Here is a 41,205-nt window from a genome sequence, read left to right on the forward strand (position 1 = left end):
GCACATCAACAGGACCGACGGCAGGCGGAGTGGATCGCGGCAATGGGGCCATGATCGAGGCCGTGCCCAGAACCAGCACGCTCACCCCGGCTCCCAGCGCCGCCCCTTTGAGCACCGATCGCATCATTTGCCCGCCTCCACTGCCCGCGCGCGTCGTTTTACGCGCGCATCCTTTTGCACGAGGCCTTGACCCTACCCCGCCGCTAATTGCATCTATAGCCCGACCCGATCCCCGGTTCACCCCTCTTTTGCTGCATGGCGCAAATTTGCCTGCAACTTTCAGGGCCAGACGGGGGACCCCAAAACGCGAGGCCCGGCCATGCTGCTGCTCATCGATAATTATGACAGCTTCACCTATAATCTGGTGCATTATTTCGGCGAGTTGGGCGCAGATGTGCAGGTCTGGCGCAACGATGCGCTGGATGTGAGCCAAGCGATGGGCATGGGGGCTGAGGCAATCGTGTTGTCGCCCGGACCCTGCGACCCTTCGGCGGCGGGGATTTGTCTGCCGCTGACGCTGGCTGCGGCCGAGGCTGACCTGCCGCTATTGGGGGTATGTCTTGGGCATCAGACCATCGGGCAGGCCTTTGGTGGCAAGGTCGTGCGCCACAGCGAGATCGTACATGGCAAGATGGGCGAGATCCTGCATCAGGGCAAAGGCGTGTTCGCTGGCCTGCCCTCGCCGCTGCATGCGACGCGCTATCATTCGCTGGTGGTCGAACGCGAGAGTCTGCCTGAATGCCTGGAAATCACCGCCGAGTTGGCCGATGGCACGATCATGGGGCTGCGCCACCGCGACAAACGCATCGAGGGCGTGCAGTTTCACCCCGAATCCATCGCCTCCGAACATGGCCATGCGATGCTGAAGAATTTCCTGACAGAGGCAGGCGTTAGCTTGAAGGTGCCCGCATGAGCGACGCAATGAAACCGCTGATCTTTGCGGCTTCCGAAGGTCCGCTGAGCCGTGCGCAGGCCGAATCCGCGTTTGAAATCTTGTTCAACGGCGAGGCCACCCCCGCCCAGATCGCCGGACTGTTGATGGCGATGCGGGCGCGCGGCGAAAGTGTATCGGAATACGCCGCCGCCGCCGCCGCGATGCGCGCCAAATGTGTGCCCATCACCGCGCCCGAAGGTGCGATCGACATCGTAGGCACGGGCGGCGACGGAATGCACACGCTCAACATCTCGACCGCCGCCGCCTTTGTCGTGGCTGGTGCGGGTGTTCCGGTGGCCAAACACGGCAACCGCGCGGCCAGCTCGAAATCGGGCACGGCGGATGTGCAGGGCGAGCTGGGTATCGACGTGATGGCAGGCCCCGCAGCGACCGAGCGGGGTCTGGCCGAGGCGGGGATCGGTTTCATGATGGCGCAGATCCATCACCCCGCGATGAAACATGTGATGCCGGTGCGCCTTGAACTGGGCTGCAAGACGATCTTCAACATCCTCGGGCCGCTGACCAACCCCGCAGGCGTCAAGCGCCAGTTGACCGGGGCTTTCGCGCCCGATCTGATCTGGCCGATGGCCGAGACGTTGCAAATGCTGGGCTCAGAAAAGGCGTGGCTTGTGCATGGCTCGGACGGCACCGATGAAATCACCATCACCGGCGTGACAGACGTGGCCGCGCTGGAAAATGGCAAGGTGCGCGGGATGCAGATTCATCCCGAAGATGCGGGCCTGCCGGTGCATCCGTTCCGCGATATTCTGGGCGGCACGCCGGCCGAGAACGCGACGGCTTTGCGCGCGCTGCTGGACGGGGAGCCTTCGGCCTATCGCGACGCAGTCATCCTGAATGCCGCCGCCGCGCTGGTGGTGGCTGACAAGGTGAGCGATCTGAAATCAGGCGCAGAAATGGCCGCTGAGAGCATCGATTCCGGGCGTGCCAAGACCGCGCTGGAAACGCTGGCCCGGATCACGCAAGAGGTCCGCGCATGAGCACGATCCTCGACAAGATCAAGGCCTACAAGCTTGAGGAAATCGCCGCCGCCAAAGCCGCGCGCCCGCTTGGCGACATCGAGGCCGAAGCGCGCGCCCAAGGCTCCACGCGCGGCTTTGCCAAAGCGCTGAGCGCCAAGGTCGCCACCGGCTACGGGCTGATCGCGGAAATCAAGAAAGCTTCGCCCTCCAAGGGCTTGATCCGCCCCGATTTCGACCCGCCCGCACTGGCGAAAGCCTATGAAGCTGGCGGCGCGGCCTGCCTGTCGGTGTTGACCGATACGCCCTCGTTCCAAGGCGCGCCGGAGTTTCTGAAGGCGGCCCGCGCCGCCTGTGCCCTGCCCGCTTTGCGCAAGGATTTCCTCTATGACACCTACCAAGTTGCCGAGGCGCGCGCTTGGGGGGCTGATTGCATCTTGATCATCATGGCCTCTGTCGAGGATGCGCTGGCGGTCGAGCTGGAAGATGCCGCAATGGGTTGGGGCATGGATGTGTTGATCGAGGTGCATGACGCCGAAGAACTGGAGCGCGCCCTCAAGCACCTGAAATCGCCGCTGCTGGGCGTCAATAACCGCAATCTCAAGACCTTCGAGGTCACGCTGGACGTCACCCGCCAACTCGCCCCCGAAATCCTGTCCGCCGGGCGCGATCTGGTTTGCGAAAGCGGCATTTTTACCCGCGAAGACCTCGCCGCGATGGCTGAGGTCGGCGCGCGCCGCTTCCTGATCGGCGAAAGCCTGATGCGCCAAGACGATGTGGCTGCAGCCACCGCCAACTTGCTGGAGGTCGCATGAGCCTGAGCCATTTCGACGAGGCCGGGCAGGCCCATATGGTTGATGTCTCCGACAAGGAGGTGACCGACCGCATCGCCGTGGCCGAGGGCTGCGTGAAGATGCGCCCTGAAACCCTTGATTACGTTCTCAAAGGCAGTGCGAAAAAGGGCGACGTGCTGGGAATTGCGCGGATCGCAGGGATCATGGCGGCCAAGAAAACCGCCGATCTGATCCCGCTGTGTCATCCGCTGCCGATCACCAAGGTCACGCTGGAATTGACCCCGGATACGGACTTGCCCGGCGTGCGCATCACCGCCACGGTCAAGACCTCGGGGCAGACCGGCGTCGAGATGGAGGCGCTAAGCGCGGTGTCGGTCGCGGCGCTGACCGTCTATGACATGCTCAAGGCGGTGGAAAAGTCGATGACCATTGAAGGCATCCGCGTGGTGCTCAAAGATGGTGGTAAATCCGGACGATACGAGGCGTAGCATATGCTGTCAGTTGAAGAGGCGCTGGAGAAAGTTCTTGCATTGGTCGCCCCGCTGGGGTGCGAAACCGTGGCGCTGCGTGAGGCGCGTGGCCGGGTGATGGCCGCGCCCGCACAGGCGCAGCTGACCCAACCGCCGTTTTCCGCCTCGGCTATGGATGGCTACTGGATTGCCGCCGCCGATCACCGCCCCGGCGCGCGCCTGCGGGTCGAGGGCGAAGCCGCCGCCGGGCGTAGCTATCAGGGGCCGCTGGCCCCCGGTCAGGCCGTGCGCATCTTTACCGGTGCGCCGGTGCCCGGCCCCGATGGCGTCGTCGTGCTGCAAGAACATGTTGTCCGCGAGGATGACACGATCACGCTGGCGCAAGACCTTGAAACCCATGGCAATATCCGCCCCGAGGGACAAGACTTCAAACGCGGCGACAGCTTTCACCCGAAGCGCCCGCTGAGTGCGCGTGATCTGGGGCTGCTGGCCTCGATGAACGTCTCCGAGCTGAGCGTCTATCGCCGCCCCGAAGTCGCGGTGATCGCGACCGGCGACGAACTGGTGATGCCCGGCGAAACGCCTGGCCCTGATCAGATCATCTGCTCCAACAGCTTCATCGTCACTGCCTTGGCCGAGTCTGCCGGCGCGCGCGTGCGTCTGTTGCCGATTGCGCGCGATGATCGCGAGTCTTTGCGCGAGGTGTTTGATCTCGCCAAGGGCGCCGATCTGGTGGTGACCTCGGGCGGGGCCTCGGTTGGCGCGCATGATCTGGTGGGCGAGGTCGCGGGCGAACTGGGGCTGGAGCGTGCCTTCTGGAAGATCGCGATGCGCCCGGGCAAGCCGCTGATGGCAGGCAAGATGGGCGATGCTGCGATGCTGGGCCTGCCGGGAAACCCGGTCTCGGCCACCGTTTGCGCCGAGCTGTTCCTGCGCCCGATGCTGGCAAAATTGCAAGGGCTCGACCCTGCCCCGCGCATCGAGCCCGCTGAACTGGCCACCGATGTTGCCCCCACCGGCGCGCGCACCCATTACATGCGCGCCACGCTGAGCCCCGGTGACCCGCTGCCCCGCGTGACGCCATTCGCGGCTCAAGACTCCGCCCTTCTTGGTGTGCTGGCGACGGCGGATTGCTTGCTTATCCGTCCGAAGGATGATGTGGCGCGCCGTGCCGGTGCGCGGGTCAATATCTTGCGACTCGATTAAGCGCGACAGCTAGAACACGTTGACACGGCGCGCGACCGGGGCTAGAACATAACCTGAACGCTTGCCGAGAGCCATGTCAAAGAGGTGAACATGCTGACGCGTAAACAGTTGGAATTGCTTGAATTCATTCAAAAGCGGATGAACCGCGACGGGGTTCCGCCTTCGTTCGATGAGATGAAGGATGCGCTGGATCTGCGCTCCAAATCCGGCATTCATCGCTTGATTACGGCGCTTGAGGAACGTGGCTTTATCCGGCGTTTGGCACATCGCGCGCGCGCGATTGAAATCGTGAAACTGCCCGATGTGTTAGAGAAAAAGCTCGGCGCACCGTCTGGGTTTAGACCCAAGGTGATTGAGGGCGATAAGGTCGATCCTCCGCGTAATGCGATGACTGTCGAGGCGGTGCATGCGCTGGAATTGCCCGTCATGGGCCGCATTGCAGCCGGTGTCCCGATTGAGGCGATCTCGGAAGTCTCCCATCACGTGGCTGTGCCCGGCGCGATGGTGTCCGGGCGTGGCGAGCATTACGCACTGGAAGTCAAAGGCGATTCGATGATCGAGGCTGGGATCAACGATGGCGACATCGTCGTGATCCGCGAAACCGGAACGGCAGAGAATGGCGATATCGTTGTGGCGCTCGTGGACAGCCATGAGGCGACGCTCAAGCGGTTTTATCGCCGCAACGGGATGATCGCGTTGGAGGCCGCCAACCCGGCCTATGAGACGCGGCTGTTGCGCGACGATCAGGTCAAGGTTCAAGGGCGGCTTGTCGGGCTGATCCGGAGTTACTGATACGCATCGGCACCGGGTTTAGGGGCGTCCTCTGTCGGGCGCCCTTTTTGTATGCTTCGCGCCCGGACTGCGCGGTCGGATCATGAGTATTTATGGCTAGATGAAACCTAGCGGCTCCACAAACGGGGGCCGGGGCGCGCTTGGGCCATCACTTCGCCTTGGCCATCCAATGCGATTGCTCCCGTTTTGCGCAACCGAATTTGATCCCATAGGTCGCAGCCTTTCGGCGCGGATTTCACGCGCGCGTTGATCACGATCAGCGCGTTATCGCGACAGGCTGTGTCAAGCTTCGAGAGCGCACTTTTCCCACTTAGATGGATCAGTTTTCGCCCGGCGAAACGTGCCTCTCGCGCGTTATTGGGGCCGCTGAAAGCGGCTCTTTTGGCCCCGATCGCAGCAGTCGCGGAATCGCCGTCGGCCTCCAGCCAGCGCGCGCCGACAAATTTGGCCGCAGGCTTGGAGAGGGCGCGGCCTTGCGAGGTCATCAAGCCAACCAGTTCGCCCTCGGGCGCAATCAAAAGCGCGGGTCGGGCTTGGGGGGCGCGCAGCCATAAAACGCCGCTGAGCGCGATGAGAAGGATGGCCAAGCTGCGCCCTGCCCCGCGCATTAAGACCGCCCCGAGCGCCCCCAAACACAGCAACGGGATCACCCATGGCCCGGGCTGCGTGACGGGAACCACCGCGCCCTCAATCGTCGCGAAATAATCGGCCACCGCAAGAATCCAGCGCGTGCCAAGCCCCATCACCCAAAGGGCAGGTGCCGACAGTCCGATAAGCGACAGGATCGCCGCAATGACACCTGCGGGCATCACCACCATGCCCATTGCTGGCACCGCCAGAAGGTTGGCGAAGACGCCATATTCCGACAAGCGGTGGAATTGTGCGGCCACGATGGGCGCGGTGGCGGCCCCTGCGATCACCGAGGTCGCAATCAGCATTGCCAGCGGGCGCAGCAAGCGGGGAATGTGGCGCGCCACACGGGCCCATGGGCTCAGCGCGACAATCAGCGCGGTGGTGGCAGCAAATGACATCTGAAACCCGGGAGCGATCAGGCTTTCGGGGTGCCAGATCAGCAGCACCGTGGCCGCCAGCGCGACCGTGCGCAGGCTGAGCGCACGCCGATCAATCAACACCGCCAGCAGCATCACCGTCACCATGATCCACGCGCGTTGGGTCGACACGGCAGCACCGGACAGCCAAAAATAGCCGGTGGCGGCGAGGAGCGCGACGATAGCGGCGATCTTTTTGACCGGCCAGACCAGCGCGCGATTGCCCCAGAGCGCCAGCCCATAGCGCACCAGCGCAAAGACGAACCCCGCCAACAGCCCCATATGCAGCCCTGAAATCGCGATCAGATGCGCGAGGTTGGAACGCCGCATCGCCTCGCGCGTGGCCTCACTCAGACCCGAGCGATCCCCCGTCAGCAGTGCCGCGGCAATCGCGCCCGGCTGGCCGGGAATACGCGCTTGAATGGCTTGCGATAACGCACGGCGGGCGCGATGCGCGCTAAGGCCAAGATCGCTGCGCGCAGGCGGGGCCGCGCGCAGAACGGGCACGCTGGTATAGCCAATTGCGCCCAGCCCGTTAAACCACGCAGCGCGGCGAAAATCATAGGCACCCGGCGCGGCAGGCGGCGGCGGGGGCATCAGATGGGCGGTGGTCATCACGAAACTGCCGGGCGGGGGCACATCACTGTCCCCCATATCGCCCAGCGCGATGCGCACGCGCTTGGGCTGGGTGCGCGCGTCGATGCGCACCTGATCGAGCGTGATGCGCAGCTTATCCGACGCAGCGCGATCGATCCCGATCACACGCCCCTCGACGGGCCCGTAATAGCGATAGCTTAGAACCGGGGCCGCCACCGCATGCGCGCGCGCCCCCGCCAGCAAGAACCCCGCGCAGGCCAGGGCAATGATTGCTGCGCCAAAGCGCGCCCAGTCTGCCCCGCGCAGCCAAAGCCAACTGGCGATGACCGCGGCAATCGTTGCCACCGCGTAGCTTGATGGGCCGGGCTCTGCGGGGGCAGCGAAATAGGCCCCGATGCCCAGCGACAGCGCCACAGGAACCCATAAGAAAAGCCGCGCACGAGCCCGCGTCAGCGCAAGCGCCGGGTCCGCCAATCCGCCAAGCAGAACTCGCCCCAGCGCCCCGAGCAAACGCCCCGCGCGTGGCCGCGTCATCGCCCCCTCACGGGGGCTCGATCCGATCCCTTGCCAAGCCACGCTTGTCTTGCGCCCCGTCCCTGCTTATGCATCCAACCGAGAAAGCCTAAGCGCTTTATGGTTTCCAAAAAGTTAACGCGCGCCCGAAGCCGCGCGGTAGAAAGGCCCCAGATGTCGGATCAGCTCTCCCCCTCGCAGATCGTCACCCGCTTTGCCCCCTCGCCCACTGGCTATCTGCATATCGGCGGGGCGCGCACGGCATTGTTCAACTGGCTGTTTGCGCGCGGCCATGGCGGAAAATTCCTGCTGCGCATCGAGGACACGGATCGCGAACGCTCCACCCCCGAGGCGACAGCGGCGATTCTGCAGGGGCTCGATTGGCTGGGGCTGGATTACGACGGCGAGGTGGTCAGCCAAGCTGCAGGCGTTGCGCGTCATGCCGAGGTGGCCCATGAGATGCTTGCCACCAGTCGGGCCTATAAATGCTTTGCCAGCCAGGAAGAAATTGCCGAATTTCGGGAGACCGCGCGGGCCGAGGGACGTTCAACCCTGTATCAAAGCCCTTGGCGCGACGCCGATCCCGCCACCTACCCCGACGCGCCCTTCGTGATCCGCCTCAAGGCCCCGCGTGAGGGCGCCACGGTGATCAAGGATGCTGTGCAAGGAGATGTCACGATCCGCAATGATCAGCTCGATGACATGATTTGTTTACGTTCCGATGGCACACCCACCTACATGTTGGCCGTCGTCGTGGATGATCATGATATGGGCGTGACCCATGTGATCCGGGGGGATGACCACCTGACCAATGCCGCACGCCAAATTCAAGTCTATCAGGCAATGGGCTGGGACGTGCCCGTTTTCGCCCATATTCCATTGATCCACGGCCCCGATGGCAAGAAGCTGTCCAAGCGCCACGGCGCGGTGGGCTTGGAGCAGTATCAAGCAATGGGCTACCCGGCATCCGGCATGCGCAACTACCTCGCGCGGCTGGGCTGGAGCCATGGCGATGACGAATTTTTCAGCGACGAACAGGCCAAGCAATGGTTCGATCTGGGCGGGATCGGCAAGTCGCCCTCGCGGCTGGATTTCAAGAAGCTTGAGAATATTTGCGGTCAACACATCGCGATCTCGCCGGATGCCCAATTACTAAGCGAAATCGACAGCTATCTCGCAGCCGCAGAAAAAAAATCCCTCGACCCGACGCAGCGTGAGGCGCTGTTGGCGGCCCTGCCCGTCGTCAAGGGAAGCGCGAAAATCCTGCCGCAACTTCTTGAAAAGGCACATTTTGCGCTGACATCCCGGCCGATCGAGGTTGAGGAGAAAGCCGCGAAAGCGCTTGATGATGTATCCCGTGGTATACTGAGAGAATTGACCTTCGTGCTGCAACGCGCTAATTGGTCGCGGGAAGAACTGGAGGCAGCCGTTGGAGAAGTCGCCAGCGCCCACGGGCTTGGTCTGGGAAAGATCGCAGCCCCGATGCGCGCAGCCCTCGCCGGACGTGCCGCCACCCCCAGCGTATTCGAGATGATGCTTGTTCTTGGCCAAGAGGAGACCTTGGCGAGACTAAGCGACAAGGCGGCCTGAGGCCTGGCCGCCCTACCCGGGCCGATACCCGGACGCCTCAGACCGGCGCGGCCCAGCCGGACGATTGAAAGGGAAGATACATGGCTGAGACCTCAAAGACTGCCACGCTAACGCTGCATGGGGAGACCTATGAACTGCCAGTGTTGTCGCCCTCTGCCGGCCCCGACGTGGTCGACATTCGCAAGCTTTATGCGCAAGCTGACGTGTTCACCTATGACCCCGGCTTCACCTCGACCGCCTCGTGCGAAAGCTCGATCACCTTTATCGACGGTGACAAGGGCGAACTGCTGTATCGTGGCTATCCGATCGACCAACTTGCCGAGAAATCGCATTATCTTGAGGTCTGCTATCTGCTTTTGAACGGCGAATTGCCCAACAAAACCGAGCTTGAAGATTTCGAATATCGCATCACCCGTCACACGATGGTGCACGAGCAGATGCACAATTTCTTCCGCGGGTTCCGCCGTGACAGCCACCCGATGGCCACGATGGTGGGTGTGGTTGGCGCGATGTCGGCCTTCTACCACGACAGCCTTGATATCAACGATCCGTGGCAGCGCGAAGTGGCCTCGATGCGCCTGATCGCAAAACTGCCGACGATCGCCGCAATGGCGTATAAGTATTCGATCGGTCAGCCCTTCGTCTATCCGCGCAACGATCTGGGCTATGCTGAGAACTTCCTCAACATGTGTTTCTCGGTGCCTGCCGAGCCTTACAAAGTTGAACCGGCGCTGGCCAAGGCGATGGACCGGATCTTTACGCTGCATGCCGATCACGAGCAGAACGCCTCGACCTCGACCGTGCGTCTGGCCGGGTCTTCGGGTGCCAACCCGTTTGCCTGTATCGCAGCCGGTATCGCCTGTCTTTGGGGGCCCGCGCATGGCGGCGCAAACCAAGCCTGCCTTGAAATGCTGCGCGAAATCGGCACCGTGGATAAAATCCCCGAATATATCGCACGCGCCAAGGACAAGGATGATCCCTTCCGTCTGATGGGCTTTGGCCACCGGGTGTATAAGAACTTCGACCCGCGCGCCAAGGTGATGAAGGAAAGCGCTGACGAGGTGCTTGATCTGCTGGGCGTGCATGATAACGAGACGCTTCAGGTTGCCAAGGAACTGGAGCGGATCGCGCTGGAAGATCCCTATTTCGTTGAGAAAAAGCTCTATCCCAACGTCGATTTCTACTCGGGGATTATCCTTGAGGCGATGGGCTTCCCGACCTCGATGTTCACCCCGATCTTCGCGCTGTCGCGCACCGTCGGCTGGATCTCGCAGTGGAAAGAGATGATCGAGGATCCGACCAATAAAATCGGTCGCCCGCGTCAGCTTTATACCGGCGCGACGACGCGTGATTATGTGGACGTGTCCAAGCGCTAAGCCGTTGTGACAGGATTTGACGGGCCGAGGGGAAACCTTCGGCCCGTTTTGCGTGTCCAGCACGAAAGGTCCCATCGCAGCGCCCATGCGCGTCGTTGCCTTGCGGGCCACCAATGTCACGCAACTGTCGAGTGATCCGAGGTTGATGCAGCTGTCAAGCGGCGCCGCATATCAGCGCCTGCGCGATCCTTTCACCAAGGCCCTTCGCTCCCCCCTTCTATACGCACCAAGCGCGATCAGGTGCGTGCCGTTGCAGACCATGTGGTCGCCGATCTTCCGCGCGGCGAGGCGTTCGATTGTCTCGACCTGTATGCATCGCGCTTGCCCGCCAAGATGGTTACCACCGTGCTTGGGCTTCCCGTTGATGAACGGCCGCTGGTTTGCCCAGCAGGGTCGATGCGCCGAACCGTTGTCTGAGAATCCTCTATGACCTGACGAGTCACGACGAATTTGAGGCCGCGGCAGAAGCACTGTTGCACTTCACCGAGCAGGCCCTTGAGCGGCGGGCGCGCATCGTTGTCTTGGCGAAATGCTGGGGTTCGGTGGCCTTCTCAGATCGATGCCGATGATTGCACGCATTCCCTGACACAGCGCGCCGCTCTCAAAGCGGACCGTTTCACGCAAGGTTCGCGGCATCGCGAAACACTCGGGCGATCCGTCACATCAAAGACCGACCAAGCCGCCCCTTTGGCGCGTGCCCACCCTCGGCAGATGATGCGTGACAAGAACAGGGCGGATCAGGTAGGTTTATGTCCATGAAACATGTCCCTAAAGAAACCACGGATGATGCGCTTATTCAGGAATTCCTGAACAAGGGCGGTGAGGTCAAGATTGGCAAAACCAAACCCCTTCCAAACGAATTGGGTTTGAGCAACAACGCCTGGAACAACAAACTCACCAAAGAAGAAAAGTCCGCGCGCAACAAGAAATGATGGCGCTTGAGTGCATCCGGTTTTCCTGCGTGTGAGACCTGCCTCGCACGCGCGCAAATTCCCTGTGCGCAAGTGGATTGTCGGTCGCTCCGCCTGCGCAGCAGGCGGGCCCAGACGGCAAAACAGGGATCCGGCATCGCGATCTGCATAAATCTGAGGGTTGGGCGCGGCAGCAGAAAAAGGAGCCGACCCGTGGACCACAAGACTGATCCCTTCGCCCACCATCCCGAATTGCGCGGCAAGATCGAGGACCCGCTGACCTCGTTCTTTCGCGATTTCAGCGTCGACTCCGTGCTCAAAATGCATCCCGAACTGGCGAGCGTTATGGAATGGGTTTATTCCGACGAGGCCCGCGAAGACACACGCCGTCGCTGCCTTGCAGATTACGGCCCCGACGATCTTTGGGTCTTCGCCTATGGTTCGCTGATGTGGGATCCGGCGCTGAGCTTTAGTGATGTGCGCCGCGCCTATGTGCCAGATTTCGCCCGGCGGTTTATCTTGGTCGACGACAATGGCGGGCGGGGCACAAAGGACAGCCCCGGGCTGATGGCGGCACTGGATCAGGGCGATGGCTGCGCGGGGCTGGTCTTTCGCATCTCGGCCCAAGACGTGGAGCGCGAAACGGAAATCTTATGGCGTCGCGAAATGATTGGGCCGGGGTATTTGCCCGTTTTCGTCACCGCGCAGATCGACGGCAAACCCGGGCGCGCGCTGACCTTCGTGGCCGATCATTGCGCCGATGTGATCGACGCCGATCTGAGCCGCTCCGATCAAGTCCGCCTTATCGCGCATGGCGCGGGCTTTCTTGGCACGAGCAAAGCCTATCTGGAAAACATCGTCACCCAGTTCGCGCATCTTGGCATCGTCGACGCAGATTGCTCTGCCCTGCTGCAAGAGGTCGAGGCCTTTTTGATCTCAGAAAGCGCCCCTGTCGCAAGGACACAACCATGACCGACCTGATCCCCTTTTTCGATGGGCATAACGATTTCCTGCTGCGCCTGATGATGTCGCCAGCGCCGCGCGAAGAGACGTGGCTCGGCTCGGGCGGCAAGGGGCATCTTGACCTCAAGCGCATGAAAGCGGGCGGGTTTGCGGGGGGGCTGTTTGCGATTTTCGTGCCACCGCAATCCAAAGGTCCCCCGCCCGATTTCGGGGCTTTGATGGCCAATCCTCCCTATGACTTGCCGATGCCGCCTCTGATGACCCATGATGTGGCCCAGCCGATTGCGCTCAGGATGGCGGGTTTACTGCAGTGGATGGAACGCGCCGCACCGCAAGATTTCAAGCTGTGCCGCTCGATGTCAGATATCGCGGCGGCGATGGCGCAGAATGTGATCGCAGGCGTGATGCACATGGAAGGCGCCGAGGCGATCGGCCCCGATCTTGATGCGCTTTATCTGTTTCACGACATCGGGTTGCGCTCGCTTGGGCCGGTCTGGAGCCGCCCGACGATCTTTGGCCATGGCGTACCAATGGCGTTTCCCGGCACGCCCGACATTGGCCCCGGCCTGACGGAAAAGGGCAAAGATCTTGTGCGTCTGTGCAACGATCTGGGCATCGTGATCGACCTGTCGCACATGAACGCAGCCGGGTTCAACGATGTCGCCGCCCTTTCGAACGCGCCCCTTGTGGCGAGCCATTCCAACGCTTTCGCGCAGGCGGCCTCACCCCGCAATCTGACCGATCGCCAGTTGCACCAAATCCGCGACAGCGGTGGGCTGGTGGGGTTCAATTACGCGACCTTCTATCTCAACGCCGATGGTCGGGCCCGCTCGGACATGGGATGGGACGTATTGCTGCGCCACATGGATTATCTGATCGCGCAGCTTGGCGAAGACCATGTCGCCCTTGGCTCAGACTTTGACGGCTGCATCATTCCCGATCTGATCGGTGATGTGACCGGCGTGCAGGCGTTTTTGTCGGCGTTGGCGCGTCATGGCTATGATGCAGAGCTGCTGGTCAAGCTGGCACGCGGCAACTGGCTGTCGTGCCTCGGGCGCATATTGCATTAACGCACTCCAACCAGACCGAAGGGTCGGAATTTGGGCCTGACCCCGCGTGGCTATCTTATAGCGCGCGCCAGCCAATATCGCGGCGTACAAAGCCCTCGGGCCAGTCAATCGCATCGACCATCGCGTAAGCCCGATCGCGCGCCTCTTGCAGGCTGGTCCCACGCGCGGTGACGTTCAAAACCCGCCCGCCATTGGCCAGAATTTGCCCGTCTTTGCTGCTGGTGCCCGCGTGAAACACCATGTGAAAGCTGTCCCCGGGCAAGGCGTCAAGCCCGCTGATCTCAGAGCCTTTCTGATACGCGCCGGGATAGCCCTGCGCGGCCATCACCACCGTGATCGCGTGATCGGGGGCCCATTGCGCGCGCATCTCTCCCAGCCGCCCCTCGGCGCAGGCTAGCAGCAAATCAAGCACTTGCGCGCCAAGGCGCAGCATCAGCACCTGACATTCCGGATCACCAAAGCGCACGTTATATTCCACCAGCCGCGGCTGGCCGTCCTTGATCATCAGCCCGGCATACAGCACCCCCTGAAACGGCGTGCCCCGTCGCGCCATCTCGGCCACGGTGGGGCGCACGATTTCGGCGAGCGCCTTTTCTTCGATCTCGGGCGTCAGCACGGGGGCGGGCGAATAGGCGCCCATGCCGCCAGTATTGGGGCCGGTATCGCCCTCGCCGACGCGCTTGTGATCTTGCGCGCCGCCAATGGGCAAAATATCGGTGCCATCGCACAGGATGAACAGCGAGGCCTCCTCGCCCTCCATGAATTCCTCGATCACCACCTCGGTGCCCGCATCGCCGAACGCGCCCCCGAAAATCTCGTCGATACCGTCCAGCGCCTCATCAAGCGTCATGCCCATGATCACGCCTTTGCCCGCCGCCAGACCATCGGCCTTGATCACGATGGGCGCGCCTTGCTGGCGCACATATTCCTTAGCCGCTTGCGCATCGCTAAACCGCGCATAACCCGCCGTCGGTGCGTCGCAGGCATCGCAGATTTCCTTGGTGAAGGCCTTGGAGGCCTCAAGTCTGGCAGCCTCGGCCGAAGGGCCGAAGGTCAGATAGCCCTGATCGCGCAACGCATCGGCGACGCCAGCGGCCAGCGGGGCCTCGGGGCCGATCACGACGAAATCGATCGCATTGGCCTCGCACAGTTCCAGAACGGCCGCTGTGTCACTCGGGTCGATCGCCGCGCAATCGGCGATCTGCGCGATGCCCGCATTGCCCGGCGCGACGATCAGCCGATCGCATTTCGGGTTTTGCTTGATCGCCCAAGCCAGCGCATGTTCGCGCCCGCCGCCGCCCAGAACCAAAATGTTCATCACACGCCCCCTTGGCCTTGCCGTTTGCGCCTTCTAAGCTGGGCGCAAGAGTGAGGCAAGGCTGGCGAATGGACCTTTTGGACGACGAGAGCGGCTCGAACGCGCATGATTACACCGTTTCCGAGATTTCGGGGGCGGTCAAACGCGTGATTGAGGGCGAATTTGGCCGTGTGCGGGTGCGCGGCGAGGTCGGGCGGGTTTCGATGCCGCGCTCGGGGCATATGTATTTCGACCTCAAGGATGATCGCTCGGTGATCGCGGCGGTGTCTTGGAAAGGCCAGGTCGCCAAGATGGCCGTGCGTCCCGAAGAGGGCATGGAGGTGATCGCGACAGGCAAGCTGACCACCTTTCCGGGCCAGTCGAAATATCAGCTGATCGTGGATGAGGTCGAACCCGCCGGGGCGGGCGCGCTGATGGCGATGCTAGAGGCGCGGCGCAAGCAACTGGCGGGCGAAGGGCTGTTTGATGCCGCCCATAAACGCGCGATCCCGTGGTTGCCGCAGGTGATTGGCGTCGTGACCTCACCGTCTGGGGCAGTAATCCGCGATATTCTGCACCGGCTGCGCGAGCGGTTTCCGCGCCATGTGCTGATCTGGCCGGTGGCGGTGCAGGGGCAAGCCTGTGCGCCCGAAGTGGCCCGCGCGATCCGTGGGTTTAACGCGATGAAGCCGGGCGGGCCGATCCCGCGACCCGATCTGATCATCGTGGCGCGCGGTGGCGGCTCGATCGAGGATCTCTGGGGGTTCAACGAAGAGGCGGTGGTGCGCGCCGCCTTTGACAGTGAGATTCCGCTGATCTCGGCGGTGGGCCATGAGACCGACACGACGCTGATTGACTATGCCTCGGATCGCCGAGCCCCCACGCCGACGGCAGCCGCCGAGATGGCGGTGCCCGTGCGCGCCGAGCTGGCAAGCTGGCTGGCCGAGGCGCAGGCGCGCATGGGGCGCGCGGCGCGCGGGCGGCTGGAGCAGCGCGATCAACGGCTGCGCGATCTGTCGCGCGGTTTGGGCCGCCCCGAGACGCTAACCCAACCAGCGCGGCAGCGCTTCGATATGTGGGCGGATCGGCTGGGGCCTGCGCTGCGCACGCTGGTGCTGCGCAAGGGCACGCGGTTTGCCCCGCTATCGGCGCGGATCGAGCCGCGCCTTCTGCGTCAGTTCATGGCAAATGAATCGCGCCGCTTGGAGGGGTTTGCGGGCCGCTTGCGGCCCGCCCCGGGCGCGCGGCTGCGCCGCGCGCAAAGTGATCTGGATATGTTGGCGCGTCGGTTGCAGGCAGCAAATGCGCGGATGATAACAGAGGCGCAACGCCGCAATCGCGAGGGGGGCGCGCAACTGACTGCCCTTTCTGCCCGGCTTGATCGTTTGCCGCAAGCAAAGATCGAAGCGCTGCGCGAGCGGCTGGATCGGCTTGACCGGATGCGCCAGACGCTGGGCTATACCGAGACGCTCAAGCGCGGCTATGCCGTGGTGCGTGGACCGGACGGCGTGGTGACCAGCGCAGACGTTGCAGGCAAACAACCCGGCCTTGAGATTGAATTCTCCGATGGCCGTTTGGCGGTCATTCCCGGCGGGGGAGGCACATCAGCGTCGCCCGCCAAACCCAAGCCGACCAAGAAGAAATCCGATCCGGGAGCCGATCAGGGCAGCCTGTTCTAAACGCCCAGATCGGGCCCCTGACAGCTTAGCGGATCATGGCTTTCGCTGAGACTGATGAGCGGCGCGCCCGAGGTATCGCCCTTGAATTTCGCAACCAACCCCTGCGGGCTGTCGTAAAAGGTCCAGCATTGCAGCGGCACGAAGTCACCGTAATCAAAGCAGATATACTCATCGCTTTGAAACCAGTCGCCTTCCTTGCATTCGCTTTGCGTAAAAGCCCAGATAACCTTGTGGCCGGGCTTATATTGCTCGGCCCCGTAGGGCTGGCCCTGCGCGGAATAGGTGATCGTGCGGCCCTGCGTGCGGGCATCAAATTGCTCGGCCGTGAGGGGCGCGCCCAGATCAGCGGGCTGGGCCATCACGGGCAAGGCAGTTAGCGCGGCAAGGCAGGTCAGGACAAGAAATCGGCGCATCGGGTCTCCGGGGTCAGATTGCCTCCAGAGTGTCAGATCGCGCAGCCCTTGCCTAGCCTTGAGCGCGCCTCTCAGCGGCCTTCAGCGCAGCCACGCGCTTGTCCATCACGCGCCGCCAGAGAGGCGGGATCAGCGCCAGCGCGGCCATTGCGGGCAGGCTGCGTGGCAGAACCGGGCGCTGCGGCGCATCCAGATCGCCCAGACGCAGCGCGGGATATTCGCGCCCCGGATGGGCGTGGTGATCGGAATGGCGCGGCGCATTCAGCATCCACAGCGCGGAGACCGGATGGGGCGCGTCCCAGCTATGGCGCAGGCTCACCGGTTCGTAGCTACCATTGCCCCGGCGCGCCCGCTCAAGCCCGTAATGTTGCACATAATCCGACAGCAGCAGCTGCAACTGCGCATAAAGGCACAACAACAGATAGGCGAGCACTCCGCGCAGCCCAAAGATCACCCCAAACAGCAGCACAAACCACAGCGCGCCCAGAACATAAGACGGGTAAGGGCCGAGTGCTGCGATACGCGCGCGCAGCCGCTTGCGCCAATCAGCGCCCTCCGGCAAGGTCCGCCGCTGCGCCAGATTGCGCTCCATCTCTAGCCCCGCAACGAAGCTGCCACTCCAGGCGCGCGGCACGAAAGACCAAAACCCCTCACCCGGCTGGGCGGAATTTGGATCATCTGGCGTGGCGACAAAGCGGTGATGCACATGGCGATGGGCCGAGCTGTGATGACCGTATAGCAGAGAAATGTAAACCCATTTCCCGAGCGTAAACAGACGCTTGTCGCGGCAGTGGATCAACTCATGGGCGTTGGAATTGGACACTTGCCCAAAGAACAGCCCAAAGGCCAGCAGCACCGCGACCCAAGACGGACCTTCCAGCAAGGTATGGCCCGACAGCGCCGCAACCCCAAGGATCAACAGGACGAAATGCGCGCCCGCCAAGGCAATCGACAGCGTATCAGCGGCGGGAAATTCGGATCCCTCGGGCGCATCGGGGGCGGCGCGCGCGACGATCTCATCAAGCGCGAAAATGAACAACGCAATCCAGATCAGCGCCAGCCACGCCGGCCAGCCGCCAAAAATTGCGGCCAAGATCAACAGCGGCACCGGCGCGAAGGTGACGATGGCAAAGGTATCGACCTCGGGGGTGACATTGGTGAGATCAAACAGCGTCGCCAACGGTCCGGGCAAGCGATCGCGCCAGCGCGCACGCTCTTCAGGGATCGCCTCAAGATTTTTTTGCAAATCAGGCTCTTGCGTCATGTTCGCCTCTGCTCTGCCTCTGCGTTTTTTTCGTCATCTTAACGCCGATTTCGGCCATTTTACGGCAAGACTTGCAGGGGCGTAAAAAATCTGTCCCTGTAGCGCGATGACCATATTCCTTCTTTTGCCGTTTGCCGCAGCCCTGATGCTGGCCGTGCTCTACCTGATCTCCTTCGCGGGTGCTACGCCAAGCTGGCGCAAAACCGCGATTAAGACCAGCGCGGTTGCCTGTCTGGTACCGCTGGCGCTGATGTTGCATATGCCCGGCTGGATCGTGATCGGGCTGGCGCTGGGGGCGGTGGGGGATTTTGCGCTTTCGCGCCCCGGACAAGGCGCGTTCCTTGCGGGAATGGTGGCCTTTGCGGCTGGGCATCTGGCCTATCTGGTGGCGTTTATCGGGCTTGGCGCGCAGTGGCCCAACTGGCCCGCGACAGCAGTGATGGTCATGCTTGCCGGTGCGGTCGAGATTTGGGTCGTGCCCCATACCGGCGCGCTGCGTTGGCCGGTGCGCGGCTATATTCTGGTAATCGTTGCGATGGCGATTGCGGCGATGGGGCTGCCACCCGAGGCGACGGCGCTGTCATTGGGTGTGGTACTTTTCGTGACGTCGGATGCAATCCTGTCGGTCGAGACATTTGTGATGCAAGAGGGCGCGCGCAAGCGTCTGGCCTCGCGCGCGCTTTGGCTGTTTTACTGGTCGGGACAAGCGCTGATTGCAATCGGGCTGGCATTGGCCCCTCTTTTCACCGGGCCTGCGATGAATTAGGTGGAAAGCAACGAAAGGCCTGCCACGATGTCGTTTTTCAAAAAGCTCAAATCCCGCCTAACGCGATCCTCCTCCCAGCTTGAACAAGGGCTGGAAGATATCGTGGCTGAAAATGCCGCCGAGGAAGAGGCGACCGCGTCCCCCTCAGACCCCGAGGCGACCCACCCGCAGGCGTCTGAAACCGTAAACCTGCCCGATCCGACCTTTCCCGCGCCGGGCTATGTGCCAGCGCCCGTGACCGAACCGGTTCAAGACAAGAATGCGCAGATCGCCAAAGCGCCACTGGATGTTGAACCCGCCCCCGCGCGTCCTGATCCGAGCCCTAAAAAACCGGGGCTATTGGGGCGCATTTTTGGCGCTGAGCCGACAGTCGATGCGCCACGCCGGGTGCTTGACGATGCGATGTTGGAAAGCCTTGAAGAGTTGCTGATTACCTCGGATATGGGCGTTGATACGGCGTTGCGCGTCACGGCCAACCTCGCCGAGGGGCGGATGGGGCGCAAGCTGTCCGTGCCTGAGATCAAGGGCCTTCTGGCCGCCGAGATCGCGCGCATCATGGAGCCGGTGGCCAAACCGCTACCGATCTATCCCAAAAAACCGCAGGTCGTGCTGGTGGTTGGCGTCAATGGCTCGGGCAAGACCACGACGATCGGCAAGCTGGCCTCGCAATTTCGCGCCGCTGGCAAACAGGTGGTAATCGCGGCGGGCGATACGTTTCGCGCCGCGGCGGTTGAACAGCTACAAGTCTGGGGAGAGCGCGCGGGCGTGCCGGTTCTGACCGCGCCCGAGGGATCTGACCCCGCTTCCCTTGCTTTTGACGCGATGAAAAAGGCCGAAGAAGACGGCGCCGATCTGCTGATGATCGACACCGCCGGACGGCTGCAAAACCGCGCGGATCTGATGGAGGAACTGGCCAAAATCGTGCGCGTGATCCGCAAGCGCGATCCAAGCGCGCCCCATAATACGATCCTCGTTCTGGATGCGACGACGGGGCAAAACGCACTGCAGCAAGTCGATGTGTTTCGCAAGATTTCGGATGTGTCAGGCCTTGTCATGACCAAGCTCGACGGCACCGCCAAGGGCGGCGTGCTGGTGGCTTTGGCAGACCGGTTTGGCCTGCCCATCCATGCCATCGGGGTGGGCGAGCAGATCGACGATCTTGCACCCTTCGATCCCGAAGAGTTCGCTCAGGCACTGGTTGGGCTGGAACGCTGATATCTTGAAAAAAGGGGCGCTGCCCCTCGGGCTACGCCCTCACCCCGGGATATTTGGGTCAAGAGGAAGAGAGGACTCTTGCCTTCCTCTTGACCCAAATATCCCGGGGGTGAATGGCCGACTGGCCAGAGGGGGCAGCGCCCCCTCCCCTGACGCGATGACGATAAGGACGCTGCTGTGAGCGATTGGATCATTTCCGTTTCTGGCACCGAGACGGGCCGCCATCTAGCGCTGGGGTTGGCGCTGCTTGCCGCGTTTTTACACGCCTTGTTTGGCGCGCTACAAAAGGGGCGCCATGACCCGTGGCTTAGCCGGGCGGCGATTGACGCAAGCTATGGGATTATCGCGGCCCCCTTCGCGCTGTTCGTGGTGCCGTGGCCCGAGCCCTATATGTGGGCGATTTTCGCCACCGTTTTCGTGATCCATGTCTGCTACAAGTTGTTGCAGGCGATGACCTATTCGCGCGGGGCCTATACGGTGGTCTATCCTGTGGTGCGCGGCACTGCGCCGCTTTTCGCAGTGATCGGGGCCGGGATCGTGTTTGGCGAGCATTTCACACTGGGCCAATGGGCGGGTGTGGGCGTGTTGTTGGCCGGGATCTACGGCTTGGCGCTTTATAATCTGCGCACGATCACACTGGACCGTGAAACGATGGTGCCCGCGCTCGGCCTTGCGATTGCGACCGGGGCCTTCGTGGCGCTTTACACCACCTATGACGCCTATGGTATTCGCGCGACGGCCGATCCTTTTACCTTTCTGGCGTGGTTTTTCTTTATCGACGGTTGGTTCATGCCGATCTTTACCGCGCGGCGCTGGCGCAAGATGCCCGGTAGCGAAATCGTGCCTTTGCTGAAAAGGGGTGTTATTGGCGCGATTGTTGCCTATTTCTCCTTTGGCTCGATCATGCTGGCGACGCGGCTGGACAAGGTCGGCGAGGCAGCGGTGTTGCGTGAGACATCGACGGTGTTTGCGGCCCTGATTGGCTGGCTGGTGCTGGGCGAAAAAGTGGGGCCGCGGCGCACGGCGTTGATGGCGCTCATCGCGGTTGGCGCGGTGATTGTGGAAATGGCAGGACGGTAGAAGCAGATGGCAGGCAAAAAGATTTCCCCATGGGTGAAGGGCGCGCTTGATTGGGGGCCGTTGGTGATTTTCTTCTTCGCGTTCAATCGCTTGAAGGACGGCCATTACGAAATTTTGGGCCGGGATTATTCTGGCTTCATCCTCGCCACCGCGCTGTTCGTGCCCCTGATCGCGGTCTCGACGCTGATCTTGTGGCGCCTCACGGGCAAGCTATCGGCGATGCAGATTGCAACGTTGGTGCTGGTTCTGATCTTTGGTGGGCTATCGGTCTGGCTCAATGATCCGACCTTCTTCAAGATGAAACCCACGATCATCTACCTGCTGTTTGCGGGCATCTTGGGCGCGGGTTTGCTGCGCGGCAAAGCGTGGTTGCAGCTTGTCATGGAAGAGGCCCTGCCGATGCAGCACGAGGGCTGGATGATCCTGACCCGCCGCTTCGTTGGGTTGTTTCTGGCGCTGGCGGTGGCCAATGAAATCGTCTGGCGCACGATGTCCGACAGCATCTGGGTTGATTTCAAAACCTTCGGGCTGCCGATCATCCTGATCGGTTTCATCATGGCGCAAGCCAAACTGTTTGAGCGCTACGGCATCGAGAAACCGGAAGAAGACGGCGCGCCCCCGGAATAGGGACGCGCCGCAGCGTTCAGCGTTTGAACAGCACTTTCTGGGCGTCACGGCTGCTATTGTCGCCCCGATTGTCCGCCGCCAAGGCACGACCGACCTGCACCGCTGGACGCGCGCTCAGCTCATCGAGCCAGCGTTTCAGGTTTGGCTTGTCATCAAGCGTTTGCTGCTGACCCTCCCACAGCGAGGCCCAGCCCCAAGCCGCCATATCCGCAATCGAATAGAAATCGCCCGCTAGGTAGCGGTTTTCGGCGAGACGGCGATCCATCACGCCGTAAAGGCGCCCCGTCTCGGTGCGGTAGCGATCCTTGGCATAGGGCAGGTCTTGCGGGGGTTCGAGATTGGGGGCGTATTTCAAGAAATGGTGCGCCTGCCCCGCCATCGGGCCCAGCCCGCCGACCTGCCAGAACAGCCATTCCTCGACCGCGATCTGCTCGCGCACAGTCTCACCGTAGAACTGCCCTGTTTTGCGCGCGAGATATTGCAGGATCGCGCCGGATTCGAAGATCGAGATCGGCGCGCCATCTGGCCCCTCGCGGTCGATGATCGCAGGCATCCGGTTATTGGGCGAGATCTTGAGAAACTCGGGCTTGAACTGATCGCCCGCGCCAATATTGATCAGATGGGTCTCGTAAGGCAGCCCCATCTCTTCCAGCGCGATAGAGATTTTCCAGCCATTGGGGGTGGGCCAATAGTAAAGGTCGATCATGGAGCTCGCTTTCGCAGATTGTGTCTGTGACTTAATCTGCTCTGTGACCCGCCAAAGGCAAGGGCGCAAGGGCTGTGCGTTGGCGCGCAAACAGGCGCGACCAGCGGGGCGCTTGTACCTGCGGCAGGGCTTGGGCGAGATACGGTAGCGGCAGGCGCTCGGGCGCGCGCAGAACGGCGCGATACAAATCAAACAGCCCGTCGCGCATGTAGCACGAGAAATGGCACACGCGCCGATCCGACAGCGCCACGGGATAACCGATATCGGCCAAAGTCGCGATCACGTCGGGGGCGTCGATTTGCAGATCCACCCAGTTGCGCAAAGGGCGGCTGAGCCCGTTGCCAATGCAGCGTTCGCGCCCGCGTCCCACTCCCAATTCCATCAGGAAATCGAATAGATCGTTTTCGCGCGTGGTGACATTGAGCACCTCGCAGGCGCGCCCGGCGGGGCTGGCCATTGCCTCTTCGGCGCGGCTTTGAAATTCCGCTGCTGCGAGCAGCACCATGCGCGAGACGCGTCCCGCATGAAGATAGCGCAGCGCGCGCAACCCGACATGGCAGCCCATCGAATGCCCGATCAGCCCGACGGGTCGGTCCGAAACCTCGCTGAGTTGCGTGATCAGACGCGCCAGACGCTGGGCTGCGATCTCGGCCATGTCATAGATGCGCGCCAGCCGCCCCGTCGATTCCCAGCCAAAGCCGATCGCGAGCCCCTCGCCCGGGTTTTGCCCGCCAAAGCCAAGCGCACGCGGCCAGCTGGTGGCGGTGTGCAGGTCAAAGCTGGGCTCAAGCGCAAAGATATGGGAGTGTGGGTCGCGTTTGGGATCGCTGGGCGAGAACCCGTAGCCATGCACCATCACGATGATCGGCGCGCCCTCGGGCAGCGCATTTGCCTGCGCAATCAGGTCGGCGGGCGGGGCGCCTTCAGCGTTGATGTTAAACAGCGGCATCTGGTTCTGTCCGGGCTTATATTGCGGTTTTGTTAGATCGCAACGCGGCATCTGGCGCTGTGGTTCCGCGTGTCGCTGCGGCGAAATCGCCCGTTAACCTGTGCAATCGGTGTGATCTGGCCGGTCCAAAGCGTTGACCCCGCGGATTGAGGGCGCTATCGCAGCGTTGACGCGACCAACCGTCGCAGGAGAGAGCCATGACCGATCGCAAATTCCGCACAAAGCTCGTTCACGCAGGCATTCGCCGCAGCCAATATGGCGAAATGGCCGAGGCGATGTTTCTCACCCAAGGGTTTGTTTACCCCTCAGCCGAGGCCGCCGAGGCGCGCTTTCTCGATCAGAGCAAGGATGAGTTCATCTATGCGCGCTATGGCAACCCGACCACGCGGATGTTTGAAGATCGCATGGCCGAGATCGAGGGCACACAAGACGCCTTTGCCTGCGCCTCGGGCATGGCTGCGATCAACGGCGCGCTGAGCGCGCTGGTAAAGGCGGGCGACCATATCGTCGCGGCGCGCCAGATGTTTGGCTCGTGCCTGCATGTTCTCAAGGTGTTGGAGCGCTTTGGCGTCGCGGTCACGCTGGTCGATGGCACACAGCTGGACGCGTGGCGCGCGGCGATGCGCCCCGAAACGAAGATTTGCTTTTTCGAGAGCGTGTCCAACCCCGGCCTTGAAGTAATTGACATCGCAGGCGTCGCGCAAATCGCCCATGCGGGGGGCGCGGTGGTGGTTGTGGACAACGTCTTTGCCTCGCCCGTGTTTTCCAACGCGGTCAGCTTAGGCGCCGATATCATCGTCTATTCCGCGACCAAGCATATCGATGGCAGTGGGCGGGTGCTGGGTGGCGTGGTGCTGGGAACGCAGGACTTCATCCGCGGCCCGCTGGAAACCTATGTCAAACATACCGGCGGCGCGATGAGCCCGTTTCATGCTTGGTTGTTGCTATCGGGCTTGCAGACGCTTGATCTGCGGGTGCGCGCGCAGGCGGTCAATGCGGCAGCGGTGGCGACCGCAGTGGCCGGGCACAAGGCGTTAGCGCGCACGATTTATCCCGGCCTGATCGAGCACCCCCAGCACGCGCTGGCGATGGATCAGATGGGATCGGGCGGCACGATGATCGCGCTCGATCTGGCGGGGGGCAAAGCGGCGGCGTTCCGCTTTCTCAACGCACTTGAGATCGTGTTGCTGTCCAACAATCTGGGCGATGCGAAATCCATCGCGACCCACCCAGCCACGACGACGCATAAAAACCTTAGCGAGGAAGAACGCGCGGCGATCAATATCACGCCGGGCTTGGTGCGCATTTCGCTTGGAATCGAGGATGGGCGCGATCTCGTGGCAGATATCCGTGGTGCACTTGATGCGGTTTAAGGGGTGATCCATCCGGCGATCTAGGGCGTATTCTCTTGGACATTCCCCCCGAACTCCCCATATCAAGCGGGACCGGGTCAGCCGGAGGATAGGATATGAACGTGCAGGGCAAGATCGACACTCCTGATCAGCTGGAGGCCAAAGCCGCGCTTGAGACGCTGCGCAGTTGGGCCGCGCAGGCGGATCCGGTAGAGGTGGCGCGGCTAGACCCGGCGATCTCGCGCCTGCTGCCGGGCCATGCCGTGGCAAACTATCCCGATCTCAGCCGTCAGTTTGACCCCGATTTTATAGCCGATGCCGTCTATAAAGCGACCCTGCCCGATTTGCAAAACGGGCCGTCCTCGTTGATCGTGGGGGCCAAGACCCGGATCGAGCATGTCGGCATCTCCAATTTCCGTCTGCCGGTGCGATTTCGCACCCGCGACAATGGCGATCTGACGCTTGAGACCTCGGTCACGGGCACGGTCAGCCTTGAGGCGGAAAAGAAGGGCATCAATATGAGCCGCGTGATGCGCAGCTTTTACAGCCATGCCGAAAAGAGTTTCTCCTTCGAGGTGATGGAAGCCGCGCTAAACGATTATATGGACGATCTCGACAGCTTTGACGCGCGACTGATGATGCGGTTCTCGTTCCCGGTCAAGCGCCCGTCGCTGCGCTCGGGGCTAGAGGGCTGGCAGTATTATGACATCGCACTGGAGCTGACCGAGATGGGCGGTGTGCGCACCAAGGTGATCCATCTCGATTACGTTTATTCCTCAACCTGCCCCTGCTCGCTGGAACTGTCCGAACATGCGCGCACAACGCGCGGCCAGCTTGCCACGCCGCATTCGCAGCGCTCGGTTGCGCGGATTTCGGCGGTGGTCGAGCCGGGTAAATGTCTGTGGTTCGAAGACCTGATCGATCTGGCGCGCGCGGCCGTCCCCACCGAAACCCAGGTCATGGTGAAACGCGAAGACGAACAAGCCTTTGCCGAATTGAATGCCGCCAATCCGATCTTTGTCGAGGACGCGGTGCGCTCGTTTGCCCAACAGCTATTGGCAGAGCCACGGATCGGTGATTTCCGCATTCTCGCCAGCCATCAGGAAAGCCTGCACAGCCATGACGCTATCGCGGTGCTGACCGAGGGCGAAACCTTTGCGCAAGCCAGCCTTGATCCGCAAATCTTTGCCACTCTGGTGCATCGCGGCTAAGGCAATCTGACTTAGAACAGCAAAGACACTCAGCGTCTTCAGGGCCCCAATTTTCGCGCAGAACCGCGCGAGAGTTGGGGCCTTCTTGGCACGGCCATCAGGCCGAGAAATGCGTTACACCAGACGGCTTTGATCCAGCGCCGCCTTGATGAACCCGGCAAACAGCGGGTGGGGCGCGAAGGGTTTGGATTTCAGCTCGGGGTGGAATTGCACGCCGATGAACCACGGGTGATCCTTGTGCTCGACAATCTCGGGCAGACGACCATCGGGCGACATGCCGGAGAATTCCAATCCGCAGGCTTCGAGCGGTTCGCGATACTTGATATCGACTTCGTAACGGTGGCGATGGCGCTCTTCGATATCGGTCGTGCCATAAACCTCGGCCACTTTTGAACCCGCTTGCAAGACGGCCGAATAAGCGCCCAGCCGCATCGTGCCGCCCTTGTCGTCATCAAGCTTGCGTTCGACCCGGTGGTTGCCCTGCACCCATTCCTTGAGGTGATAAACCACTGGCGTAAAACGCTTTTTCCCCGCCTCGTGGTCAAACTCCTCAGAGCCTGCATCGGCAACGCCCGCCAGATTGCGAGCGGCTTCGATCACCGCCATCTGCATACCAAGGCAAATCCCAAGGTAAGGCACGCCCTTTTCACGGGCAAATTGCGCGGCGCGGATCTTGCCTTCGGTGCCGCGTTCGCCAAAGCCGCCGGGGACCAGAATTGCGTGGTAATTTTCCAGATAGGGCGCGGGGTCTTCGGTCTCAAAAATCTCGGCGTCGATCCACTCGGCTTTGACGCGCACCCGGTTGGCCATGCCGCCATGGGTCAGCGCTTCGGCGATGGATTTATACGCATCCTCAAGCTGGACATATTTGCCCACGATCGCCACGCGGACTTCGCCCTCGGCATTGTTGAGACGGTCCATCACGTCTTCCCAACGCGTCAGGTCGGGCTTGGGTGCGGGCGAGATGCCAAACGCATCCAGCACCGCCTGATCCAGCCCCATGCGGTGATAGGCCAGCGGGGCCTCGTAGATCGATTTCAGATCATAGGCCGGAATGACGGAATCGGGGCGAACATTACAGAACAGCGCGATCTTGGCGCGTTCCTTTTCCGGAATCGGATGCTCGGACCGGCACACCAGCACATCGGGCTGCAAACCGATCGAGCGCAATTCCTTGACCGAGTGCTGCGTCGGCTTGGTTTTCAGCTCACCCGAAGCCGCAAGATAGGGCAGCAAGGTCAGGTGCATGAAAATGCACTGGCCGCGCGGGCGATCTTGGGAAAACTGGCGGATCGCCTCGAAGAAGGGCAAGCCTTCGATATCACCGACCGTGCCGCCGATCTCACAAAGCATGAAATCGACCTCATCATCGCCGACATCAAGGAAGTCTTTGATTTCGTTGGTGACATGCGGAATCACCTGAATCGTCTTGCCCAGATATTCACCGCGCCGCTCTTTTTCGAGCACGTTGGAATAGATCCGCCCCGAGGACACGGAATCGGTATTGCGCGCACTCACGCCGGTAAAGCGCTCGTAATGGCCCAGGTCCAGATCGGTCTCGGCCCCGTCATCGGTGACGAAAACTTCGCCATGCTCGAACGGGCTCATCGTGCCGGGATCGACGTTGAGATAGGGATCGAGTTTGCGCAGGCGCACTGAGAACCCGCGTGCCTGCAGCAGTGCCCCCAAAGCGGCCGATGCCAACCCCTTGCCGAGCGACGAAACAACGCCGCCGGTGATGAAGACATATCGTGCCATGGAGACCCCCGTGATCTGCAAAATTCAAAGCTGCTTCCCGGCCCGAAAGGGCACAGGATCACGGGGGGCAATGCTTACACGATTCGCGACCCGCCCGCAACCGGACCGCAAAGTATTGGGCTTATATCTTGCCACCCCCCAAGAGGTAGTGGCGCAAAGACGGTTAGTTTGCAGGCGGCGGCGTCACCGGGCCGGTCGCACCATCGGTTGTGCTTTCCCCCGACGTGCCGCCCGTGGAGGCCGCTGAACCGCTCGGCGCAGGCGGCATCACAACCCCAAGAGAGCCTGCATCCGAAGCCGGATTAACGGGCGCCGCAGGGGCAGTTGCGTCACTTGCAGGCGCGGTCTGCTCAGTCGTGGGGCGATCAAGCACCGATTCGTCCTTGGCCTTCTGCGCGGCCAGCACTGTCAGCGTCACCGAGGTCGCAAGGAACCCCACGGCCAGCAGCCAGGTCAGCCGGGTCAGCGCATTGGCGGCCTGACGACCCGTCATGACACCGCCGACACCGCCGGAACTGGAACTGCCCATGCCAAGCCCACCGCCCTCAGAGCGTTGCAGCAGCACTACGCCAATCAGCAGCAGTGCGAGGATCAGATGGATTGAGAGAACGACGTTTTCCATTGAACGGGTCCGGGCCTTCCTAGTTCGACGCGCCTATCTAGGCGCAAGAGCCAAAAGTCGCAAGGCCGAGTTGCCGGTTTTTCCCAATCGGCAGCGCAAAACCCATCGCGAGCACCGCCACCGAGGGCAGAGCAGAGCGATCCGGCGACACAAATACCAGTTGTCGGGCTTACCCGCATCACAGCAAATCGCAAAACCGGGCTTTCGCTATGTTCCGCCAGCCGCTATATCTCGCGCGGTTTCATACCTGCCAAGGAGAGAGCAATGGCCAATGTCGTCGTCGTCGGCGCCCAATGGGGTGACGAGGGGAAAGGCAAGATCGTGGACTGGCTGAGCGAGCGTGCCGATATTATCGCGCGCTTTCAGGGCGGTCATAACGCGGGCCATACGCTCGTGATCGACGGCAAGGTCTATAAGCTGAACGCGCTGCCCTCGGGCGTGGTGCGCGGCGGCAAGCTATCGGTAATCGGCAATGGCGTGGTGCTGGATCCCTGGCACCTGGTCACAGAGATTGCGAAAATTCGCGAACAAGGTGTGACGATCAATCCCGAAACGCTGATGATCGCAGAAAACACGCCGCTGATTCTACCGATCCATGGTGAATTGGACCGCGCGCGTGAAGAGGCGTCTTCCAAAGGCACCAAAATCGGCACGACCGGGCGCGGCATTGGTCCGGCCTATGAGGATAAAGTCGGGCGGCGCTCGGTGCGCGTGGCTGATTTGGCCGATGAGGCGACGCTGATCGCACGTGTCGACCGGGCGTTGCAGCACCATGACCCGCTACGCAAAGGTCTGGGCATTGCGCCCGTGGATCGCGACGCGCTGATCGCGCAACTCAAGGAAATCGCGCCGGAAATCCTGCAATACGCCGCCCCCGTCTGGAAGGTGCTGGCCGAGAACCGCAAGGCCGGCAAGCGCATCTTGTTTGAGGGTGCGCAGGGCTCGTTGCTCGATATCGACTTTGGCACCTATCCGTTCGTGACCTCCTCAAACGTGGTGGCCGGTCAGGCGGCTGCGGGCACCGGCATGGGTCCGGGGGCGATCGATTTCGTCCTTGGCATCGTCAAAGCCTACACCACCCGCGTCGGCGAGGGCCCCTTCCCCACCGAGCTTGATGATGCAGACGGTCAACGGTTGGGCGAGCGGGGGCGCGAGTTCGGCACCGTCACCGGGCGCAAACGGCGTTGCGGCTGGTTTGACGCGGCGCTGGTGCGCCAGACCTGCGCGGTCTCGGGCGTGTCGGGCATTGCGCTGACCAAGCTGGACGTGCTGGACGGGTTCGAGACGCTGAAAATCTGCGTCGGCTACGATCTCGACGGCAAGCAGCTGGATTATCTACCCACGGCGGCCGATCAGCAGGCGCGCTGCACTCCGATTTATGAGGAAATCGAGGGCTGGAATGCCTCGACCGAGGGCGCGCGCAGCTGGGCCGATCTTCCCGCCGCCGCGATCAAATATGTCCGCCGGATCGAAGAGCTGATCGACTGCCCGGTTGCCATGCTCTCTACCAGCCCCGAGCGCGACGACACGATCCTCGTTACCGATCCGTTCGCGGATTGATCGGATGGCGCTAAGCTATAAGGTCCGCCGTCGCCTCTCGATGCTGGCCCTCGTGATCGGGCTGCCCGCCTATATCATCGTGGCGGTCAGCATCGTGAACTGGGCCGAGGCGCGCTGGGGTATGATGCCGTGGTGGGGCTCGGTGCTGGTCTATATCGTGCTTGGTGTGATCTGGGTTGTGCCGCTCAAGCCGATCTTTCGCGGTGTTGGCAAGGACGACCCCGACGCGCCGCAGTAAGAGCGCTTGCGCGTCGCTTTGGTCCAGCCCAAAATCACGGCAAATCCTGTGATGAGGCCCCAATGGACATGCTCGCCCCGCTTTTGACCTATAGCGCAGCCCTTGCGATTGCCGCCGCCATCCCCGGCCCCGGTGTTGCGGCATTGGTGGGCCAGTCTCTGGGCAGCAATTTGCGCAGCGCGTTTGCATTTTTGGCCGGGCTTGCCTTGGGCGATGTCACCTATCTCGCCGTGGCCGTGGCCGGACTGGCCGCGATTGCCAAGCTGTTTGCGGGCGTCTTCATCGTGATCAAATGCCTTTCGGGGCTATATCTGCTTTATATCGCCTACAGTTTCTGGACGAGCCGCGCAGGCTTGGCCAAGGTGCAAAGCACGCGCGAGCGCACCGGGTTTCGCGCTTTCGCAGCCGGGTATGCGATCACGCTGAGCAATCCCAAAACCGTCGTGTTCTATCTGGCACTGTTGCCAAGCGTGCTTGATCTGGGCCGGGTGAGTGCAACGCAATGGGCCGCGCTTTCGATCCTGACGGTGCTGATCTTGTTCGCCGTTCTCTCACCCTATGCTGTTTTGGCGAATCGCGCGCGCGCAATGATGACACGACCCGCAGCACTCGTGCGCCTCAACCGCGTGGCGGCTGGCATCATCGGGGCTGCGGGTGGGGTGATTTTGGGCGAGGCGGCGCGTCAGATTTTCCGCCGCGCCTGACCCGAAACAGAAAACGGGCGCCCCCTCAGGACCGCCCGTTTTATCAGTAACCTTAACGTCCCCGCGTGATGGCCTAACTTATTGGCCAGACGCCATTTTTGCTTCGTCATAATAGCGCGATGCGGTGGTGATCGCATATTGGCCGCGCTTAACCTTGGCGATTTTTCCCTGACGCAGCAGGCGCCCAAAGACCCGCATCCGCTCTTCGCGCGGCACTTCGGCGGTCTCGCTCATCGCGGTCAGCTTGCGCATGATTTGCGGCGGCGAGAAATGCGGGCGCCCCTCGACAGCCGAGGTATAGGCCGCAGCCGCTTCAAGGAGATCCGACAGGCCCTGCGTGCCAAGGGTTTCGGCAAATTCGGCAAAGCTCGTGGCCTGATTGGGGGCCATCGTTTCGACCTCGTCATCCAGTGCCTCTGCCAGTTGCGCGCTCGAAATGCGGCGCGGGCGGATCACATGGGTCGTGGGCGTACGTGCCCCGGCGACTTCCTCTTCCACCTCGGCCTCGCCAACATCGACGCGCTGTTCTGACACCAGAACCAGCGGTGCCGGGCGCAGCGCATCGGGGCGGCGCGCGATGCGCTCATTACCACTGCTCACCGGACGGCGCGGGCGCACGGCCTGCGTCAGATCCTCGCGATAGGGCTCGATCGCGTGCTCATCCTCAATGCTTCTGCGGGCCGTGTCTTGACCCTTTGAGATACGGTCAGCAACAGTCGCGGCCACGGCGGCCTTGAGATGCGCGATGGCCGAAAAGCGACGGCGCGTTTCCACGACCTTGGACTGTTTGTCGGCCTCTTGCATCAAGCGCGCGGTTTCATCCTCGCGCGTGTCGAAGGCTGCCTGAATGACGGGGGCCTCTGTCTCTTCGGTCTCTTCGGTCTCTGCAGACTCAGCTTCGGCAGGCTCGTCTTGGGCGCGTTCTTTCGCGTCAAACTCCGCTTCTTCCGTTTCGACCGACTCATCGTCTGCATCTTGCGCGTCCAGCTCCGCATCTTGCGTGCCAGCCACGTCTGGCTCATCCGTGTCGACCTCGGCCGTTTCCAATTCGGCTGTCTCGACCTGCGGCTCGCTGGCCTCTTCGGGGGCCTCTTGGATCGCGTTCAGTTCGGCCTCAAACTCAGCATCTTCGTCAAACGCGACCGGTTCAGCCTCGGCCTCAACGTTCTCAGCCTCGGCGACAGCGTCTTCGCGACCTTGTTCCAGGGCGAACTGTTCAAAAATGTCTTCACCCTCGTCATCGGCGTCAAGCATCGCCAGTTCACGCAGCAGATCGGCCTCTTCTTCTTCAGAGAGCGCCCCTTTCGGCGTGTCCTCGGCAGGGGATTCGGTCTGTGCAAGCGGGGCGTTGTCTTCACCCAGCTCGGCGGCAATGCGTGCAGCCAGATCGTCCTCCTGCGCAACATCCTTATGTTGAGCCGCGGCCAGCGCCTCCTCGGCCTGCGAAACTTCATTGTCGGCTTCGGGCGCGTCGCTCAGCTCTTGGGTGATGACCGGGGCGGCGTTGTGATCTGGGCGGCGCACCTTGATGACGCGGGCGCGCACGCGCTGGATCATCGAAGCGGGCGCACTGTCTGCCACGTCGTCTTGGGCTGTATCCGTATCACGCGTCTCACCTTCGACTGGGGGCACTTCGAGCGCCTCGTCACCAGCCACATCATCCTGCGCCAGATCGTCCTGCGCGTCTTGCACGGTCTCAACAGTGTCTTGCGCCCCGTCGTCAGGCGACATCGCTGCTTCGATCGGCGCGGCGTCTTCCGCTTGCGCTGCGTCCTCGATCGCCTCCGCCTCGGGGGCCGACAGATCAGACGCGGCGTCTTGATCCGCTACGTCGAACTGCGTCGCGACTTGCGCAGCGGCCGCTGCTTGCAGGGCCTGCATGCGGCGCGCCCGTTTGGCGGCGCGGCGCGAACGGCGCGCGGCACGGCGGCGAAGGGCTTCTTCATCCGCCTCACCTGCGTCGAGCGAGGTGGTATCTTCTGCATCGTCCTTACCGGCGATGTCATCCGCGTCTGCGTTATCTTCGAACTCAGCCGCAGCAGAGGCATCGACAGCCTCCTCCGCTTCGACGTTTGCCACCTCTGCGTTCGAGATTTCAGCGTCCGCTTGCATGTCCTGCTCGGGCTGAAGCGCCTCGGCAAGGGCTGCGGTGACATTGTCTTCGAGTACTACCTCGGCAGGCTCAGCCGAAGCCGGGGCAGCGTCTAGCGAGGCATCCAGCGCCTCATCAACATCAATTTCATCCGCACCAAGCGGGCCCGAAATATCCAGCGCAAAGCCGAAATCTTCGGAGTCGGCGACCGGTTCAATATCGGCATCCGCCAGCAACGCCTGAGGCATCACATCGGCATGCTCGTCTTCATCATAGGCGTCCGGGCCAGCGCTGCGGGCACGCGCCACGGCGGCACGGATACGCTGCAATTTCGCGGCCACCGATTCGGGTTCAGCCAGTGGAGCGTCGGGCGCGCCTTTGGGTGCAGGCGAAACCTCGGGGGTGGCAGTCTGTTCGGGGGCGGGATCAAGCGCAATCTCCCCCTCGGGTTCGCGCACCTCTGTCGGGGTCGCTACCAGCGCAAGCGGGGCTGCATGGTCCGGCTTAGGCGTCTCGTCTTGCTGGGGCGCGACCGGTTCAGCGGCCGGATTCTCGGCCTCGCCCACATCGTCATGCTGACGCAAAATAACGCCGTTTTTATGGATTTTCGCGTCAACTCGACGATTGATCTCGCGTTCCGCAATCCGATGCAGCATTTCTGCGTCGGGTTGCGGAGGTTCTGCTCCGAAATACCGATCTTCTGCGGCAAGATCACGGAAGTATTCCGCAATCGCCTTCATCGTGTTGAAGGTGTCGTCGAACCCTTCGAGGGTACACGAAAAAGTACCGTAGGAGACGGTCAGGATCTTGTTTGAACCAATCATGGACCACTCGCTTTCATTTGGACCTCATTGTCGCCACCATCCGCCCAAACTGGTGCTTTCCCGTGAACGAAACAGGGCATTTAAAAGGAATTTTATAGGTCTTGATTGTGTTCGCGTGCCATATTCGTCATCAATCATGCCATGTTCCACCCGATTGTAAACTCACCCTGCGGCGTAACACTCCTCGGCGCAGGCGCAGTAAAACCGCAAGATGTTGACGAAGCGTTGACAATCGCCCCCTGCCTAGTGGCGGCGGATGGCGGGGGCGATCACGCGCTTGCGCTGGGATTGCGTCCCGAGGCGGTGATCGGCGATCTCGACAGCCTGTCTCAGACGAATCGCGCCCTGTTGGGGGGGCGCGTGCACCTCATCAACGAACAAGATAGCACGGATTTCGCCAAATGCCTGCGCATGATCGAGGCGCCCTTCGTTTTGGCGCTCGCATTCACGGGGTTGCGGCTGGATCATACTTTGGCCGCGATGAGCGATGTGATCCGCAGCACGCAAATCGTGGTGATGCTGGCCGAGGCCGAGGTGATCATCCGCTGCCCCCCCCAGATTGCGCTGGATCTGGCCCCGGGCACGCGGGTCTCATTGTTTCCATTTGGCCCGGTAACGGCGCGCTCGACGGGGCTGCGCTGGCCGCTCGACGGGATCACCTTTGCGCCCGACAGCCGGGTTGGCACCTCGAACGAGGCGCTAGGCGCGGTCGAGCTGAGCGTAGAGGGATCGGCGCTATTGATGCTACCGCGTGAGAGCTTGGGCGCGGTACTGAACGCATTGGGGTTGAACGTGGGCTGACACGGCGCTGCGCATTCAGCCCGGCTCGATGCGCAAAGCCCCCTCCAACCAAGGAGCCTCTAGCAATGCCGGCGCAACCACGCGCTGCGCCAAAAGCGTGCGCAGCCTAGCGGCGACCTCGCTGGGCCAGTCGCCCAAAACCCCGTCGCGCGCCGTCAAAGTGATGCGGCGCGACAGTGGGGCACCGGGCAGCGGTTTCAGCACCAACCCCGAGCGGCGCGCGTGGCGCACTGCCGAGGGCGTCAGGATCGTCCAGCCCTGCCCCGCAGCAACCAGTGCCAAGATCGCCGGATAGCTATCAAGTTCAAGGCGATGCCCGCCCCCCACGCCCTCACGCTGCAAATGCGCCGCGATCTGGCGCCCCATCAAGGTGCGCTGCGAATAATGGATCAGCGGCAAATCCGCCCCCCCAGCCACCGGGTGCACCGCGATAAAAGGCTCGTGCAGCAGCGCGTGTATCTCGGTTGCATCGGGCGGCGGGCCTTCGGGTTGGGCGGCGACCGCCACATCCAGCCCTCGCGCCTCCAGCTTGGCCAGCAACCGATGGCTTGGCCCGGTTTCCAGCTCAAAGCGGCATTGGCGAAGGTCACTGGCCATGCCCGCCAACAACAGCGGCGTCACCTCGGATTCGAAATCCTCGATCATGCCCAATCGAAAGCTGGTCAGCCCGGCAGGATCGGCCAGCGACACCCCGGCGCGCCCGCGTGCCAGCGCATCCAGCATCGCCTCGGCATGGGGCAGAAACCCGCGCCCGGCAACCGTCAACGCAAAAGGACGCGCCGAGCGATCCACCAATTCCGCGCCCAGCGCCGTTTCCAGCGCCGCAAGCTGCTGGCTGACGGTCGGGGCCGACACACCCAACCGGCGCGCGGCAGCCGTGATCGCGCCTTCCTCGGCGGTGGCGGTAAAGACTTCGACAGCCCAAAGGCTGACGCGGGGGGGCTGGGAGGACATCGCAAGGCTCCATAAATAGAGTGACCCAAGAGTGCCGTGCCCGCCTGCCTGAAGCAAGCGATTAGCCCAGCGCCACGATCGAAGGTTCGCGCCGCCCCGGGCACTGCGCGCGCGGACAGATCCGACAGGACGCACCAATGGCGCGCGCAGGCGCAGCTATAGTGTCATCCGGGGCGGGCAAGATCAGCATCATCGCCTCGCGCAACACCGGCCCGTCAAAGCCAACTGCGCGGGTTTCGCAGATCGCGTAGGTGACGAAGCGCTGCGGCACGCGGCCTGCAACATCCACCAGCGCGCGGATCGGATGCATCGGCTGAGACAGCGCCTCATAAAGCGGCCAAAGCGGACAGGCCCCCCCAAAGCGTGGCAGCGCAAACCCCGGCGCGGCGCGGCGAAAGGTCAAGCTGCCAGAGCCATCGCACATCACCAAACCCAGTGGTGCCAGCCCCGCCAGTCCGGGGGGCAAGGTCGCAAGCCGGCGCAGCACCACGCCGATACTGACCCCGAAAGCCTGCGCCAGCGCGCCGGGATCGGCCCCCAATTCGGCCAAACCGCGCGTAATCTGATCCAACGGCAAGGCCCGAGCATCCCGCGCCACCCGCTCGAGATGCGCCAGCGCCAAGCTGCGCGCCGCAGACGAAGCCAGTTCCGGAACGCCCGAAATCAGCGCTGCCAGATCCTTGGCGCCCGCCTCGATTTCGGGGAAATGCCAATCGCGCGCCTCAAGCCACGCCTCAAGCTGTTCTTGGGGAGACGACAGGCTGGTCTCGGATTCTTCCATCTCATCGAGATATCCGACCAACGCCTCGGCCGCGCTTGAAAGGCGCAGGCTTTCCGACTGAATTGTGGCCAGAAAACGCGCCTGCCATTTGGGTTCGATATCCTCAGTTTCCACCAAGATCGCGGCGCTGGAGCGCAACCCGGTCAGCGCCGAGAGCACCTCATGCAGCGAGGTCGCCAGAAACGGGTCTTGCGCCATGCGTTCGGCATAGCCTTCCAACACGCGCTCGAGGCTGCTGAGTCGCGTTTGCCGCGATGCCAATAGCCCCGCCCAGCCGGGAAAGCGGCCCACGAATTCTTCGATCCGCTCCAGATCGGGGGCGGAAAACGGGCCAGCGCCCTCGGCCTCAACGGCGGCAACCGCCTCGCGCAGACCATCGAAAAGCGCGTTGTCAGCCCCCTCCGAAAGCGCCAGCGGGTCAACGCCCATCGCACGTGAGATACGCTCTATCAAAGCGTCGCTCACGCGGCGGCGGTTGTGTTCGATGAGATTGAGATAGGCTGCGGAAATGCCCGCAGCGCGCGCCAAATCTGCCTGCTTCAGACCCAAAGATGTGCGGCGTTCGCGAATTCGCGTGCCGGTCAGTGCTGATTTGGCCATCGTGCCTCCTGCGCCCAGATTTACAGCTAGACGCAGGAGATACAAAGCATTTTACAAAGCGTTTACAGCATTCGCCATTACATCGGGTTTTCGATCGTGGCGCGCATATTGGGCACGTTCGCAGCGCTTTGCTCATCGTTGCTCATCTTGCCTTGCATGTCGGCACAACCGGCCAGCGCGCTAAGTGCGACAGCGGCAAGCAGCGCCAGAACCGGTTTGTTTGTGAAGGTTTTTTGCATGATCTGTCTCCTGTCAATCGGGCTGGACCGTCCATGCCCTTTAAGTGAACCGCATAGTTCATTATGATGAGCCATGCTTTGATCTCGATCAACAGATTTCGACACGTTCCGGGGAGGTTACCCCACGTCTCACGTCACGTTCCCAAGGCGTGAACGCGCGTCACTCAAAGGCGCGAAAGCGCACGCCATAGATCAGGGCCCGATTAGAACAGGCATCCATCGCATCCATCAACCACACCCGGTCCGGCCCCGGAAACGCCGCGAGATGACGGCCCAACAAAGCCTCGCTTTGCGCAATATTGCCCGCCAGATCACCGCCGAAATCGCGCAAGCGCTGCAACCAGAAGCCGCGCGCCTCATCCAGATAGCCGCCAAAGCTGCCACCGGGGGCGACCTGACGCACCACCGTGAGACAATAGCCTGCCTCAATCGCTTGGGTGGGGGTTTCGAAAACATAGCCTGCGGGCGCTGCGAATTGGCTTTTCCACGTCATCCAGAACAGCGCCACCAACACCAATGACCCGATCAGCGCATATACACCATTGCGCAGCCCAAGACTGTGGTGCCGCCCAAACCGTGCAGAATCTGCCATAGCCCTGCCTTCCTAAGCCCTTCACATCCCATCAAAGCACCAAGGCCTTAACAACCCGTTCAAACCCGCAGCAAAAAGCCCCCCGGATCGCTCCGGAGGGCTGTCATTGCCGAGCAAAAGCGTGGCCCGAGCTTATTTCAAACCGGCCGCATCGGTGACCGCATGGGTCCACGCGCCTTCGGGTTGCTTGGTGATAACCGGATCCGAACCGCCCTCCAGCAACACTTTGACCGTGCGCTCATAATCGGCCGGGTCGAGCACGCCGTCAGTACCTTCGGTCAGCTTGGCGACCTCTTTCATCATGCCTTCCTGATGCTCGATGGTCTGCGCGCCGGTTTCGTCGTTATCCAGCACGATTTTCGCGGCTTCCTCGGGATGCTCTTCGGCGTATTTCCAGCCCTCCATCGAGGCTTTTACGAATTTCGCCATTTTCTCTACGAAGGCCGGGTCCTTGAGCTTGTCTTCCATCACGTAAAGACCGTCTTCAAGCGTCGCCACGCCTTCATCTTCGTATTTGAAGGTCACCAGCTGGTCGGGTTTAATCCCCGCTTCGAGCACCTGAAGATACTCGTTATAGGTCATGGTCGAAATGCAAGCCGCCTGCTTTTGCAGCAGCGGATCGACGTTGAAGCCCTGTTTGAGCACCGTCACACCCTTGTCTCCGCCATCGGTCGGGATGCCCAAATGCGACATCCAGCTTAGGAACGGGTATTCATTTCCAAAGAACCACACGCCCAAAGTATGGCCGGGGAAATCGGCGGGAGTCTTGATGCCGCTTTCCTTCAGACAGGTCAGCATCATGCCCGATTTCTTATAAGGCTGGGCGATATTGACCAGCGCCAGACCCTTTTCGCGCGCCGCGAGTGCGGCCGGCATCCAGTCGACGATGACATCGGCACCACCGCCTGCGATCACCTGCTCGGGGCCGATATCAGGGCCGCCCGGCTTGATCGTGACATCAAGGCCCGCATCGCTGTAAAATCCTTTGTCCTGAGCCACATAATAGCCCGCGAACTGCGCCTGCGTGACCCATTTGAGCTGCAGTGTTACATCTTCATTGGCCCAGGCCGCGCTTGCCATGACTAGGCTTGCACTTACCCCCGCGATCAGTTTTTTCATCGTCTCTCTCCACTGTTGGCCCCGGATCTTTGCCCGGGATTTTTATATTTCTCAGGCGCGCTGCCTAAGCTCGGGCCCGTTGCGACGGGTGCCAGAACGTCACCAGCTTTTCGAGAAGCGCCACCACCCCATAAAAGCCCGAGCCCGCGAGGGCCGCAACGGTAATCTCCGACCAGACGAGCGGCAAATCAAGCTGCCCCACGGCGGTCGATATCCGAAAGCCCATCCCGCGGGTTGGACTGCCGAAAAATTCAGCAACAATCGCCCCGATCAGCGCCAGCGTCGTCGCGATCTTGAGGCCGTTGAACAAAAACGGCATTGCCGCAGGCAGGCGCAGTTTGATCAACCCTTGCCAGTAGCTGGCCGAATAGGTCGCCATCAAATCGCGTTGCAAATGATCGGTCGCGGCAAGCCCCGCGACCATGTTCACCAGCACCGGGAAGAACACCATTACCACGACAACGGCGGCCTTGGACTGCCAGTCAAACCCGAACCACATGACAAGGATCGGCGCGACCCCCACGATCGGCAAAGCGGCCACGAAATTGCCAATCGGCAAAAGCCCGCGCTGCAAATAGGGCGAGCGATCAATCAACACCGCCACCACGATCGCCGCGCCGCAGCCCATCACATAGCCAGACAGCGCCCCCTTCAAGATCGTCTGCACGAAATCCTCGCGCAGGATCGGGCCCGATTGCGCGAAAGTCTGCGCGATCTGGCTGGGCGCGGGCAAGATCACCGGGCTGATACCAAGGCCCAAAACCAGACCTTCCCAGACCAGCAACACCGTGATCCCGAACAGCGCCGGAATGGCAAATTGCGCCCAGCGCTGATGTCCATAGCGCCGCGCCATCCACGCATTGGCACCCCAAGCGCACAGCCAGAAGAGTATCGCGAAAATCGCCCAACCCATTACGCCATCCCCATCCGTTTAAGGGTGATCCGCTCGATCACGCCCACGATCCCGACCAGAATTGCTGCCAGCGCGGCGGCTGTAAACAGCGCCGACCAGATTTGCACCGTCTGCCCGTAATAGCTGCCCGAAAGCAGCCGCGCGCCAAGACCTCGGGTGGCACCCGCAGGCAATTCGGCCACGATGGTGCCCACAAGGCTCGCGGCCACCCCCACTTTGAGCGAGGCAAACAGATAGGGCATCGACGAGGGCATCCGCAGCTTGCGCAACGTCTCGCCCTGACTGGCATTATAGGTCTTGAGCAGATCCAGCTGCATGCTGTCAGGCGCGCGCAAGCCCTTCACCATGCCTACCAACACCGGGAAAAAGCTGAGATACGCCGCGATCAGCGCTTTGGGCAGCAACCCGGTCACGCCAAGGCTCGCCAGCACCACGATCACCATCGGCGCAATCGCAAGGATCGGCACGGTCTGGCTGGCAATCGCCCAAGGCATCACCGACAGATCCATCGCGCGGCTATGGGTGATCCCCACCGCCAGCACGATCCCCAGCCCAGTGCCCAGCGCAAAGCCCAAAAGCGTCGCTGAAAGCGTGATCCAGCCATGATAGACAAGGCTGCGCTTGGAGGTGATGGCTTGACCTGCAAGCCCCTGCCAGAGCCCTTGCGCCACCTGATGGGGCGCGGGCAAAACGGGGCGTTTCTGGTGCATCGTATCGCTCAGAAGCTGCGAGACCGTCACGCTCTCGCCCGCCCGCGCGGCTTGGTCATAGGTCCATTTCGCGTTTAGCGCGACCGAGCCAGCATACCAAAGCAGCACAATCGCGGCGAGAACGGTGAGGATGGGGGCAATCGACTTCATGCGCGCGCCCCCTGCCCGACCTGTTGGATGATCGCATCACTCATCATAAGCATGCCCCGCGCGCAGCCCTTCGCGCACCCGATGCGCGACTTGCAGGAATTCCTCGCTGTCGCGAATATCCAGCGGACGCGCGGAGCGGGGCAGCGGGCTGTCGATCACCTCGTAGATTTGGCCCGGACGGGGCGACATCACCACGATCTTGGTGCTCAGATAGACCGCCTCGGGGATCGAATGGGTCACGAAACCGATGGTTTTTTGCGTACGCTCCCACAGCTTGAGCAGCTCTTCATTCAGCTTGTCACGCACGATCTCATCGAGCGCGCCAAAGGGTTCGTCCATCAGCAAGATATCGGCGTCAAAGGCCAGCGCGCGCGCAATGCTGGCGCGTTGCTGCATCCCGCCCGACAGCTGCCACGGGAACTTCTTGCCAAAGCCGTCAAGATCGACCAACGATAGCACTTTTTCAACACGTTCGACCTGCTCGGCCTTGGAAAACCCCATGATTTCCAGCGGCAGGCGCACATTTCCTGCAATTGTGCGCCACGGATACAAACCCGCTGCCTGAAATACATAGCCGTAAGATCGCTCCTTACGGGCCTCCTCGGCGCTCATGCCATTGACGCTCAGCGTGCCACCCGTGGGGGTTTCCAGCGCCGCGATGCAGCGCAGGAAAGTGGTCTTGCCACAGCCCGATGGGCCGATGAAACTGACGAACTCGCCGCGCTCAATATCAAGGTTGATATCCTT

The 41,205-nt window shown here is 62.0% G+C and carries 40 protein-coding genes (1 of these 40 cut by a window edge); 22 read left to right on the top strand and 18 right to left on the bottom strand.

Annotated features, from left to right (window positions below; all coding sequences use genetic code 11):
- Window positions 1-127: the 5' portion of a divergent polysaccharide deacetylase family protein gene (locus QZ571_RS06665; RefSeq protein ID WP_295532934.1), read on the bottom strand. Its footprint begins 1,703 nt before the window's first position; the window shows 127 of its 1,830 coding nt (coding positions 1-127); its start codon is at window positions 125-127; the stop codon falls past the left edge of the window.
- A 192-nt stretch (window positions 128-319) separates the two neighbouring features.
- Here QZ571_RS06665 and QZ571_RS06670 point away from each other — a divergent pair, with 192 nt between their 5' ends.
- The 6 genes from QZ571_RS06670 (at window position 320) to lexA (ending at window position 5,173) form a co-directional block, all read left to right on the top strand.
- A complete protein-coding gene (locus tag QZ571_RS06670) occupies window positions 320-913 on the top strand; it encodes an aminodeoxychorismate/anthranilate synthase component II (RefSeq protein WP_295532935.1) in 594 nt (197 codons plus the stop codon).
- A complete protein-coding gene (trpD, locus tag QZ571_RS06675) occupies window positions 910-1,932 on the top strand; it encodes an anthranilate phosphoribosyltransferase (RefSeq protein ID WP_295532936.1) in 1,023 nt (340 codons plus the stop codon). The genes QZ571_RS06670 and trpD overlap by 4 nt, the downstream gene beginning before the upstream one ends.
- The gene (gene trpC, locus QZ571_RS06680) at window positions 1,929-2,726 is read left to right on the top strand and encodes an indole-3-glycerol phosphate synthase TrpC (RefSeq protein WP_295532937.1); all 798 of its coding nucleotides are present in this window, start codon (window positions 1,929-1,931) and stop codon (window positions 2,724-2,726) included. The genes trpD and trpC overlap by 4 nt, the downstream gene beginning before the upstream one ends.
- Window positions 2,723-3,193 (top strand): cyclic pyranopterin monophosphate synthase MoaC, encoded by a 471-nt coding sequence (gene moaC / locus QZ571_RS06685; protein WP_295532938.1) that lies wholly within the window; start codon window positions 2,723-2,725, stop codon window positions 3,191-3,193. The genes trpC and moaC overlap by 4 nt, the downstream gene beginning before the upstream one ends.
- Before the next feature lie 3 nt (window positions 3,194-3,196).
- Window positions 3,197-4,381 carry a gephyrin-like molybdotransferase Glp gene (gene glp / locus QZ571_RS06690; RefSeq protein ID WP_295532939.1) on the top strand — a complete coding sequence of 395 codons (1,185 nt, stop codon included), beginning with the start codon at window positions 3,197-3,199 and terminating at the stop codon, window positions 4,379-4,381.
- A 90-nt stretch (window positions 4,382-4,471) separates the two neighbouring features.
- Window positions 4,472-5,173 carry a transcriptional repressor LexA gene (gene lexA / locus QZ571_RS06695; protein WP_295532940.1) on the top strand — a complete coding sequence of 234 codons (702 nt, stop codon included), beginning with the start codon at window positions 4,472-4,474 and terminating at the stop codon, window positions 5,171-5,173.
- A 107-nt stretch (window positions 5,174-5,280) separates the two neighbouring features.
- Here the strand turns inward: lexA and QZ571_RS06700 are convergent, their stop codons facing one another.
- Window positions 5,281-7,353 carry a ComEC/Rec2 family competence protein gene (locus QZ571_RS06700; protein WP_295532941.1) on the bottom strand — a complete coding sequence of 691 codons (2,073 nt, stop codon included), beginning with the start codon at window positions 7,351-7,353 and terminating at the stop codon, window positions 5,281-5,283.
- A 153-nt stretch (window positions 7,354-7,506) separates the two neighbouring features.
- Here QZ571_RS06700 and gltX point away from each other — a divergent pair, with 153 nt between their 5' ends.
- The 5 genes from gltX to QZ571_RS06725 all read left to right on the top strand — a co-directional run bounded on the left by gltX (window position 7,507) and on the right by QZ571_RS06725 (window position 13,242).
- Complete coding sequence (gene gltX, locus QZ571_RS06705; protein ID WP_295532942.1) at window positions 7,507-8,922, top strand: glutamate--tRNA ligase; 1,416 nt, start codon at window positions 7,507-7,509, stop codon at window positions 8,920-8,922.
- A gap of 80 nt (window positions 8,923-9,002) precedes the next feature.
- Window positions 9,003-10,298, top strand: coding sequence for a citrate synthase (gene gltA, locus QZ571_RS06710; protein WP_295532943.1), 1,296 nt, complete (start codon window positions 9,003-9,005; stop codon window positions 10,296-10,298).
- A gap of 749 nt (window positions 10,299-11,047) precedes the next feature.
- On the top strand, window positions 11,048-11,230 hold the full coding sequence (locus tag QZ571_RS06715; RefSeq protein ID WP_295532974.1) for a hypothetical protein: 183 nt from the start codon (window positions 11,048-11,050) through the stop codon (window positions 11,228-11,230).
- A gap of 192 nt (window positions 11,231-11,422) precedes the next feature.
- Window positions 11,423-12,181 carry a gamma-glutamylcyclotransferase gene (locus QZ571_RS06720; protein ID WP_295532944.1) on the top strand — a complete coding sequence of 253 codons (759 nt, stop codon included), beginning with the start codon at window positions 11,423-11,425 and terminating at the stop codon, window positions 12,179-12,181.
- Complete coding sequence (locus QZ571_RS06725; protein WP_295532945.1) at window positions 12,178-13,242, top strand: dipeptidase; 1,065 nt, start codon at window positions 12,178-12,180, stop codon at window positions 13,240-13,242. The genes QZ571_RS06720 and QZ571_RS06725 overlap by 4 nt, the downstream gene beginning before the upstream one ends.
- Window positions 13,243-13,297: 55 nt before the next feature.
- On the opposite strand, the gene purD is transcribed toward QZ571_RS06725, so the two are convergent.
- Complete coding sequence (gene purD, locus QZ571_RS06730) at window positions 13,298-14,560, bottom strand: phosphoribosylamine--glycine ligase (RefSeq protein WP_295532946.1); 1,263 nt, start codon at window positions 14,558-14,560, stop codon at window positions 13,298-13,300.
- 68 nt (window positions 14,561-14,628) lie between these two features.
- Between purD and xseA the strand changes: the two genes are divergently transcribed.
- Window positions 14,629-16,218, top strand: coding sequence for an exodeoxyribonuclease VII large subunit (gene xseA, locus QZ571_RS06735; protein ID WP_295532947.1), 1,590 nt, complete (start codon window positions 14,629-14,631; stop codon window positions 16,216-16,218).
- Here xseA and QZ571_RS06740 read toward each other — a convergent pair.
- Both QZ571_RS06740 and QZ571_RS06745 read right to left on the bottom strand, forming a co-directional pair.
- Window positions 16,215-16,631, bottom strand: coding sequence for a hypothetical protein (locus QZ571_RS06740; protein WP_295532948.1), 417 nt, complete (start codon window positions 16,629-16,631; stop codon window positions 16,215-16,217). The two genes, xseA and QZ571_RS06740, sit on opposite strands and share 4 nt — an antisense overlap.
- A gap of 52 nt (window positions 16,632-16,683) precedes the next feature.
- On the bottom strand, window positions 16,684-17,895 hold the full coding sequence (locus QZ571_RS06745; protein WP_295532949.1) for an alkane 1-monooxygenase: 1,212 nt from the start codon (window positions 17,893-17,895) through the stop codon (window positions 16,684-16,686).
- A 106-nt stretch (window positions 17,896-18,001) separates the two neighbouring features.
- Here QZ571_RS06745 and QZ571_RS06750 point away from each other — a divergent pair, with 106 nt between their 5' ends.
- From QZ571_RS06750 to QZ571_RS06765, 4 genes are all read left to right on the top strand, one after another.
- On the top strand, window positions 18,002-18,661 hold the full coding sequence (locus QZ571_RS06750; protein ID WP_295532950.1) for a lysoplasmalogenase: 660 nt from the start codon (window positions 18,002-18,004) through the stop codon (window positions 18,659-18,661).
- Between the two features lie 27 nt (window positions 18,662-18,688).
- Window positions 18,689-19,876 carry a signal recognition particle-docking protein FtsY gene (gene ftsY, locus QZ571_RS06755; RefSeq protein WP_295532951.1) on the top strand — a complete coding sequence of 396 codons (1,188 nt, stop codon included), beginning with the start codon at window positions 18,689-18,691 and terminating at the stop codon, window positions 19,874-19,876.
- 177 nt (window positions 19,877-20,053) lie between these two features.
- Window positions 20,054-20,956, top strand: a complete 903-nt coding sequence (locus tag QZ571_RS06760) for a DMT family transporter (RefSeq protein WP_295532952.1) — start codon at window positions 20,054-20,056, stop codon at window positions 20,954-20,956.
- A 6-nt stretch (window positions 20,957-20,962) separates the two neighbouring features.
- Window positions 20,963-21,583: an inner membrane-spanning protein YciB gene (locus tag QZ571_RS06765; protein ID WP_295532953.1), complete on the top strand. Its 621-nt coding sequence runs from the start codon at window positions 20,963-20,965 to the stop codon at window positions 21,581-21,583.
- Between the two features lie 16 nt (window positions 21,584-21,599).
- Here the strand turns inward: QZ571_RS06765 and QZ571_RS06770 are convergent, their stop codons facing one another.
- Window positions 21,600-22,289, bottom strand: a complete 690-nt coding sequence (locus QZ571_RS06770) for a glutathione S-transferase N-terminal domain-containing protein (RefSeq protein WP_295532954.1) — start codon at window positions 22,287-22,289, stop codon at window positions 21,600-21,602.
- A 31-nt stretch (window positions 22,290-22,320) separates the two neighbouring features.
- Window positions 22,321-23,238, bottom strand: coding sequence for an alpha/beta fold hydrolase (locus tag QZ571_RS06775; protein WP_295532955.1), 918 nt, complete (start codon window positions 23,236-23,238; stop codon window positions 22,321-22,323).
- 197 nt (window positions 23,239-23,435) lie between these two features.
- Between QZ571_RS06775 and QZ571_RS06780 the strand changes: the two genes are divergently transcribed.
- Window positions 23,436-24,611: an aminotransferase class V-fold PLP-dependent enzyme gene (locus tag QZ571_RS06780; RefSeq protein ID WP_295532956.1), complete on the top strand. Its 1,176-nt coding sequence runs from the start codon at window positions 23,436-23,438 to the stop codon at window positions 24,609-24,611.
- A 95-nt stretch (window positions 24,612-24,706) separates the two neighbouring features.
- Window positions 24,707-25,801 (top strand): GTP cyclohydrolase FolE2, encoded by a 1,095-nt coding sequence (folE2, locus tag QZ571_RS06785; protein ID WP_295532957.1) that lies wholly within the window; start codon window positions 24,707-24,709, stop codon window positions 25,799-25,801.
- A 114-nt stretch (window positions 25,802-25,915) separates the two neighbouring features.
- Here the strand turns inward: folE2 and QZ571_RS06790 are convergent, their stop codons facing one another.
- Together QZ571_RS06790 and secG are read right to left on the bottom strand one after the other, a co-directional pair.
- Entirely contained in the window at window positions 25,916-27,559 is a 1,644-nt protein-coding gene (locus tag QZ571_RS06790; RefSeq protein ID WP_295532958.1) for a CTP synthase, read from the bottom strand.
- A gap of 163 nt (window positions 27,560-27,722) precedes the next feature.
- Window positions 27,723-28,181, bottom strand: coding sequence for a preprotein translocase subunit SecG (gene secG / locus QZ571_RS06795; protein WP_295532959.1), 459 nt, complete (start codon window positions 28,179-28,181; stop codon window positions 27,723-27,725).
- 264 nt (window positions 28,182-28,445) lie between these two features.
- Between secG and QZ571_RS06800 the strand changes: the two genes are divergently transcribed.
- From QZ571_RS06800 to QZ571_RS06810, 3 genes are all read left to right on the top strand, one after another.
- Window positions 28,446-29,741 (top strand): adenylosuccinate synthase, encoded by a 1,296-nt coding sequence (locus QZ571_RS06800; protein WP_295532960.1) that lies wholly within the window; start codon window positions 28,446-28,448, stop codon window positions 29,739-29,741.
- Between the two features lie 4 nt (window positions 29,742-29,745).
- Window positions 29,746-29,979: a DUF2842 domain-containing protein gene (locus QZ571_RS06805; RefSeq protein WP_295532961.1), complete on the top strand. Its 234-nt coding sequence runs from the start codon at window positions 29,746-29,748 to the stop codon at window positions 29,977-29,979.
- Between the two features lie 62 nt (window positions 29,980-30,041).
- Window positions 30,042-30,683 carry a LysE family translocator gene (locus QZ571_RS06810; protein WP_295532962.1) on the top strand — a complete coding sequence of 214 codons (642 nt, stop codon included), beginning with the start codon at window positions 30,042-30,044 and terminating at the stop codon, window positions 30,681-30,683.
- Window positions 30,684-30,761: 78 nt separating this feature from the next.
- Here the strand turns inward: QZ571_RS06810 and QZ571_RS06815 are convergent, their stop codons facing one another.
- A complete protein-coding gene (locus QZ571_RS06815; protein ID WP_295532963.1) occupies window positions 30,762-33,599 on the bottom strand; it encodes a hypothetical protein in 2,838 nt (945 codons plus the stop codon).
- A gap of 141 nt (window positions 33,600-33,740) precedes the next feature.
- Between QZ571_RS06815 and QZ571_RS06820 the strand changes: the two genes are divergently transcribed.
- Window positions 33,741-34,400: a thiamine diphosphokinase gene (locus QZ571_RS06820; protein WP_295532964.1), complete on the top strand. Its 660-nt coding sequence runs from the start codon at window positions 33,741-33,743 to the stop codon at window positions 34,398-34,400.
- 15 nt (window positions 34,401-34,415) lie between these two features.
- Here QZ571_RS06820 and QZ571_RS06825 read toward each other — a convergent pair whose 3' ends face one another.
- From QZ571_RS06825 to QZ571_RS06860, 8 genes are all read right to left on the bottom strand, one after another.
- Complete coding sequence (locus tag QZ571_RS06825; protein ID WP_295532965.1) at window positions 34,416-35,354, bottom strand: LysR family transcriptional regulator; 939 nt, start codon at window positions 35,352-35,354, stop codon at window positions 34,416-34,418.
- Window positions 35,355-35,415: 61 nt separating this feature from the next.
- Window positions 35,416-36,735, bottom strand: a complete 1,320-nt coding sequence (locus QZ571_RS06830) for a helix-turn-helix transcriptional regulator (protein ID WP_295532966.1) — start codon at window positions 36,733-36,735, stop codon at window positions 35,416-35,418.
- 77 nt (window positions 36,736-36,812) lie between these two features.
- Window positions 36,813-36,974, bottom strand: a complete 162-nt coding sequence (locus tag QZ571_RS06835; protein WP_295532967.1) for a hypothetical protein — start codon at window positions 36,972-36,974, stop codon at window positions 36,813-36,815.
- 160 nt (window positions 36,975-37,134) lie between these two features.
- Entirely contained in the window at window positions 37,135-37,566 is a 432-nt protein-coding gene (locus tag QZ571_RS06840; protein WP_295532968.1) for a hypothetical protein, read from the bottom strand.
- A 132-nt stretch (window positions 37,567-37,698) separates the two neighbouring features.
- Complete coding sequence (locus tag QZ571_RS06845) at window positions 37,699-38,685, bottom strand: ABC transporter substrate-binding protein (RefSeq protein ID WP_295532969.1); 987 nt, start codon at window positions 38,683-38,685, stop codon at window positions 37,699-37,701.
- A 64-nt stretch (window positions 38,686-38,749) separates the two neighbouring features.
- Window positions 38,750-39,598: an ABC transporter permease gene (locus tag QZ571_RS06850; protein WP_295532970.1), complete on the bottom strand. Its 849-nt coding sequence runs from the start codon at window positions 39,596-39,598 to the stop codon at window positions 38,750-38,752.
- Complete coding sequence (locus QZ571_RS06855; protein ID WP_295532971.1) at window positions 39,598-40,458, bottom strand: ABC transporter permease; 861 nt, start codon at window positions 40,456-40,458, stop codon at window positions 39,598-39,600. The genes QZ571_RS06850 and QZ571_RS06855 overlap by 1 nt, the downstream gene beginning before the upstream one ends.
- Before the next feature lie 36 nt (window positions 40,459-40,494).
- A partial coding sequence (locus tag QZ571_RS06860; RefSeq protein ID WP_295532972.1) for an ABC transporter ATP-binding protein occupies window positions 40,495-41,205 on the bottom strand: 711 nt, incomplete at its 5' end.

It is taken from the genome of uncultured Thioclava sp. (assembly GCF_913064665.1).
Classification (GTDB): Bacteria; Pseudomonadota; Alphaproteobacteria; order Rhodobacterales; family Rhodobacteraceae; genus Thioclava; species Thioclava arctica.

Bases quoted from the DNA above. Each gene is read 5' to 3' on its own strand.
- glp (WP_295532939.1), top strand. From the start codon at position 3,197: ATGCTGTCAGTTGAAGAGGCGCTGGAGAAAGTTCTTGCATTGGTCGCC.
- QZ571_RS06845 (WP_295532969.1), bottom strand. From the start codon at position 38,685: ATGAAAAAACTGATCGCGGGGGTAAGTGCAAGCCTAGTCATGGCAAGC.
- QZ571_RS06800 (WP_295532960.1), top strand. From the start codon at position 28,446: ATGGCCAATGTCGTCGTCGTCGGCGCCCAATGGGGTGACGAGGGGAAA.
- QZ571_RS06770 (WP_295532954.1), bottom strand. From the start codon at position 22,289: ATGATCGACCTTTACTATTGGCCCACCCCCAATGGCTGGAAAATCTCT.
- QZ571_RS06750 (WP_295532950.1), top strand. From the start codon at position 18,002: ATGACCATATTCCTTCTTTTGCCGTTTGCCGCAGCCCTGATGCTGGCC.
- QZ571_RS06850 (WP_295532970.1), bottom strand. From the start codon at position 39,598: ATGGGTTGGGCGATTTTCGCGATACTCTTCTGGCTGTGCGCTTGGGGT.
- QZ571_RS06715 (WP_295532974.1), top strand. From the start codon at position 11,048: ATGTCCATGAAACATGTCCCTAAAGAAACCACGGATGATGCGCTTATT.
- trpD (WP_295532936.1), top strand. From the start codon at position 910: ATGAGCGACGCAATGAAACCGCTGATCTTTGCGGCTTCCGAAGGTCCG.
- moaC (WP_295532938.1), top strand. From the start codon at position 2,723: ATGAGCCTGAGCCATTTCGACGAGGCCGGGCAGGCCCATATGGTTGAT.
- trpC (WP_295532937.1), top strand. From the start codon at position 1,929: ATGAGCACGATCCTCGACAAGATCAAGGCCTACAAGCTTGAGGAAATC.
- QZ571_RS06840 (WP_295532968.1), bottom strand. From the start codon at position 37,566: ATGGCAGATTCTGCACGGTTTGGGCGGCACCACAGTCTTGGGCTGCGC.
- QZ571_RS06740 (WP_295532948.1), bottom strand. From the start codon at position 16,631: ATGCGCCGATTTCTTGTCCTGACCTGCCTTGCCGCGCTAACTGCCTTG.
- lexA (WP_295532940.1), top strand. From the start codon at position 4,472: ATGCTGACGCGTAAACAGTTGGAATTGCTTGAATTCATTCAAAAGCGG.
- ftsY (WP_295532951.1), top strand. From the start codon at position 18,689: ATGTCGTTTTTCAAAAAGCTCAAATCCCGCCTAACGCGATCCTCCTCC.
- QZ571_RS06775 (WP_295532955.1), bottom strand. From the start codon at position 23,238: ATGCCGCTGTTTAACATCAACGCTGAAGGCGCCCCGCCCGCCGACCTG.
- QZ571_RS06825 (WP_295532965.1), bottom strand. From the start codon at position 35,354: ATGTCCTCCCAGCCCCCCCGCGTCAGCCTTTGGGCTGTCGAAGTCTTT.
- QZ571_RS06810 (WP_295532962.1), top strand. From the start codon at position 30,042: ATGGACATGCTCGCCCCGCTTTTGACCTATAGCGCAGCCCTTGCGATT.
- xseA (WP_295532947.1), top strand. From the start codon at position 14,629: ATGGACCTTTTGGACGACGAGAGCGGCTCGAACGCGCATGATTACACC.
- secG (WP_295532959.1), bottom strand. From the start codon at position 28,181: ATGGAAAACGTCGTTCTCTCAATCCATCTGATCCTCGCACTGCTGCTG.
- QZ571_RS06725 (WP_295532945.1), top strand. From the start codon at position 12,178: ATGACCGACCTGATCCCCTTTTTCGATGGGCATAACGATTTCCTGCTG.
- QZ571_RS06700 (WP_295532941.1), bottom strand. From the start codon at position 7,353: ATGACGCGGCCACGCGCGGGGCGTTTGCTCGGGGCGCTGGGGCGAGTT.
- QZ571_RS06765 (WP_295532953.1), top strand. From the start codon at position 20,963: ATGGCAGGCAAAAAGATTTCCCCATGGGTGAAGGGCGCGCTTGATTGG.
- QZ571_RS06820 (WP_295532964.1), top strand. From the start codon at position 33,741: ATGTTCCACCCGATTGTAAACTCACCCTGCGGCGTAACACTCCTCGGC.
- QZ571_RS06790 (WP_295532958.1), bottom strand. From the start codon at position 27,559: ATGGCACGATATGTCTTCATCACCGGCGGCGTTGTTTCGTCGCTCGGC.
- QZ571_RS06780 (WP_295532956.1), top strand. From the start codon at position 23,436: ATGACCGATCGCAAATTCCGCACAAAGCTCGTTCACGCAGGCATTCGC.
- gltA (WP_295532943.1), top strand. From the start codon at position 9,003: ATGGCTGAGACCTCAAAGACTGCCACGCTAACGCTGCATGGGGAGACC.
- QZ571_RS06855 (WP_295532971.1), bottom strand. From the start codon at position 40,458: ATGAAGTCGATTGCCCCCATCCTCACCGTTCTCGCCGCGATTGTGCTG.
- folE2 (WP_295532957.1), top strand. From the start codon at position 24,707: ATGAACGTGCAGGGCAAGATCGACACTCCTGATCAGCTGGAGGCCAAA.
- QZ571_RS06745 (WP_295532949.1), bottom strand. From the start codon at position 17,895: ATGACGCAAGAGCCTGATTTGCAAAAAAATCTTGAGGCGATCCCTGAA.
- QZ571_RS06805 (WP_295532961.1), top strand. From the start codon at position 29,746: ATGGCGCTAAGCTATAAGGTCCGCCGTCGCCTCTCGATGCTGGCCCTC.
- gltX (WP_295532942.1), top strand. From the start codon at position 7,507: ATGTCGGATCAGCTCTCCCCCTCGCAGATCGTCACCCGCTTTGCCCCC.
- QZ571_RS06815 (WP_295532963.1), bottom strand. From the start codon at position 33,599: ATGATTGGTTCAAACAAGATCCTGACCGTCTCCTACGGTACTTTTTCG.
- QZ571_RS06830 (WP_295532966.1), bottom strand. From the start codon at position 36,735: ATGGCCAAATCAGCACTGACCGGCACGCGAATTCGCGAACGCCGCACA.
- QZ571_RS06835 (WP_295532967.1), bottom strand. From the start codon at position 36,974: ATGCAAAAAACCTTCACAAACAAACCGGTTCTGGCGCTGCTTGCCGCT.
- purD (WP_295532946.1), bottom strand. From the start codon at position 14,560: ATGAACATTTTGGTTCTGGGCGGCGGCGGGCGCGAACATGCGCTGGCT.
- QZ571_RS06670 (WP_295532935.1), top strand. From the start codon at position 320: ATGCTGCTGCTCATCGATAATTATGACAGCTTCACCTATAATCTGGTG.